Here is a 50,308-nt window from a genome sequence, read left to right as displayed (position 1 = left end):
CTTGGTACGCACGAACATGATCAGCGCGTCGAAGTCTTCAACTTCCAGCAGGCTCAATACAGCCGAGGTCTTCTGGTCAGCGTGAACCAACAGGTGAGCCTGTTCGATCGCGGTAACGGTCTGAGTCTTGGTCTGGATTTTCACGTGCTGCGGATCACGCAGATGACGCTCGGCAATGGCACGGATCGACTGCGGCAGGGTAGCCGAGAACAATACGGTCTGACGGGTAGCAGGCAAAGCCTTGAAGATCACTTCAAGGTCATCCATGAAGCCCAGCTTGAGCATTTCGTCAGCTTCGTCGAGAACCAGGTGGTTCACGGTCGCCAGTACTTTTTCGTCACGACGCAGGTGGTCGCACAGACGGCCCGGCGTGGCGACAACGATCTGTGCGCCATTACGGATTGCTTTCAGTTGTGGGCCCATTGGGGCGCCGCCGTAAACGGCTACAACAGTCACGCCCGGCATTTGCTTGGCGTAGGTTTCGAAAGCGGTTGCTACTTGCAGCGCCAACTCACGGGTTGGCGCCAGGATCAGGGCTTGCGGCTCGCGCTTAGCAGGATCGATGCGATGCAGGATCGGCAAGGCAAACGCGGCGGTTTTACCCGTACCGGTTTGTGCCTGACCAATCATGTCGTGGCCGGCCATGATGATCGGGATCGATTGCTGCTGAATCGCCGAAGGTTCTTCGTAGCCCGTCGCGATGACGGCAGAAAGAATGTTCGGGTTAAGATTAAAAGCGGCGAAGCCGCCGGTTTCCTGGGTCATGGGTCTGCCTCTAAGTGCATCCGCAAAGACCCATGCTCCAAAGCTGCGCATGCCGTGTAAGACTCAAGAGTCGCCCTGGCTGCTTTGTCGGCGGGGATTTGCGAAAACGTTAAATGAATGGAGCGTTCAGGGTTGTCCGCGAAACGGACGCGCAGCCGAAGCATGCTTCGGGAAATGCGACACCTAAACGTGGCCCGGCTAAAGGCCGGCGCGCACTATACCGGATTTCTCAAAAGAAAGAAGCGCTTTTTTAGCGCACAATCGTTTGTAACCCTCTGTAGACCGGGCTTTTAGGCTTTTTTTCAACACAAAATAAATCGTTTCAGCTTCGGGCCGTAAAAACAGAGGCTGAAACGATTAACCTTCGCCTGTCAGGTCGCCGGGCGAATGACCTTGATCAACGACTCCAGCGAGTAGCCCAAACGAGGGGCGAGCGCCTGCGCCCTCGCCATCAGCGCGCCATGATCCAGGGTTTGGTCCAGGTCTGCGGGTACCAACAGGATGACGTTACCTTCCTTGACGGGCAGTTCCCAATAATGGCGATGGTACAGCCCGCGCAACAAGGCCGCGCCCAGTGGCTTACCGTCGTCGGTGGCCCACTGGTTAATCACCAGCCAGCCGTTGGGGGTCAGTTTTTTCTGGCAGTTCTCAAGGAATTTCCAGGCCAGGTGGCCGGCCGCGGGCCCCAGGTCGTTATAAAGGTCAACAAAAATCAGGTCCGCAGGCTCTGCACTGTCCAGTAGTTCAACGGCATCGCCGATACGAATGTACAGCCGCGGATCATCATCCAGCCCCAGGTACTCAATGGCCAGACGCGGCACGTCGGGGCGCAGCTCAATGGCTTCAACATCCTCCAGTGGCAAGAATTTGAGGCAAGCCTGCGTCAGCGTTCCGGCACCCAGCCCAAGAAACAGGGCGCTTTCGGGGGCTTCATGGCACAAGGCACCAATCAGCATGGCGCGGGTGTAGTCATACTCCAGCCAGCTGGGATCCGCCGTGAAGACGCAGCTTTGCTCGATCGCGTCGCCAAATTCGAGGAAGCGGTAATCCTCCACTTCCAATACCCGAATCATGCCGAAGTCGTCATGGACTTCAGCGAGCAGGCGCTCAACGCGCTCCTCTGACATTTCCTCTCCTTGCCGCGCCCCGGCATCCCGGGCGTCACGTTAACAATTACCACTCGGCACCGAGCAGAAAGCGGCGATTGTCGGCCATTGCAACGCAGCAGGTCACGTACTAATTACTGCTAACATGCGCCACCCCTTTTTGACACTCGAGTCTGCCATGAGCCAACCCTGGAGCCCTGACAGCTGGCGCGCCCTGCCGATCCAGCAACAACCCCACTACCCTGACGCCGCGCATTTACTGCGCGTCGAGCAAAGCCTGGCCAGCTACCCTCCCCTGGTGTTTGCCGGAGAAGCCCGGGAATTGCGCCGCCAGTTTGCCGAAGTCACCCAGGGCCGCGCGTTTTTGTTGCAAGGGGGCGATTGCGCTGAAAGCTTCGCTGAGTTCTCAGCTGCCAAGATTCGTGACACCTTCAAGGTGCTACTGCAAATGGCCATTGTCATGACCTTTGCGGCAGGCTGCCCGGTGGTCAAGGTCGGGCGCATGGCCGGGCAATTCGCCAAGCCGCGTTCAGCCAATGACGAAACCATTAACGGCGTAACATTGCCGGCTTATCGCGGTGACATCGTGAACGGTATCGGCTTTGACATGCAAAGCCGCGTGCCCGACCCGGAACGCCTGCTGCAGTCCTATCACCAGTCCACCGCCACCCTGAACCTGCTGCGTGCCTTTGCCCAGGGCGGTTTTGCCGACCTGCATCAGGTACACCAGTGGAACCTGGACTTTATCGCCAACTCGGCGCTGGCCGAAAAGTACAGCCAACTGGCCAACCGCATTGATGAAACCCTGGCGTTTATGCGCGCCTGCGGCATGGACACCTCGCCACAACTGCGTGAGACCAGCTTCTTCACCGCCCACGAAGCCCTGTTGCTGAACTACGAAGAAGCCTTTGTGCGCCGTGACAGCCTGACCAACGATTACTACGATTGCTCGGCGCACATGCTGTGGATCGGTGACCGCACCCGCCAGCTCGAGGGTGCGCACGTCGAATTCCTGCGCGGCGTGAACAACCCCATCGGGGTGAAAGTGGGGCCTACGATGAACACCGAGGAGTTGATCCGCCTGATCGACATCCTCAACCCGGACAACGATCCTGGCCGTCTCAACCTGATCGTGCGCATGGGCGCGAACAAGGTCGGTGACCACCTGCCGAGCTTGATCCGCGCCGTTGAGGGCGAAGGCAAGAAGGTCCTGTGGAGCTGCGACCCGATGCACGCCAACACCATCAAAGCGAGCAGCGGCTACAAAACCCGTGACTTCGCGCAAATCCTGGGTGAAGTGAAACAGTTCTTCCAGGTGCATGAAGCGGAAGGCAGTTATGCTGGCGGGATTCACATCGAAATGACGGGGCAGAACGTCACCGAGTGCATTGGCGGTGCCAACCCGATCACCGAAGACGGCCTGTCAGACCGCTACCACACGCACTGCGACCCGCGCATGAACGCCGACCAGTCGCTGGAGTTGGCGTTCCTGATTGCCGAGACCCTCAAGCAGGTCAAGCGCTGAATAAAAAACCGCCCCCTTCAGTCGGCGGGAACACCTGCGTGCATTTGATCTAACGCGGGGCCCACACCGGTTTTGCGCAGTGGCACGGCGTAAGACCGGAACCTTAAGTGGCCGTGACCGCAACAATGGATAGGCGAAGACAAGGCGGTACCTCTTGTGGCAAATCCGGCAGGAGCTTGCTCGCGATCTTTGCTTTTAAAGATCAAAAGATCGCGAGCAAGCTCGCTCCTACAGAGCATGCTTTTGATTGTACAGACCTGACGGGGCGGCTGCTCCTGCAGGGGTTATGGGTTCGGCGGGTCCTCCCAAAAAGCACGATGACTCTCGGTGTAGATATCCGCCCTGCTCAACCCCAAATCCTTGAGCGTCTCATCATTGATCCGCCGCAAAAACGCCCGCTCCCGAGACAACTGATACCAGCGCGCAAACCGACGGTACGCCCGGACAACCCAAGCCTTATGACCTTTCATCACCTGATACCTCCTGTGGGATGGCTCAAGTGTCTGCGCGGGCATATGATCAATCCAACGAATGTTTCTTATGCAATACATCTCAGAGATTGATGAATGGCCGAGTTTCCCAGCATCGATACCGACCTGCTGCGCACCTTCGTCGCGATTGCCGACCATGGCGGGTTTACCCGAGCCGCTGACGCCGTCAACCGCACGCAGTCAGCGGTCAGCATGCAGATGAAGCGGCTGGAAGAGGATGTGCTGCACTGCTCGCTGTTCCAACGCGACGGGCGCACCGTCAGCTTGACTCCCGAAGGCGCAGTGTTGCTGGGTTACGCGCGGCGCATCCTCAAATTGCACGGTGAAGTGCTGAACACCTTGCGTCAGCCACAGATGGTGGGCACGGTGCGCATCGGCTCGCCGGACGATTACGTCATGCGTTTTCTGCCCGGCGTGCTGTCGCGCTTCGCCCAAGACTACCCGCTGATCAATGTGGAGGTGCATTGCGAATCGTCCGCCCAGTTGCTGCAGCGCAATGATTTGGATTTGACCATCGTGACCCGCGAACCCGGTGCGGAAAAAGGCCAACTCCTGCGCCAGGAACGTTTCGTGTGGATGGTCGCCCAAGGCTTCTCGCCCCACGAAAAAACGCCCGTGCCGCTGGCGATGTTCAACACCGACTGTTTTTGTCGAACCTGGGCCTGCAATGCCCTGGACATGCACCCGCGCGAATACCGGGTGGCCTACACCAGCGCCAGCCTGGCCGCGATCAATGCCGTGGTCAGCACCGGGCTGGCCATCACCGCCCAGTTTCAGAGCTTGCTCACACCGGGTTTGAGGATCGTCGGCGAAGCTGAAAACCTGCCATTGCTGCCCGTCGCCAGCATCGTGTTGCTGCGCAAACCTGACAGCACATCCTCGCCCATCATCGAATGCTTTGCCGACTACATCGTCGAAGGCTTCAAGCTTTGATGGCCAGCAACCCTGCGCACATCAGCAGAAAGGCGCAATACAGCCCGCGCAACAGGCGCTCGGGCATGGCGTGGGCCACCTTGACGCCCCAACTGATGCTCAACAGGCCACCCATGGCCATGGGCACCCCCATGACCCAGTTAACCTCGTCATGCACCGCGTACGTCAGCAAGGTGACGGCGGTGCTCGGGGCCGCCAGGGCCAGGGACAAACCTTGCGCCACCACTTGCGTGGTACCGAACACGCTGGTCAGCACGGGGGCCGCCACCACAGCGCCGCCCACCCCAAACAAGCCTCCGGTGGTGCCCGCAACAGCGCCCAGCGCGCCGTACCAAGGCCAGCCAAAACGTGACCCGGCCACCGGCTGCGGCGGCGAACGGTACAACTTGACCAGGTTGTAAAGCGTAATCACCAGCAAGAAAGCGATAAACCCCCAACGAATCAGTTGCGCATCCACCCCCACCGCGAGCATTGCGCCCAGCCAGGCGAAGCAAAAGCTCATCAATACCAAGGGTGCGGCCTGGCGCAGCTCGATATGATTGCGCTGGTGATAGCGATACAGCGCCAATAAGACATTAGGAACAGCCATCACCAACGCGGTGCCTTGTGCTATCTGCTGGTCCAGACCGAACCATAACCCCAACACCGGAATGGCAATCAGCCCGCCGCCAATTCCGAACAGGCCGCCCAGCGCCCCCAACGCGACGCCCAGCGCGGCGTACATCGCATAATCGATCAGCATGAAGCCCCCTCACAGTAAGCGCCCATGCTAACCAGTCCGTAACCTTCGGCAAAGCTCTAAACCGGGCCTTTTGGAGGCTAAAAAAAACCCGACCATAAAGGCCGGGCTTTCGTCGTGCGGTTAACGCGAAGTGGATTACTTCGCGCGGCCCTTGTAGGAGCCACCTTCACGGGTATCGATCTCGATCATGTCGCCGATTTCGATGAAGTCAGCAACGCTCAGCTCGGTGCCGTTTTTCAACTTGGCAGGCTTCATCACTTTGCCCGAAGTGTCGCCGCGAGCGGAACCTTCGGTGTAGTCAACCTGACGCACGATCGTGGTCGGCAGCTCTACGGACACCAGGCGCTCTTCGAAGAACACGGCTTCGCACACGTCGGTCATGCCTTCTTCAACGAAAGGCAGAACGGCTTCGATGTCTTCAGCGTTCAGCTCGTACATGGTGTAGTCAGTGGTGTCCATGAACGTGTAGGTGTCGCCGCTGATGAAGGACAGGGTCGCTTCTTTGCGATCCAGGATCACGTCATCCAGCTTGTCGTCAGCGCTGTATACGGTTTCAGTCTTGTAACCCGTCAGCAGGTTCTTCAGTTTGGTCTTCATGATTGCGCTGTTACGACCAGACTTGGTGAACTCAGCTTTCTGAACCAGCCAAGGGTCATTGTCGATACGAATCACTGTACCGGGTTTAAGCTCTTTACCAGTTTTCATTACGAGTATCCGAATTTGGATTGAGATTTACAAAAATCTAGGCCGCGTATCATATCCAATTTCTATAAAACAGTACTAGCGCTTGCGCAAGATCGGCCTGGGAGGCTTGCTCCAGACACCAGCGTTCAGCATGCGCGGCGATCTCGGGCCAGTGCTCCATCACGTTATGCCAGGGTGAAGCCATGTCGGTGCCAGCATTCCAGGCGTGCCACAACCCGGTCAACGCTTGAGCCGCCGCGGGCGACAGGTTGTTGACATAGAGCGTCAGGAACGCATTGAGCTTGACCCAATGGGCGTCCTCTTCCTGTTCATAGATGTGCCACAACAGCGGCCGCCCCGCCCATTGCGCCCTGACAAACGAATCTTCACCGCGAACCGCATTGAAATCACAGCTCCACAACAGGCGGTCATAGTCCTGCTGCCGGACGAACGGCAGTACCTGCACCGTCAGCGCGCCCCGCTGTTCGACTGCGCCTACAGGCAGTTCATCAAGGCCCAACCCGCGCAGCAAATCAGCCATGATCCGCCCTTGCGGCACCAGCAGGTGGGTCGGTTGGCTGCCTGAAGCCATTGCCTGAAGCCAGCTTTCGAGCCCGGCATTTTCATAGGCAAACAGTGACACAAGGCGGGCATCACTGGCCGGGTAAACCCCCAAACCGTTTAAAAAGGCTTGCCGGGCCTCTGGGTTGTGTTGAAACGCCTGACGGCGGGCCAGCAAATCTGCCTCCCTCAGCAACCCGCCAGTACCCGCTTCAAATCCGGGAAAGAAAAACGTGCGTTTCAAACCGTCGCTGCGAAGGGACGACAAACCATGACAGCCGCTGACCCAATCTTCGGCGCTCAGGTACTCCAGGTTGATCCACAGGGCCGGCTGTTCCCGCGTTTTCAGCGCCTGCACATACGCCTCGGGCAAGGTGCAGCCGAAAGCCTCAATCACCACTTGCGGCACGTCAACGGCCTGCCAGGCTTGAGGCCATTGGCGTACCTGCACGCCTTGCTGCATTTGTTGCGCAGCACCGGCATCTGCCTCTGGGCACAACGGCACAAAGGCCTGCAGGTCATCGACCCACAACCGCACGGCCACCTCATGCTCTGCCGCCAACTGGCGGGCCAGGCGCCAAGTCACGCCGATATCACCGTAGTTGTCGACCACGCTGCAAAAAATATCCCAGGAGGCTTTCATGCCGTCTCCTACGTTCAAAGAATGGATTGTCCGTGTTAATCCGCGCGGGCAGAAGGCGGGGTAGCGATTAATCTGGCCGCGACTCGTGCGACAATCGCTGCCTGCCTTGTCCACATTGAAACCTGCGCCCCATGAACAAATCCGCCGTGCACCTGATGATGCTGGAAAAGCTCGCCACCGATCTCGATGTGCTGCAGCGCGCCGCGCAAACCGCCTATGAAGCGGCCACTCACGAAGAGAACATCGCCGAGAACAAGTACGACACCCTCGGGCTGGAGGCGTCTTACCTGGCCACTGGCCAAGCCCGACGTGTTGAAGAGATTCGCCTGGCGCTCAAAAACTGTCAGGCCATGACACTCGCCCCGTTCGAGGCCGCACTGGGTATTCAGGTCGGCGCGCTGGTTGCCCTTGAGGCGCAAGATGGCCAAGTGCGATGGCTGTTCCTCGCGCCCGATGCGGCCGGGCTGACGCTCACCGTGGACGGGCAACCCTTGACCGTCATCACCCCGCGTTCGCCGCTGGGGGCGGCCTTGCTGGGCAAACACCCGGATGACGACGTGCAGATCACCGTAAGCGGTACGACGCAGACGTATACCGTCCGCGAGAGTGAGTAATCACCCGCAACCGCCGTATTACTTGGCCGCTGCCATCAGGCGGTTGACTTCACTGCGCACCATGTTGGCGTATTCCGGGGGCGACAGAGCGTCCAGTTCAGAACGCACCCATTGCGCCCACTTGCCCTTGCGCTTGGCCCGCTCACCGAACAGACGCGTCGCGTCGGCCTTGGCCTTGCCCAGATTGCTCTGCCAAAGCTCGTATAAACGGGACTTTTCGTCTTCCAGCGCCGCACGTTCAGCGAGGGGCTTGTTGGCGAGGTTGAAACTCATGTGATTTTCCTGCGGCGTAAAATAGACAACATCTTACACCCTCGAAAGAACTGTCTCAGTCAGGTTTTTAACTACGCTGTCAGCTTGCCGTCCAAAATCAGCTCCCTATCCGATGCAACTTTTTCACACGGAGCTGACTCCATTACTTATCACCCTCTCACCCGCAAGGAGTAGCGCAATGGCTCGAAAAAATGTCGTACAAGCCGCTGAAGATCAAATCAAGGATCAAGCGTTCAGCGAGCTGCAAGAATTGATTGCCGAATCTGAAAAGCTGCTCAAGGACAGTTCGACCCTGATCGGCGAAGAAGGCGAAACCCTGCGCGCGCAGGTGGGCCTCAAGCTAAAGCAGGCACTCGACTCCGTGGGCAATGTGCGCGAACGCAGCAAGCCCGTGGTCGATGCCACGGAGCATTACATTGGCGGCCACCCCTGGCAGACCGTGGCCATTTCAGCCGGCGTTGGCCTGGTTGTAGGCCTGTTGTTGGGCCGTCGCAGCTAACGCTTTCAAAGCCGATGCACACAGCCCCTCGTCGTCTTGGCGAGGGGCTTTGTCGTCAGGGCTTAAAAAAATTTAGACATATTCAGTGACATTCGTGCCGGGCAGTCCTGATACTTCACGCTTTCCCCCTGCCAAACGAGACAGTCAATGTCCGCCTCTCCTGCCGCCACAAAACCCCTCAGCACGGCCTTGATCCTGCTGATGGCCACCGCCACCGGGCTGGCCGTCGCCAGTAACTACTACGCCCAACCCTTGCTGCACACCATCGCCCAAGAGCTGGGCTTGAGCATGAGCAGCGCGGGCACCGTGGTCATCACCGCACAACTGAGCTATGGGGTGGGGCTGCTCTTGCTCGTGCCGCTGGGCGACCTGTTCGAACAACGCCGCCTGATTGTGACCATGACCGTCCTGAGCGCCCTGGGCCTGTTGCTCAGTGCCTTTGCCCCCTCACTGGCCTGGCTGCTCGTGGGCACCGCCGTGACCGGGCTGTTTTCAGTCGCGGCCCAAGTGCTGGTACCAATGGCCGCCAGCCTGGCCGACCCGCAGAGTCGCGGCCGCGTGGTGGGCACACTGATGAGCGGGCTGCTGCTGGGGATTTTGCTGGCCCGCACCGTGGCCGGGGCGCTGTCCTCTGCCGGTGACTGGCGCTTGATCTACCTGCTCGCCGCCGCACTGATGCTGGTCAGCGCCACCGCGCTGTTTTTTGCGCTGCCCAACCATCATCAAAGCGCCGGCCTGAGCTACCCGAAACTGCTGGGCTCGGTGTTCACCCTGTTTGTTGAAGAGCCGGTGTTGCGCTTGCGCGCCATCCTGGGGTTGCTGACGTTTTCGCTGTTTGCGCTGTTCTGGACACCGCTGGCCTTTTTGTTGGCCGTGCCCCCGTACAACTTTTCCGACGCCATCATTGGCCTGTTCGGCCTGGCGGGCGCGGTGGGTGCCATCGCCGCCAACTGGGCAGGGCGCATGGCCGATCGCGGTAAAGGCCAACTGGCCACCACCCTCGGTCTGATCGTGCTGCTGGGGTGCTGGCTGCCCATGGCCTTTGCCGGAAATTCGCTGGTGGGGTTGTTGATTGGCGTGCTGGCCCTGGATTTTGCCGTGCAACTGGTGCACGTCAGCAACCAGAACGCGGTGTTCAAAGTGCGCCCGAGCGCTCGCAACCGCCTGAATGCTGGCTACATCACCTGCTATTTCATCGGCGGCGCGCTCGGCTCACTGGTGGGCGCGCAGACATACCCTGTGTATGGCTGGCATGGCATCGTCGTGGTCGGTGTGGGGGTATCCGCGCTGGCCCTGGCGGTGTGGGCGTACAGCCTGCAACGCGCGAGCAAACTGCAGCCCGTCGCCTGAGGGCATTCACCGCACTTTTCATCGCCGGGTGAACTCGCTAGGATGCCAAGCCCATCTGAAAACGGCCCGCCCGCGCGGGCCGTCCTACTGTGTCGAGACGCCATATGATCCCTAGAGAATCCCGTAACGAACTGGCCCTGGACGCGTTCAGCAAGGCCAACCCAAACCTGCTCGAAGAAATGAAAGATTTGAGCGCCGAAGACCGCCAGCAACAGATCCTCTGGGCCTTTGAAGACGAAGCCGAAGACCGCGGCCTTGAGCCTTGGGAGTTTGCACTGGAGCTGATAGCCCGCAGCCCTGAAGAACTGGCGACCATGCGCCGCGAAGTTCATCAGGAAGTGGCTGAAGCCCTGGACATGAGCTGGGAAGAATACTGCGGGTTCAACGATATCGCCGTGTGACCGGGCGAGATGACACTGATAACGGCCTCCCGGTGGCCACTCACGCCACCGGGGAGCACACCTTGGTCATGGGCGGTTGTGGGCATCTACCAATTTTTGGGCCATCACTCGATGCATTTCAAATTTGGGCAGGTACTTTTCAGCCAGCGCCTGTAATTCAGGTGACTCAGAACGACTGGCCTGCTGCTTGAACAATTCGAGGGTCTGCTCCCGTGCCTTGACCTGGTTCATCGAGTAAGCCGCGTCAAACGCCTCCCCGTCCGGCAAGGCTGGCATCAAGGCCTGGGCTTTGGCCTGCATGTGTTCATCGCTAAGGATGGGCCAATCCTGTTGACTGGCCAGTGCCTTCAAATCCCGGTTGGCATTGGTATGGTCCTTGATCATCTCCACGGCATAGCTTTCGATGTCTGTTGACGACGTTTGGCTGATTGCCATGCGGCTGGTTTCGATCTCTGCGATCCCTGCCACAGTCGCCTCATCGATAAACTCGGCCGGGCTGCTGGCCAGCGCTACGCCACTGAACAACGCACACCCCGCCAACACACAACGCGCGACGAATTGTTTGGGCCCCATCAGGGTCTTCATAGCTTCCTCCAGTCAAAGGCAGGTTTATTCCGTGCACAGAATCTGAAGGCTGAGGGCCGCAAAGGTTTAAAAAAACACGGGATTTTCTGATGAGCGGTGCCCGCCGGTTACGCGTCGTTCATGGCCAGCGGCCATTGTCAGAGGGTACTGGATAATACTAATATAGAATCATTCCCATTTAAGCTCGCTCGCCATGAAGCCGCCATCCATCACCGACGCCGACAGTCTCGACGCCTTGTACAAGGGCTACCATGGGTGGTTGCTGGTGTGGCTCAAGCGACGTCTCGAATGCCCGCACAATGCCGCCGACATGGCCCAGGAAACATTTATTCGCCTGATCACCGCCGGGGCCTATGCCACCCCGCGTGAACCCCGGGCGTTTCTGGCCACGGTGGCCCGCCGCCTGATGGTGGACCGTAACCGTCGGCAAAAACTGGAGCGGGCGTATCGCGAAGAACTGGCGCGGCATGTCGAACATCTGGAGCACGCGCCATCGCCCGAACAGATCCTGGCGGCGGTACAAGCCCTGGAGCATATTGCCCGCGCCCTTGATCGCATGCTCCCGCGCGCGCGGCAGGCGTTTATCCTGCGCCACCTTGAAGGCCTGAGCCATGCGCAAATTGCCGCGCAGTTGCAGGTGTCGACCAAGACCGTGCAGAACTACCTGGTGCAGGCCTTGCTGCATTGCCATGCCGCCGCTGAAGACACGCCGTGAGCCCATCGCCATCCCACAAAATCATGCGTCAGGCGGCGCAGTGGCTGGTGCGCCTGGACGATGAACCCAGCGAAGCCGATCAGCGGGACTTCAATCACTGGCTCGCCCTCGCCCCGGAACACCGCCTCGCCGTGCAACGCCTGCAAGGCAGCCTGGCCACGTTAAAAGAGCTGCCGCAAGGGCCGGCCCGCGTCGCACTGGGCAGTATTACGCGGCCACCTGCGGGCGCACGCGCCCTGAAGGCGTTGGCGTTGGCTGCCATCGTCGGAATACCCGGTGCGCTGGCTTTGCAACAGTTTCCACTCGCCTACCTGATGGCGGACATTCGCACCGGCACGGGCGAGTGGAACACCCGGCAGTTGGCGGATGGCACGTGGCTTAGCCTGGATGGGCGTTCCGCCGTGGATGTGCAGTTTGATCCGCACCAGCGCACACTGCATTTAATCAGCGGCAAAATTCTGCTGGATGTCGCCAAGGATGCCCAACGGCCCTTTCGCGTGATCACCGATCAAGGCAGCATTCGCGCCTTGGGCACCCGGTTTGTGGTGGAGCAACAGGCCGGTGCCACCCGCCTGGCAATGATCGAATCAAGCACTGAGATCAAGAACGCCGATCAGCGCATGACCGTAAACGCCGGCCAGCAAGTGCGCTTCGATACGTCAGGCATTTACCCGCAAACCGCTGTCAACGGCAGCGAAATCGAGAATGCCTGGCAACACCGTCAACTGATCGTCAAAGACCAGCCGTTGCCGCACGTCCTGGATCAACTCACGCGCTACCACAACGGCTATTTGATGTTCGATTCCGCCGAACTCGCCACCCTCAACGTCACAGCCGTGCTGCCGGCGGATGACAGCGCACGCGCCTTGCGCCTGCTAGCCCGCAGCCTGCCGATCAAGGTCACCACCTTTACCCCGTGGCTCACTCGCATCTCGCTCGATCAGCCCTGAATCGCGGCGACGCGTACCTGCTCCAAGGCCCAAATAAAAATTATTGCCTGTTGCTTCCAGTTCTCATTTCCCGAGCGTCCTTGTAGTAGCCAAATCCACTAGAGAGTCGGGAACATGCCTTTTACTCCGCGCACGCGCTGTTCATTCACCTTGCCCAGCGCCAGAGCACTCGCGCTCGCCCTGAGCGCCATCAGTGTGCCACTGACACCGCTCATGGCCGCCCCGCTCAATCATTACGACATCCAGGGCGGGTCGCTGGCCGATGTACTGAGCCGTTATGCACGAGCGTCCGGCGTGGCCATTTCATTTGAGACACGCCAGCTCGCCAACCAGACCAGCAGCGGCCTGCGCGGTGAATACGGGGTGGACGAAGGCTTTGCCGCCCTGCTGCTCGGGCATGGCTTGCAAGCGGTGTCGAGCAATGACGGCTACGTATTGATCGCCGCGCCACAGAATCAGGGGGCCGTCGAATTGGGCGCAACGCGGGTGAATGCCAACCTGGCAGGGGCCAGTTCCGAAGACACACAGGCCTACACCATCGGCTCAACCACCACGGCGACCAAACTGCCACTGAGCCTGCGCGAAACCCCACAATCGGTGAGCGTCATCACCCGCCAACAGATGGACGATCAAGGCATGAAAAACCTTGATGACGTAATGCAAATGGCTACCGGTATCACCGTCGTTAAAAACGGTGGCGAACGCTCGCTGTACATGGCGCGCGGCCAATTGGTCGACACCCTGCAAATTGACGGGATTCCCACCAACATCAGCAACGCCTACTCGATGGATGCGATCTCCAAGCCCACCACCGACCTCTACGACCGCATCGAAATCGTGCGGGGGGCCACCGGCCTGCTAGACGGTGCCGGCAACCCGTCCGCGTCGATCAACCTGGTGCGCAAACGGCCCACCGCCACCCCCCAGGCCATTATCGAAACCTCTGTGGGCTCGTGGGACAACGACAAAGTGATGATCGACCTGTCATCGCCCCTTAACGATCAAGGCACGATCCGCGGGCGCACGGTCGTCACCTACAACAACGCCAATAGCTACATGGACACCGCTAAAAAAGAGAATCAGGTGTTCTACACCCTGCTCGAAGCCGACCTCAGTAAAGACACCCTGGCGACCCTGGGCTTGAGCTACCAAAAAGAGCGCAACTCCGGTTACGACTGGTCCGGCTTGCCCACCATGGTCGACGGCAAGTTCTACCCGCTTTCACGCTCAACCTCGCTGACGGGCAAGTGGAACCACCTGGACAAACGCAACACCACGGTATTCGGCGATATCCAGCACTATTTCGACAACGACTGGAAACTGGTGGTCGCCGCCAACCAAACGTGGGCCAAATCGGACTTTCTAGGCAACTACACGCAGCGTGTGGGCGGCACCGAAAATCGGTTCACCCTTAACCCACGGCACTTCCGCTACGACGACACCCAAACCAGCGTGGACACTTACCTGTCCGGCCCTTTCAACTGGATGGGCAAACAGCATGACCTGGTCGTCGGTACCAACGTGCGGGTTGATGACTTCGACTACCACGGTGGCCGGGATGCGTCCTACAAATACGAGTTCGACATCACCGACCTGGGCAGCTTTAACCCACCCGCGCCGACAGGGCTCAACGTCAACCAATGGAAATACAACATCACCCAGAAACAGGCCGGCCTCTATGCCGCCAGCCGTTTCAGCCTAAGCGATACCACCAAGCTGATCGTGGGCAGCCGGGTGAGTTGGTTTAAAAATGAAAGCCTGGTCAACGTCACCCGCCCCATTCACAACGACTACAGCAAAGACGGGCAATTCACGCCGTATGCGGGGCTGGTTCAAGAACTGAACGAGCACTTCACCGCCTACACGAGCTACACCGAAATTTTCAAACCCCAGAGCAACCTCGGCGTTAACGGTTCGCCGCTCAAGCCCATGACCGGCTCCAACTACGAGTTGGGTTTGAAGGGTGAGTTTCTGGACAAGCGTCTGAACAGCTCGATTGCCCTGTTCCAGACCGACCAAATCGGCCGTGCAGAAGCCTATAGCGCCGACACCGCTCAGTCGCTGTGCCCTGACCTGCCTAACGGCTGCTACAAAGCGTCGGAAAAAGTGCGCAACCGGGGCATCGATCTGGAACTGAACGGTGCGCTGACGCCGGACTGGAACCTGTCAACCGGCTACACCTACACCCAATCCAAATACGCCGCAGGCAGCCAAAAGGGCGAAGACTCCGCCGCCTCTGCGCCGCGTCACTTGTTCAAGGTCGCCACCGACTACCGCTTGCCGGGTGTACTGAATAAAACCCGCGTAGGGGGCACGTTCTATGTGCAGAGCAAAATAACCCACACCGAAGTGAACGCAGACTACAAGATCGAACAGCAGGGCTACGCCTTGACCAGCCTGCATGCCAGTTACGACATCAGTAAAAACCTGGAAGTGCAGTACAACCTGGATAACGTTTTTGACAAGAAGTACATACAGACCACCGGCAATGACAACTACTGGAACTTCTATGGCGCGCCGCGCAATTTCAATCTGGCCTTGAAGGCCACGTTCTAAGTGCCGGGCCAGCAGGTGAGATGTCTTTAAGGGCAGACGCGCTCGCCAGCGATCATACGGGGGTCACGGCGAGCCGTACTGACAATGACTGGCGGGCCATCCGTGGCCCCAGTCACAACCGTCAGGCTTTTTCCCATACCACCGGAAACCAGTCTTCGCGCATCCGGTCGCCGTCCTTCAGGTCAATGCCCGGAAACGGCGGCGATGTCCGCCCTGGGCGCTGGATGTAGCGCACGTCATCGCCCATAAAACGCGTGGAGAACGCCCGTCGCCGGCCTGTTCCCGCATTGCCCGCCGCACCGTGCACCGTCCGAAAATCAAACACCACCGCATCCCCCGGCTGTAACTCCGGGGACAAGATCTCGAATTCGCCGTTGTCCACATCGGGCATGTCCATAAACACGCTTTCGCCCGTGTTGTAGTCGGTTACGCCGTAGAAGTCTTTGTTGTTGGACCAGCTTTTCGGCCGCACGGGCTTGGGCCACAGGTGGGAACCCAGCACCACGCTCAAGGTGTTGCTGCGGGTCACTGGGTCCAGCGGGATCCAGTAACTGGCGGTCTGTAAGCCGTCGACACAGTAGTACGGCAAGTCTTGGTGCCACGGCGTCGGTTTCGAGGTGCCGGGCTCTTTGACCAGGATATGGTCGTGAAATACTTGAACCTGACGTGACTGCATCAGAGTGCCGGCAATGCCCGCCGCCGGCGAGTTCAGGACGAAGTCCTGGAAGGCGGGAATGCGCTGCCAGTTGCAATAGTCTTCAAAGAAACGCCCCCCCTCGCCACTGCCGACGTTTTCGATGGCAAAGGCACTGGGCTGTGCAAGGTTCTGTTCAAACCCCTCACGCAAACGTTCGATCCAGTCGGTGAAAACGCCGCGCAGCACAATGGCACCCTTACGTTGAAACTCTTCGACTTGCGGATTCATTGCCTCACCCTCTCTTGTTGTAATACCGGCAAGTATTGAGGGCGGACAGTTTTTCGGTAAACGATAAAATACTTATTCGTCAGTATAGGAACTCTATATGGCCCACTCATTGTCAGGCCTGTGATTTAACGGGTTAATAGCCTGGCCTGCCCTTCTTCCACTGTGGGCTGTTAAAAGGCCGCCCCACCGCACTTCATCAATGGCAGTTCAGATCCAAACAATAAAAACAATGAGGATTTACTTGAGATGAACGATAACCAGCCTTCCATGCGGCGAGGTTTAACGACTCGTCATATTCGTTTTATGGCACTCGGTTCCGCCATCGGTACCGGGTTGTTCTATGGCTCCGCCGCCGCGATCCAGTTGGCCGGGCCTGCTGTGCTGCTGGCGTATCTGATCGGCGGTGCGGCCATTTATATGATGATGCGCGCCCTGGGTGAAATGGCGGTGCGTAACCCGATATCGGGCTCGTTCGGCCATTACACCACGCAATACCTGGGGCGTTTCCCCGGTTTTCTGACCGGCTGGAGTTATGCCTTTTCCATGCTGGTGGTGTGCCTGGCCGATGTCACGGCCTTCGGTGTGTATATGGGGTTCTGGTTTCCGGAAACACCGCGCTGGATCTGGGTGCTGGGCATCGTGTTTTTTATCGGGGCCTTGAACCTGTGCAGCGTCAAGGTGTTTGGTGAAATGGAATTCTGGCTGTCACTGCTGAAGGTCACGGCCATTGTGTCGATGATTCTGGCAGGCCTGGCGATATTGATCTTCGGCATTAACCTCGGCGGCTCGGCTGAGCACGTGGCCAGTATCAGTAACCTGTGGAGCCACGGCGGGTTCTTCCCCAATGGCACCAGCGGGCTGATCGCGTCATTCACGGTGGTGATGTTCGCCTTCGGCGGCGTTGAGATGATTGGCATCACCGCCGGCGAAGCCAAAGACCCACAGCGGGTCATTCCTAAAGCCATTAACTCTGTGCCTCTGCGCATTCTGCTGTTTTACATCCTGACGCTGTTCGTGTTGATGGCGATTTACCCGTGGTCGAAGATCGGCAGCGAGGGCAGCCCTTTTGTGCAGATTTTCAGCTCATTGGGCATCGGTTCAGCCGCGACCCTACTGAATATCGTGGTGATCTCGGCTGCCATTTCGGCCATTAACAGCGATATTTTCGCCGCCGGCCGCATGATGTATGGCATGGCCAAAAACGGCCAGGCCCCGGCCAGTTTCTCCCGCCTGTCGCGTTTCGGGGTGCCGTGGATGACGGTCGCGGTCATGTCGGTCGCCCTGTTGGCGGGGGTGCTGCTCAACTACTTGGCACCCAAGAACCTGTTCATGATTCTGGTGGCCGTGGTGACGTTTTCGATTGTCTGGGTATGGCTGATGATTCTGCTGTCCCAGGTGGTGATGCGTCGGCGCATGTCGCCACAGGAAGTCAGCGAACTGTCGTTCCCTGTGCCTTTCTGGCCGGTCGGCCCGGCCTGCGCCATTGCCTTTATGGTGTTTATTTTCGGGGTGCTGGCCTGGTTCCCGGACACCCGCACCTCGCTCTATGTCGGGCTGGGCTGGCTGGCGCTGCTGTCGGTCGGTTACTGGCTGTTTATCGCCCGCCAGGGCAAGCGCTTGCCGCTGCCCGCCGAGGTCACTCAGGGCTGAAGCCCGCCGTTAAACGGCGGGAAACTGTTCGCTGGCCCAGTCGACAAACGCCTGGGCCACGGGTGAAAGGCGCATCGCACTGGATTGCGCCAACACCACCGGCTGCGGGCTGACGACCTCCAGCAGGGGGCGGCAGATCAAGGGTTGACCGTCATAGCTTTGGTCGCCCACGGGGCGGGTACACGACAACGCCACGCCATAGCCGTGGGCCACCAGGCCACGCTGCATCTCGAACGTCTGGGTCAGTTGCAGCGAGCGGGGTTGCAGGTCATGGGCCCAGAACAGCGACAGAAAATACTCCCGCGTACGGGCGATATCTTCCAGAATCAAACACTCCGCCGCCAGATCCACCAGCGAAACCTGGTCTTGCAGGGCCAGCGGATGATCTACCGGCAGCAGGGCATAAGGCATCAGGCGCACCAGCACCCGCGCCTCGATATGCGGGTCCAGCCCGACACCATAGGTCAGCGCCAACTCGGCCTGGCCATCCCCCAACCGACGATTGACCCCGGCCAGGTCGGCTTCGAGCAAGGTGATGGACACGTGCGGATGGCGCGTGCGAAACCCGGCCAGCAGCCGTGGCGCGAAGTACGGGCCCAGGTCTTGGAAACACATCAGGCTCAGGGTGCCACGCAACCCTTCGTCCTGGTGCCCCGTGCCGACCATCGCTGACGCCTGGGCCAGTACCGTGCGCGCCTGCTCCAGAAAGGTACGCCCTGCCGGGCTGAGTTCCAGGCCACGGCTGGCCTGGCGGTGAAAGAGTTTTTCGCCCAGCGTCGACTCCAGTTGGGCAATGGCCAAAGACACCGATGGTTGGGAAATGTGCATGGCTCGCGCGGCGGCGCTGACACTGCCCTGCTCGGCAGCCGCCACGAAGTATTCAAGCTGACGGAAAGTGAAGCCGATCATCGGCGTGGGTATCCTGATTATTATCCGCTCGATCATACCCCAGCCTCGCCGCCTGCCATCAACCCTCTACCAAGGGAGGGGAAACGGGCGCGACGGCGCGACGGCCGTTAACACCATCCGGATCGCGAACACTTCATCCATATTCTGCAGGTCATTTACACGCGCACCGCCAACGCCTGTCTTTGTCAGTGGAAGTGGGCAACGATGACGTTTTTAACCCGCGTGAGCTTTTTCGATGACGAGTGCTGACCTTCACAGCTATACCCTGCGCAACGGGCATGGCCTGCCCCATGACCCGTTGCCGGCAATTCTGGGGCCGCGCCCCATCGGCTGGATTTCCACCCTCAATGCTCAAGGTCACTTGAACCTCGCCCCCTACAGCTTTTTCAACGTGTTCAATTACCGCCCGCCCGTGGTTGCGTTTTCCAGCGTCGGCAAGAAAGACACCGTGCGCAATGCCGAGTTGACCGGTGAGTTCGTTTACAACCTGGCCACGCGCCCGTTGGCCGCGCAGGTCAACCTCACCAGCTCCGAGGTGCCAGGGGTTGATGAGTTTGCACTGGCGGGCCTGACTCCCGCGCCGTCGCATGAGGTCGCCGTGCCGCGAGTGCTGGAAAGCCCGGTGGCGCTGGAGTGCAAGGTCACGCAAATTCAGCAGTTGGTTGGCCTGGATGGCAAGGCGCTGGACACCTGGATGGTGTTTGGCGAGGTGGTCGCGGCCCACATCGACCGGGCCTGCCTCACTGACGGGATCTACGACACGAGCCGCGCACAACCGATCCTGCGCGGCGGCGGGCCTTCGGATTACTTTGAAGTGTTACAACAAGGGCTGTTCCACATGGTTCGGCCCACCTGATGCCAGGCTAAACCCGCTGATTCAACGCCGCGGACTGTGCTGGTCGATCAGTTCGCGCAGCACGTCCTTGAACGCTTCAATCTTCTGGGCCTCGAACGGTGCGAGGATCTCGCGCTCGTGTTTCTCGGCCAGTTCCACCAGGCCGGACACCAGGCGACGCCCCGTGCGGGTCACACGGACGAGGGTGTAACGGCGATCATCCAGGCTGCTGGAACGCTCGACATACTTCTGCGATTCAAGGCGGGTCAGCAACCGGGTGACCGTTGGCTGTTTGCTCACGGTGATCTGCGCCAGCGCCGAAATGGTCATCGCACCGTCACGGGCCAGGGTGGACAACACCCGCCACTCCAGCACGGAAAGCCCGTGCTGTTCGACCACAGCATGAAACTGGGTGGACACCAAATACCACGCCTGCCCCAATAACGCGGGCAAGTAATTGTCTGCAAACGCCTTCGTCTTCGCCATGCCTGTCGCTGCCTCGTCCTCGCTCTGAACCGGCGACGATTCTAGCCCCTTTGCCGCGTGCGGGGGGGAATTACCCCAACCCCGCAACATCCTTCAATACCTCCCGGACAGCAGCGAACCGAAACCGGGCACGGCGGTGCTCAGGCCCAGACGCTTGAGCATCTGGTAGGTGGTGGCCACCGAGGAGGAAATCACTGGCAAGCCAATGCGGTCTTCGATGGGTTGGATCGACGCCAGGGACGGCATCTGCACACAGGCCGATGCCACCACCGCATCCACGCCTGCGGTGTTGAGCCGGCGAGTGATTTCGATTGGCGCGCGCGGGTCCTGACGGCCCACTTCCAGATTGTCAGCAATTTCCAGCGAAATGCTGTCCACCACTTCAATGCCTTCGCTTTCGATGTAATCAATGACCAGCTGGGTCAGTGGTTTCATGTAGGGCGTCAGAATCGAGACTTTCTTCGCCCCTATCACGTGCAAGCCGTCCACCAGGGCACCGGCGCTGGTGACCACCGGTGCCGGGCAGCCGTTTTCAACGGTGCGCTGGTGCAGGCGCTGCTCGGAAATACGGTGGTAGCCGTTGCCCATGCTCATGATCGCGACCAGGCACGCGTAGCCCAGCACGTCGACGTGGGCGTCTGACAACTCAAGGGCGCAGCGGTCGCTGTCACCGTCCATGGCCGCCAGTTCTTCCTTGGTGACCTTTTTCATGCGCATGCGGCTGGAGTGAAAGGTAAACCGTTCAGGGTCAATCAGCTCACGGGCCCGCAGAATGGCCGGGATTTCGGTTTCCATCGTGGTGTTGGAACTGGGCACGATTTGGCCGATACGGTAGTAACGTGGCGCGCTCATGGCTGGGTTTCCTGGTGGGTGTCGACGGGCGTGTCAAAGGTTTCCACGCCAGCGGCATCGTCGAAACGGGCAGACGCCTGCGGGCGACGGTTAACTTGCAAGTTGAAGATGTCAAAGCGGTTGTAGTGGCCCGCGATGTCATGCATTTGCCGCGGCTGAATGCAGCGCGACAGGTCGATATCGGCGTAGACGATGCCTTCCTCATCAATCAGCGGCTCGCCAATCACTCGCCCGTCCGGGCCGAGGATGCCGGAGAACGCGCTGTTGCGGCGGGTCAGCAGTTCCCGCGCTTTAGGGAAATCCGGCTCCAGCGCCTGGATAATCTCTTCGCTGACGGTCGAGCACGACACCACCGTGAACAGTTTGCCTTCAAAGCTGTGGGCAGCCGCACGCACTTTGATGGCTTCGGCCATGTCGTACTCGGGCGGTGCAACCGGCAACGAAATGTAGCTGGCCACGTGCACCAGTTCGCCTTCTGCGATCAAGGCAAAACGAGCGAGCGTGTTGGTGTTTTCACCACAGGCCAACGCACCGAGCGGGCCGATCGAGGTGTTGTGCACGCGCAGCGCTGACGCATCGCCGGGGGCCCAGGTGAGCTTTTCGGCCCACGTCGGCACCAGTTTGCGGTGACGGCCCAGAATGCGGCCTTCGTCGGAAATGGTCACCAGCGTGTTGTAGATCGTGCCGATGCCTTTGCTGCTGCGCTCGTTGACGCCCACCACCACGTTGATGCGGTGGCGTGCGGCGGCCTGGGCGATTTTGGTGATCTCGGGGCCTGGAATTTCGATGGCCGAGCGCACCAGTTTTTCAAACCACGGGCTGCCTTCAATCGGGTTGCCGATCCAGCTCCAGTAGGGATAGCCCGCCACAAACACTTCGGGGAACGCCACCAGTTGGGCGCCGTTGTCCGCGGCCTCGGCAATCAGGCGAATCACTTTGTCTACGGTGGCGTCGGTGTCCAGGAAAACAGGGGCCGTCTGTACGGCAGCCGCCTTGAATACAGGTAATTCAAGCATGACGGTTCATCCGAATAGGGGTGAGAAGTCAGGCCGGCCCGTCAGGACCGGCCCGTTGCTTACTGATTTTTGCCGGTACGAGGTTCGTTGCCGACCGCCACAATTGGGTTGCGCAGCGTGCCGATGCTTTCGACCCACGCCTCCACCACGTCGCCTGGCCACATCCACTCTTGCGGCGTACGGCCCGCGCCCACACCTGCCGGGGTGCCGGTGGCAATGATGTCGCCCGGCTCCAGGGTGATACCGGCACTGATGTCGGAAATCAGCACAGGGATGTTGAACAGCAGGTGGCGGGTGTTGGAGCTTTGTTTCTCGACACCGTTAACCTTGAGGGTCAGGTTCAGGTTGTGGGGGTCAGCGATTTCATCGGCGGTGACGATCATCGGGCCCATGGGCGCGTAGGTGTCCTGGCCCTTGGAGTAGATCCACTGGCCGGCACGGCGGTTGTCACGGGCGCTGATGTCGTTGAGCACGGTGTAACCGAACACATAGTTCAGGGCTTCGGCTTCGCCGACGCACTTGGCACGGCTGCCGATGATGACCGCCAGTTCCACTTCCCAGTCCATCTGGCGGGTAATGGCTTCGTTGTGCTCGATGGCATCGCCCGGGCCGATCACGGCGGTCGGCGGCTTGGAGAAAATCACCGGTTGCTTGGGCAGCTCTTTGGAGGTGTCCAGTGTGCGGCTCGACTCTTCCACGTGCTCAACATAGTTCAGGCCAATACCGAAAATGTTTTTGCGCGGTTTGGGGATCGGGGCCAGCAGTTTTACGTTGGCCAACGGCAGTGCGCTGTCCAGCGGCCACTTGCCCTCCCAGGCCTTGAGCAAGGCGGTGGTGGAGGTGACGGCGTGCGGGCCCAGGTCGATAAAGTCCAGGATGTCCGCCGGCAAGGCTTGGCCGGCATGGCTGCCCAGGCGCTGCAGGTCAATCACAAGGTCGCCCACAATGGCACCCAGACGGGCAGCGGCGTTGACATGAGCGCGGTAGGTTACGAGACGCATAATCGACAATTCTCCAGATAAATACAGTTCAAGGGTTATTCAACGTCAGGCTGTGGGCGAAACCGGCTGATGGCCACCGAAGTCCGCCAAGGCTTCTTCGCGGTACAGGCCCAGTTTTTCCATCACCGGCAAATCGCTGAAGCAGAACAGGCAAGCGTCTTCACTCGGGTCGAGGTTGACGTGTTCATGCCAGGCCCAGGACGGCACACAGAAAATGTCCCGCTCCTGCCAGTCAAACCGCTGGCCGTTGATGATCGAGTAGCCTTTGCCTTTGGCCACCTGGTACAGAAAGCTGCCGGTGTGGCGGTGCGCTTTGCCCACAAACCCCGGGCGCAGCAGTTGCATGCTCGCGCCGATGGTTGCCAATACATGGCCGCCATTGACCGGGTTGGTGTAGTGCATCAAGGCCCCGTCAAACGGGTTGTCGGGGCAAGACGCCGCGTAGCGCACCAACGCCGCGTAGGTGGGTTCCCACTGGTACTTGAACAACGGCGAATAGGGCTGGGTCCAGCCGACGTTCTCGGGGCGCAAACCGGCGGCCCCCCACACGCTCACCAGGTCATCCACCGGGTAACCGACGGCCTGCTGCAAGTCCGGGTGAACGGCGTAGAAACCCGCTTCCATGGCATTGACCAGCGGAATGTCGAGGCCGTCCTGCCAGATGCACGGCGAGCCCTCGGCCTCGACACCGTGCTCATGCCAGGTGCCGTTGGGGGTCAACACAAAGTCGTTACGGCCCAGGGTCATCTTGTGGCCGTCAACAATGGTGTAGGCACCGCTGCCTTCCATGATGAAGCGCAGCGCCGAAGACGAATGGGCGTGCGCCGAAGCGCGTTCACCCGGGTTCATCACTTGCAGGCCGGAGTACAGCCAGCCGACCGCCGCCGACACGTCGGTGCGCCCGGGGTTGTTCAGGTAAATCACTCGGCGCCCGGCTTTTTCCGGGGTGACCAGCGCAACGGAGCGCAGCACGTGCTCACGCAGGTCGCGGTAGCGCCAGAGCACCGGCACGGAGCTGGACTTCGGCTCCCAGGGCTCGATTTTATTGGCGACGGTCCAGAGCGCACCGGTTTGCAAGTGGTCCAGCTCGCGGTAGTACGCCACCAGTTCAGGCGTGTCTTCGACGTCTGCACGGCCTTCGACGCCTTCGCGGTATTGGTCATACGAGGTTGCCATGGTCTTTCTCCTTATCAAGGATTCAGTGGGCGCTCGGCCCTCAGGACTTGCTCCGGGTGAAACTGCGCTCCAGCGCATCCTTGCCCCACAAGTAAGGCTTGGGCCACTCGACGTCGTGCCAGCCCAGCTTGGCGCTTTCGCGCAGCAACCAGGCCGAGTCGGCCAGGTGCGGGCGCGACACGGCGCACAGGTCGGCACGGCCCGAGGCGATGATGCCGTTGACCTGATCGGCCTCGCTGATCGCGCCCACGGCGATGGTGGGCACCCCGGCTTCGTTGCGGATGCGGTCGGCAAACGGGGTCTGGTACATACGGCCATACACCGGCTGCTGGTCGGGTACGACTTCGCCCGAGGACACGTCAATCATGTCGGCACCGCCGGCGTTCAACCGACGGGCGATCTCTACCGCTTCATCGACGCTGGTGCCGCCCTGCGCCCAATCGGACGCCGAGATGCGCACCGAAATCGGCAAGTTGTCTGGCCACACGCGACGCACGGCCGCCAGCACTTGCAGCGGGAAACGCAGACGGTTATCGAGCGAGCCGCCGTATTCGTCAGTGCGCTGGTTGGTCAGCGGTGAGATAAAGCTGGAGAGCAGGAAACCGTGGCCGGCCTGCAATTCCAGCCAGTCAAAACCGGCCTCGGCGGCCCGCACGGCGGCTTCGGCAAACTGCTCACAAATGCGCGCCAGGTCGTCATGGGTCGCTTCACGCGGCACCTGAGAAACCCCCGGCAGGTACGCCAACGGGCTGGCGCTGACCAGCGGCCAGTTACCCTCGGTTTGCGGGTGATCCGGTTGTTCCCAGCCCAACTGCGTGGAGCCGCGACGGCCGCAGTGGTTGAGTTGCACGCCAATGTGGGCGCTGCTGTGGCGGTGGGCAAAGTCGGTAATGGTTTTCCACGCGGCCACCTGCTCGGCGTTCCACAAACCGGGGTCACCGGCACTGATGCGTGCATCGGCACTCACGGCCGTCGCTTCGGCCAATACCAGCCCGGCACCGCCCAGCGCCTGACTGCCCAAGTGCACCAGGTGGAAATTGCCCGGTACGCCATGCTGGCTGGAATACAGCAAGGTCGGCGACACCACGACGCGGTTCTTCAGGGTCACGCCGCGCACGCTGTAAGGCGTCAAAAACGGCGGCCGTGGGCGCTCGCCTGCCACGGTCTGCACGTCGGCACGGCCGGCCAGCCAGGCTTCGTAACCTTCCAGCCATTGCGCGTCACGCAGGCGCAGGTTTTCATGGGAGATGCGCTGCGAACGGGTCAACAGTGAATAGGCAAACTGCTCCGGTTCCAGGCTGGCGTAACGCTCGACGTTCTCGAACCATTCCGTGGAGTTACGCGCCGCGTTCTGAATTTTCAGCACCTCGATGCCGCGCACTTGCTCGTAATGCGCCAGCCGCTCGGTCAGTTCACCGCCGGCCTTGAGGGTGTTGCACAGCTCGATGGCATCTTCCAGGGCCAGCTTGGTGCCGGAACCAATCGAGAAGTGCGCGGTGTGGGCCGCATCCCCCATCAGCACCACCGGCACGGCAGCACCCTCGGCACCGTGAGGTTGGGTCCACTGCACCCATTTGTTGCAAATAACCCGCGGGAAGCGAATCCAGATGGCCGCGCCGCGCAAGTGCGAGGCGTTCGACAGCAGCGGCTCACCGTCCAGCCACGGCGCGAACAGTTTCTCGCAGTAGGCGATGCCCTCTTCCTGGGACATGTGCTCGATGCCCGAAGCCTGCCAGGTGGCGTCCGTGGTTTCGATGATGAACGTGGAGAAGCCATCTTCGAACTGGTACGCGTGGGCCTGGAACCAGCCATGCTCGGTTTCAACGAACAAAAAGGTGAAGGCATCAAACACCTTGCGCGTGCCCAGCCAGACAAAGCGGCAGTTGCGCTGATCGATATCGGGCTTGAACGTCTCGGCGTAGCGCGTACGCACCGGGCTGTTGATGCCGTCGCAGGCGATCACCAGGTCGGCGTTGTACTGGCGCGCCACCTCCTGGTCATCTTGCACGGTGGTTTCGAACACCAGTTGCACGCCCACTTCTTCACAGCGCGCCTGCAGGATATTGAGCAGCTTTTTACGCCCGATCCCGATAAACCCGTGGCCGGCGCTGCGCACCTGATGGCCCTTGAAGTGGATGTCGATATCGTCCCAATGGCTGAACTCATTGGCGATGGTTTGCGCCGACACCGGGTCGGCTTCGCGCAGGTTTTGCAGGGTGGCGTCGGAGAACACCACGCCCCAGCCGAACGTGTCGTAAGGGCGGTTGCGCTCAATGACCACAATTTCGTTGGCCGGGTTCTGCAGTTTCATCAGCAGGCCAAAGTACAAGCCGGCGGGACCACCGCCAATGCAGGCAATTTTCACAGTGCGCTCCTTTCGTTGTTGTCTTTATCAAGGGAGGGGGAAGTCGTCAGCGCCTCACGCAGCACGCTCGGTATTTCAATGGCCTGGTGGCTGACCAGCGAGGTCGTGACCAGCACTTGGGTAACGCTCATCCGCACCTCACCCTTAAGGTCGGTGCAGGTCAGCGCCAGGGTCAGCGACTTGCCGCCCAGACGGGCCACTTCCAGGCTCAGCACCACGGCGTCGCCCATGCGGCTGACCGCCCGAAAGTCGGCTTCAAGGCGTACGGTCGGCAGCCCAAACTGCAGCGTGCCGATGTAACCGGCGAACCCCACCTCTGGCAGAAGCTCGTCGATCCAGGCTTCCAGCAGGTTGTTGAACATCACAAAGTACTGCGGGTAGAACACGATGCCCGCCGGGTCGCACTCAGCGAAACGGATACGGTGTTCACGGCTAAACGTGCGCGGATTCATGGGCAGTTATCCTTCCAGGGGTAAGGCGTGGCGTTGCAAGCATTCGTGCAGCTTGTGGCCGTGTTCATCGGCCAGCGCCGCGTCACGCAGTTCGCGCAATGTGGCCGGGGCCATCAGCCGCAGGTGCTTGTCCACCACCGCCATCAACGTTTCGTAATTCTTCAGGCCGCGTGCGTGGGTGTCGCTGTACCCCTTGACCAGGCGCTGGCACTGGGCCGCTTCGAGGGCCAGTGCCGGGTCGATCGCCGCGAGGGTGTGCAAGCGTTTGAGCCAGGCTTCGATGCGGGCATTTTCCAGGCTGTAACGCAGCGTCACCCGGCGCCAGCGGCGCCAGCGCGACAAGCCGTAAAGCAGCAAAAAGCCGCCCAGGCCGCTGGTTCTGATAGTGCGCCCCTGTTGCGTGCCACGGGCCACCAGGCGGTGTGCCCAGTTCGGCTTGGCCAGCCAGCGGCCCAGCCCCACGGGCAGGGTTTCGCAAATCTCTTCGATGCGCGGGTGCATGTACTCTTCGATGTCCAGCACCTGGTCGTCCCGTGAACGCACTTCGTCGCGCACACGTTCGAAACGGCTGCTGCGGGTCTTGAGGTCCGCCACGCGAATGGTGTCCTCATAAGACATCCACAACGCCAGGTAGCGCGCGGTCTCGCGCAGCAGTTCGAGGTCGTTGCCGCCGGGGGTTTTAACCAGCGCGTCGAGGCGGTCCAGGTACAGGCGTGCGTAGTCCGGGTCCTGGTAGTCGATCAGCCGCCGCACACCCTCAACCACAATGTCTACCGCACTGGCCGCAAAACCCTGCGCCCGCTTGACCAGCCCGGCTACGACCGGGTCGCGCGGCTGCGCCAGCACGGCCTTGCTCGCCGCCGGGGTGCCAGGGGCGCGGCTGCCGTCCTGGGTTTCACGGGTGGTGACATAGCCAAGTTCAAACGCCTTGAGGCTGGGTTTGACCCCTACGCCGCCACGCTCGATGGTTTCCTGAAACTGAGTGCGGTTGAACGGCAGCACACCGGTGCCGCTGAGTGCGCCAAACAACACGGCACTGATCACGCTGCCGGTTTGCTCGGCGGCTTTTTCCATGTCGAAACTGATAAACGTTTTGGCGGCGTGACGGGCTTGCTGCAGCAGCGCTTCGCTGTCAACACGGCCATCGCCCATGGCCGATTTTTCGGCAATCGAATACACCCGGTGCGTCGACGTCACCAGCGTGGTGCGGTCCGCGGTCACGAAACCGCGCTGCACCGCCCGCCCGCCTTCCATCAGTTCGGAGGCCAGCACGATGTCCACGTCACCGGGCAACGGCACCTGCGACAACACCGGTACGCGGGCGTTGGGCACATCAGCTCCGGGAAACAGCTCCACGTAATAAATGGTGGCCCCGGTGCGCTGGGCCACGCCAGGCACAGAGGTGGTCTGCGCGAAGTAGCCGTTGTGTTCCCCCAGGTTGACGATCCAGTCGGCCAGTACCCCGCCGCCTTCGCCGCCCATCGCGAGAATGGCAATTTTGATAGGTTCACTGGACATGAAAACACTCCGAAGCAGCGCGCAAGCCTCGGCCATCAAAGCCGGGCGCACGGTGAAAAAGGCGGGATAACGCCCCGGAACATCCGGGGCTTGTGGTGGCTGACATCGGCGGCATCCTCAAAACGCATACCGCGCACGACGACGGGCATCGCCCGCCTGCAGCCAGCCGATAACGGCCGAGTGCACGCGCTTGCTGAACGTGTCCCAACGGGTCGGGTTGCTGACGATATTGGCGCGGTAAAAGGACGGGCACAGCACCGCGGCGTGGGCGACTTCGCCGCAGGTGCCGCAGCCCACGCAGCTGTCCATGACCATCGCCACCGGGTCCTGGCGCAAAGGGTCGGGGTTGTCGCGAATCGACAGCGACGGGCAGCCCGACAAGCGAATGCACGAGTGGTCGCCGGTGCAGGTGTCCGGGTCGATGCCGAAACGCTCGCGCACCACGCGCTTGCCATCACTGAGGGCCTTGCGCACCACTTTCTTCTCGCGGCGCTGCAGGTTGAGCATGCATTCACTTTGCGCGATCAGCACCTTGGGCCCGGTTTCCTGGGTGGTCAGGGCTTCGCGCAGGGTCGAGACCATGGCCTTGAGGTCATAGGTGCGCTTGATGGTGCGCACCCATTCAACCCCCACGCCTTTGACGGCCTGTTCGATCTCATGGCCGGTGCTGCGCGTGGCATTCACCGCACGAGACGACAGCAGGTCCTGGCCGCCCGTGGCCGAGGCATAGTTGTTGTCGATGATGATGGTCAGGTTATCGCTGCGGTTGAACACTCCGTTGGCGATGCCGCTGGTCAAACCGTTATGCCAGAACCCGCCGTCGCCCATCAGCGAAATGGCGCGTTTGCTGGCCGGGGCACTGCCGGGTGCCACGGTAAAGGCCGCCGCACTGGCGCTGCCCAGGCCGTAGCCCATGGTGGTGCTGCCGAGGTTGAACGGCGGCAGAATCGAAAACAGGTGGCAGCCAATATCGGCGCTGATGTGATGCTTGCCCAACTCGCGCTCCACCAGTTTGATCGCGGTGAAGATCGGCCGCTCAGGGCAGCCGGTGCACAACCCTGGTGGCCGGGGGTGCACGATCTGTTCCAGCGGTTTGAGGGCCGGCGCGTCCACCGGCAACATCACCACCGGAATGCCCAGGGACAGCGGGTCAACCACCGGTACGACCTTGGCCTCGACCACGCCGTAGCGCTCCAGGAACTTGCGCACGCCACCGAGCACGGTCGCGGTGTTGTAGTCGCCCGCCAACGGCAGCACATCCTTGCCATGCAACGCGGTGTCCAGCCCCAATTGGCGCAGGATGGTCGACACGTTCTGCTCGACGAAGTTGGGTTGCCCTTCCTCCAGCACCAGGATGGCGCGTTTGTCTTTGCAAAAGCGTGCGTACTCTTCGTCGATCAACGGGTACGCCACGTTCATCACATACAGCGGGATTTTTGACGTGCCATACACATCGCACAAGCCGAGCTTCTGCAACGCCCGGATCAGCGTGTTGTAGTTGCCGCCCTGCAAGGCGATGCCGACGTCGGCCTCGCCTTCCGAGAAGAACTCGTTGAGTTGACGGTCTTGAATAAAACGGATGGCGGCTGGCCAACGCTGCTGGATCTTTTCGCGCTCGTGCAGAAAGCTCGCAGGCGGCAAAACGATACGGTCAATGTCACGGGCCGGGTTCTCCATCGCATCCTTGACCGTGAACGCCGGCGGCACGTTATCCGCCGTTACGAACTGGCCATGCAGGTGGCAGGAGCGAATCCGCATCTGCAACATGACCGGCGTGTTGCTGGCTTCGGACAGGTCAAAACCGTCCTTCACCGCTTGCACGATGCACGGCAGGTTGGGGCGCGGATCCAGCAACCACATTTGCGATTTCATGGCGAACGCATGGCTGCGCTCTTGCATGATCGAAGAACCTTCGCCGTAGTCTTCACCGACGATAATCAGTGCGCCACCGGTTACCCCGCCCGACGCGAGGTTAGCCAGTGCATCAGAGGCCACGTTGGTACCTACCGTGGCCTTGAACGTAATTGCGCCGCGCAGCGGGTAGTTCACCGAGGCTGCCAACATCGCCGCCGCCGTCGCTTCACTCGCACTGTTTTCGAAACGAATGCCGTACTCGCCCAAAATATCCTGAGCGTCCGACAGCACATCCATCAAATGGGAAATGGGTGAACCCTGGTAACCCCCCACATACGCCACGCCCGATTCCAGCAACGCCTTGGTTACCGCCAGGATCCCCTCGCCGTTAAAAACCTCTCCGGCCCCAGCACGTAACTTCTTCACTTCCTGGACAAAGGATCGCTCGGCCATGTCGGTTATCTCTCAGCTCGGTTAAACAAAATTTCTTATGGCGCTTACCTTCATAGGGAAATGACGAGACGTCAACGCATGAATAATCATGCAAACAATCTTGTCGCATGATTCGGATACCACTCGCAGCAGAAGGATAAAGAACCACCGAAACAGAGCCTTCAAGGCGCTGAAAAGTCTCGATATTAGCGGCGTGAAGCCGCTTTCAGAGCGCGATCACGCGTACTGATTATTACCAATTCGTACTTAATCCGCCGTTTTGTGGGGGCATTTGGCGGGCACCGCCTCGCGCCGCCCATCGACCGTACCGGTCATGCGTTGCAATTTCCTTCAAACCGTGAGAAATATATTTATAGCGCATGAAAATATGAATATTCATATAAAAAAAGCGCACCCTCACAGCGCACGCGCACCTTGGGCGAGCACACCTGATGAGGCGGCATCCAATAACAATAATCAGGCTGCCAAGCAGCCGAACTCCGTGAGGGGTAGCAACCGTGCAGAACAGTCAGACCTCAGCCTATTCGCCCATGCGCGGGCAGGCTGCACACTTTTCTACCGAGCGCGTCCTGTGCGAGCCGGAGCGCCTGTTATTTGCGTCCAGCGACCTGGACCAGGTGAGGTCGATGGTGGGCCAGGTGATCGCCAACCATCACCTCAAGCAGACCCATAGCGCTGAGCGTCTGGACGCACGCATGCATTACCTGAACCTGGGCGATATCTCGTTGAGCCGCCTGCGCTATGGCGCGAGCGTGCAGATCGAACGCGGCGCGCTGGAGAATTGCTTCCTGGTGCAGATGCCCCTGCACGGCACGGCCACGATCGAGAGTGGCCGCCAACGCATCGACTCATCGCTGGAACTGGCCTCGGTGCTGAGCCCGGGCGACAGCGCCAACATGCACTGGAACGGCGACAGTGACCAAATCATGTTACGCATCTCGCGCTCACTGGTTGAACGCACGCTGGTGGGGCATCTGGGCCACCCGCTGGAGCAACCCTTGCGCTTCGAACTGGGCTTTCGCTGGCAAGAATCCGCCCCGTGGCGATGCTTGCTTTCCTACTTGCTGGATTGTGCGAACCATTACCCGCTTCTGGGGCAGCACAAACTGGTCATGTCACACATTGAGCAACTGGCCGCTTCGACCCTACTGATGACCCATAAACACAACTACAGCGACACCGCCCCGGCGCGACGCAACACCATCCTGCCGCGCCATGTGCGCCGCGCGCAGGACTACCTGCAATCGCACGCCCATGAACCGATTACCGCCGAACAACTGGCGCTGGCCGCCGGGGTCAGCCTGCGCAGCCTGTACACCGGCTTCAAGGATTTCCTGGGCGTCAGCCCCATGCACTACCTGCGCGACCTGCGCATGGAACATGTGCACGCCGAGCTGGTTAGCGGCGAAGCCACCAACATCGCCGGCGTGGCCTTGCGCTGGGGGTTCACGCACATGGGCCGGTTCAGTAATGACTACAAACTGCGCTATGGCGAAATGCCAAGCCAGACCTTGCGCCGCCACTAACCACAACCTCACCGGAGGATCCACTTTGGCCACACAGCACTTCACCGCCCCACACATAGGGCTGACGGTTCCCGACCTGGATGCCGCCATCGCCTGGTATGTCACCACACTGGGTTTTCGCCTGTTGGCCGGGCCGCTGGAAGTCAGCGAACAGGGTCACCCGCTGGGCCAAGCCGCCCAAGCGATTTATGGTGCCGGCTACGGGCACTTTCGCTTCGCCCACATGGCCACCCCGGACAATGTCGGCCTGGAACTGTTCCAGTTCGAAGCCACGCCATCGCGCCCCAAGGACAACACCTTTGAATTCTGGTTAGGGGGCTACAACCACATGGGCCTCACCGCCCCTGACGTAGCCGGAGCAGTGGCCACTATCGTGGCGGCGGGAGGCAAGGACCGCAGCGGGGTACTGACAATCAACCCGGAAAAAGGCTATCAGATCGCCTACTGCCAGGACCCGTGGGGCTCCATCATTGAACTCTGCTCCCACCCGTACGTAAAAATGTGGGACCTGGCCAATGCCTGACCGGAACCCTGCTGAAAGATCAATAGATCGCGAGCAATCGAGCGTCGACGGCGGCTCCTACGCCCGGACCAAACGCAGCAAGGTCTGTAGGAACGAGCTTGCTCGTGATCTTTTGACCTTTAAAAGATCGCGAGCAAGCTCGCTCCTACGCGCTGGTTTTTGATCTAAAAGGGCCCCTTTAAACCACGCTGGCCGAACACAGCAAGGCCTGTAGGAACGAGCTTGCTCGTGATCTTTTGACCTTTAAAAGATCGCGAGCAAGCTCGCTCCTACAGGCCGGTGTACGACCTGCAAGAGCGATCTCACGACCTTGTGATCTGGCGCTATCGCGGCGGGGCTATTTCGTCGGCGACCAGTGTGCCAGAGCCCGCGCCCAATCCCGGTCCCGGGTGGGTGGAGGCACCGATATGGAACAGATTTTTCACCGGCGTCCGGTTGGCCTTGGCCCGCCCCGAACTGGCAAACGGGCGCAGCCAGAAGAACTGGTCCGGCGAACAAACGCCCGAGTACGGGTCGCCGCCCACCAGGTTGCAGTTGAGCGCTTGCAAGTCCGCTGGTGAGTACGCCCGGCGACCCACGATGCGCGTGGCTAAACCCGGCATGACTCGCTCCAGACGCGCTTGCACTCGGTCCGCAAACGCTTCACGTACTTCGGCCGTCCATTGGCCATCTGCCGGTACGGCAATGGTGCCGGCGGCATCGCCCTTCAGCGTCGAAGGCAGCTCTTGCAATTGAATCCACAGAATCCACCCGCCCGCCGGAGCGCGGGAGGCATCCACCGCCACCGGCTGGCCAATGGCAAGGGTCGGCCGTGAAGGCAGCAGCCCGTTGTTAGCCTCGGTGACGGACAGGCACACCTGCTCCATGCTCTCGGTCAGATGCACCAGCGGCACCTTGAGCAGTTCTTCATCCAGCCAGGCAGGCGGCGCATTGAGGGCAAAGTGGATTTGCATGCCGCCACGCCCATAGCGATAACCCTCAGCCCGCTCACGCACAGGGGCCGGCACGTCCGTGAGCAGCCCCCCATACAACTGCGTCGGCGTGACGTTGCACACCACCGCTTCCTGCGCCAGCAAACGCCGCCCGCCCGCCAATTGCACGCCGGTGGCGCGGGCGCTGCGGCCCTGCCCTTCGACCAGCACGCGCTCAACATGGGCATCGGTGAGCAGTTGCCCGCCGTGTTGCTCGATGATTGTTGCCAGGGCTTCCACCAAGCGTGTACCGCCGCCCTTGATCACCGGCATGCCGCCGCTGACCACGGAAGCAAACGTCAACTTGCCGATCAGCGCCGAGCTGGCATCGTCCGGGCCCAGGCCTGAATGCAAGGCCCAGGGTGCGATCAACGCCCGTGTGGTGTCTGAACGCAGCGTGCGTTCAGACCAGCGCCGAAAGCTTTCCAGCGCCTGGGCGGTGAAGGTCATCAGGCCGTCGATCCCGCGCTTGCGCCACTCGCTGAAGAGCAACTTGATCAGGCCCAGGGCGTAAGGGTTTTTACCCAGCAAACCAAAGGTCAGCGGCCCATCGCGACCGAACATGTCGCTGGCCATGCGCGCAATCGCCTGGCCATCACCCGGTTCCAGCGCGTCGAGACGGCGTACGGTATCCGCCAGGTCAGCCTTGAGCGCCAGGCCCTGGCCGTCCGGCCAGACCAGCCCCGTCGAGTACTCACTGGCCAACACTTGCAACCCCGCCTGCTCCAGCGCGGGCTTGAGTTGCGCATAGGCCGGGCTCCCTACAAACAGCGGGTGCCAGGACGACAGCACCTCGTGCTGATAACCGTCAAACAGTTGCTCGGTACGGATGCAGCCGCCGAGGCGGTCATTGCGCTCCAGCACCAGCACGCGCTTGCCGCGTACCGCGAGAAGCGCAGCGCCCACCAATGAGTTGATACCGCTGCCGACGAAAATAACCTGTGGCTCAGACAAAACGTTTACCTCCTACGCAACCAAGGCCAATACCCGCAGCGGGCTGCCCGACCCGCCTTCGATCTTCAACGGTGCCGAAATGATCAACGCCCCTTGAGGCGGCAATTGATCCAGGTTCTTCAAGCATTGCAGACCATAACGATTAGCCCCGTGCATCAAGGTGTGGCACGGGTACGCCACCGGCCAGGCATACGACTGGCCCGCATCGGTGTTGATGGTTTCGACGCCAAAACCATGCACGTCGCGCTGCGAGATCAACCACTCAACCGCTTCCTGGGTTGGGCCGGGCGTGTGGGCACCGTCTTCGCGCATATTGAGAAAGGCTGCCGCATCATTGACCCGCAAGGACCAATCGGTGCGCAGGAATACCCAGGCACCCGCCGGGATCCGGCCATGTTGTTGTTCCCACGCTTCGAGGAAACCGACGGTCAGCAGCCAGTCATCATTGGCGGCCACCTCGGCGCTGGCGTCGAGCACCACGGCCGGGGCGATAAAGTTTTGCACGCCGATGGTGTCGACGCTGTTGTCGGGGCAGTCACGCCCGCTGATCCAGTGCACCGGCGCGTCAAAGTGCGTGCCCGTGTGTTCGCCACAAGTGAAGTTGTTCCAGTACCAGCCCGGCCCGGCCTCGTCGTAGTGCGAGATGCGCTCGATCTGAAACGATTGCACCTGACCGAACTGCGGTGGCAATTGCAGGCTCGGGAAGGAGGGAGACAAGGTCTGGGTCAGGTCGACCACTCGCACCCCGCCACCCGCTAGTTGCGCCGTCAGCGCTGACAATATTGTTGTAGTTGGGGTTGTCATCAAGAGCTCTCCGGCCATGGGTTTTATCGTTATACATCGCGGTAAGGGCATGTGTACCCGCCCGGGTGCATCCGGCCGGTAAACCGAATACACCCTGCGCGTTCAATCCTCGGGCACGCGGACATGAGCGGCCCACGCGTAGGCATTGACTATGTGCCCAGCGGCAGCCAAACCACTATCCGGCCGCCGCACTGGCTATCCGCAGACTGCGTTTATTGCCCGGTTACAACCCGTCGCCCTGACGTGCCTCTTGGCGAGCAACCTGTTTGCCATTCATCAGCACGCTGAGGATCGGGTACAGCACAAATGAGGACAGCAGCGAGCTTACAAACTCAATCGGGATCCACGGCTTGAAGCCGTAGCGGGCCAACAGGAAGCCCACCACCACGGTGATCAGGCCGGGCCAGTTGAACTCGGGGATGTACCCCTTCGCGCGCCGTGGGGCCACCCAGAAAAAGTCCGCAATGATGATGCCCGCGAAGCACGTCGTCAGCACCCCAAGTATCGTGATAAAGCCGTTGACCCAGTCCAGGATCGAGCCGACCAGCATCAGGCACGCAATGACGTTGGACAGCACCACAAAGGTCAGTCGACCCGGACGCCAGCCGATGGTCACGTCAAACAGGTTGGTCAGTGACAAGGACGAACTGTAAGTATTGAGCACCTGGGCTTTGCCCTGGGCCAAAAACAGCAGGATCGCACCCAGTGAACCGCCAAACACAATAAAGGCTGCCGCCACACTGTCAGGGCTTTGCAACACGGCCTGCACCGCTTCGGCATGGGGCACGCCGCGCGACACGTAATAGCTGACCAGTTGTTCGGTGCCGGCGTACATCAACACCGCCCCCACCACCAGCATGATGATGTCCATGAACACATTGCCGAACACCGCGGCAATCAGAACATCCTTGGACGACTTGGCATAACGGCCCAGGTCACCATCAATCAGGGCCAAGGCCCCGGCTGAACCGATCAGTACGTTGACGCAAAAACCGAATTTGCCCATCGGCGTATCGGCCCCCATCTTGACCAATACCTCTTCGGGGAACTGCGCACCAAACGTCAACACGTCGCCCCAGTGCTGGCCGGATGCATTAATCACATCAAACATCATGTAGCCCAGCAGCAGCAAAAAGGCCACGAGGGTGTACGACGCCACTTTGGAGACCAGTTCAAAGCCAAAGGCGGTGAGCAGGATCCAGACCGACGTCATCACGCCGTACACCACAATTTGTAGCCACAGCGTATCGTCCAGGTTCAACCAGAACAGCAGGCCTTTATAGAGCAAGGCGTTTTCAAGGGCGATAAAGCCGGTGATCATAAAGCCGAAGGTCAACGCCACCACGGCCGAGCCGCGACGGCCAAACCCGTGTTGGCGGGCCAGCATGGAACTGGCCAGGCCGGTTTTGAAGGCAACATGCCCCACGCCCCACCCCAGTAAGGCACCCACTATGGTGACCAGTATGCCCGCCAGCACCCCCATCCAGATGCCGGCCACAAACGTGACTAACGCGCCGATAAAGATCTGAATCAGCGTTGTCACAATACCGGTCGTGCTCCAGGACAACTGCAGCCAACCATGTCGCGAACCTTCGGGCACCGGACTCAGCGAGTGGTCATCGGTATTAGAGCTATTAGCAGTCATTATGTATCCTCACAAAAGTTCCAGATCGTTGAATCGGGAGCAGTACTTACTCGTAATAAAACCGGACACCCACATGCAGAACACTTTGTTCCTTGCCACCTGAAACACCATACGCACCCGAGATATACGCATTTTCATCAGTGCCGCCGGTGACCTGATAAATAGCCGAGACATAGGTGTCCCAGTTTTTGGTAATCCGATAGTCGTAAGTCAGGCCAATTTGGTTGGCCGAATTGTTGGTAAGTTTGCTGTTGGCTTTGAGGTACATGTAGTTGGCGTACACAGACGAGTTAGTCGTCACCGGAAACAGGGCACCTATTGCATACGAATCGATAACGCCGTGCGTGAAGGTATTTTCCGTGCGTGTGTACAACACATCGCCCGTAAAGGCGGCGAAGTCATAAGCACCGCCTGCCCCATAGTTGCGAATACCGTCACGGCCATTATTAATGGCTTGCTGGCGTGATTCGGTGTAAGCCGCCATGACCCGGAACGGTTTTTCAACATATTTGACGCTGTAACTCTGGGTTCTGCCGTAGCTGAACGTGCCGTCCGGGTCACCTTCACCGTGCATGGCACCGAGGGTGAAACCCTTGAATTCAGGCGTGACGTATTTAACGGCCCTGGCCGTCGGGAACCCGGCAGCCACGCGGTTATAGTCGATCGAGCCGGTCGGCAAGCCAAGGTTGAACGGGCCGGCCTGCAATTGCAGCAAGGCCACATTGCCCAAGTTGGGGCCCCAACGGTCAGCGGCCAGGGTTTCAAACATGAAATCCCATTGTTTGCCCACCGTCAGTTGGCCGTAGTCGGTGTCAATGCCCGCGTACATCTGCCGGGAGAATGTGCCCCGGCCTACAATCTTTAAATCCTCAAGGGAATAACCGGACTCGAGTTTGGCAAACGCGGCGTATCCATCGCCCAGTTCTTTTCGGCCCTTGACCCCAATAAAGTTCGGGGAAAGGCGTCCTTCCTGATAATGGTACTGCTGTTGGTTGTTGATATTACTGGTGGTGTTCCAGCCAATGTCTGCCATCACATAGGGCTTTATGTAGTTATCGGCCAAAACCGGACCACACACCATGAGTAAACCTGCTAAATATCCGACACGCCGCATGTTTCGCCCCTGTTTTTTTATTGTTCGAGCACTTTTTTATTGTGAGCACCTCGTCTACATTCGGGTGCAGGGAAATTAAGCGCGAACCGGGCGTCACTCGCTATCCCCATAGTTAACTATCACTATCCACTTTATATGCCGGGCCGCCGACGCGCTGAGCCGCGTTTTTCTGGCGCTCGCCTGCTTAATCCGAATAGCAGCAGCCCTTATCCCCATTGTGCTTATTTATGAAGCGCCACACTGTTTAATCAGGAAGTGGCGCACTCCTTGCTAAATACTTCACGACAGGCTGACTGGAATGCAAAGGTAGCGCGATGATCTTGCTCAATGCACAGGCGAACACCCCCATTCAACACTTCACTCACATGGACCTCTGCGATGCCGAGACGGCAAAGTCGTGGATGACCAAAGTGTGTGGCCCCCATCGCCTGGATGTCCTGTCGCACAACAGCATCCAGTTCAAGCACACGGCCCGCTTGCTGCAGGCTGCTACAGTGGGTTACATCGAGTACGGTACGGATGTCACTATCGGTGTCGGGGCCGAGTGCACGCTCGAAAGCTACAGCATTGAGCTCCCCGTGCAGGGTCGCCAGCGCCTGGAATCGCAGCACGGCACCATCTGGTCCGACTGCATGACAGGCATTATTCTTTCGCCCAATGCATCACAGGAACTGTATATATCGGGTAATTGCAAAAAGATTCAGTTGGCCATTCCCCGTTCATTAATGCGAGCGCACCTGGAGTTGCTGTTAAACAGGTCCGTCAAAGATGATATTCAATTCCTGCCCACCATCAGCAGTGTTCAAGGCGCTGCCGCGGGCTGGTGGCGAATGGTCCGGCACTTTACCGAAGAAGCCTGCCGGGCCGACAGTTTTCTGGAAAACCAGGGCATGGCACTTGAAATAGAATCAGCCCTGGTCAAAGGCTTGATATTAACGCAGCCCAATAACTATTCGGCTGACCTGGAGAAAACACTGTCGCTGAATGTGCCCAGTTATGTACAGCGTGCAATTAACTATATTCACCAACATGCCCGGGAAGAAATCAAACTTAATGAGATTGTGGCGTGCAGTGGCGTCTCTCGGCTCAAACTGTTTGACGGTTTCAAAAAACACATCGGCTTGCCGCCCATGTTTTACATTCGTCGCTATCGTTTGGGGGAAATAAGAAAAGCCATTATCCAGGACCGTTCAAACGCGCAGATATCAGGCATTGCCCTGGACTGGGGTTATACCCACCTGGGGCGCTTTTCTTCCGACTACCGCAAGTTCTTCGGTGAATGCCCCAGCCATACCGCCAAACGCCGTAACGCGCAAAGCGTGATGAGCGCCGTGATCCCCCGCCCCTGAAACGCCACAGGGCCAGCCGTTGAAAACGGCCGGCCCTGTGATTGTCGCTCCCTGATGCTTACAGAATGGACAGCGGGTAATCGATAATCAGGCGGAACTCATCGGCATTACCATCGATCTGGGTCGAGGTTGCGCGGTGCCACGCCTGACGCAGGCGAACCGACAAGTCTTTGGCAGGGCCCGACTGAATCACATACTTGGCTTCCACGTTCAGTTCGTGATGCGAGTCGTCCGCGCCATAGAGCCCCTGGTACGGGCTGTTCGCCGAGGTATGGCTGCCATCAATGCCGCTGCCATGGGCATAACGCGTCATAAAAGTCAGGCCCGGCACACCATAAGGGGCCATGTTCAAATCATACCGCGCTTGCCAGGACTTCTCCCCCGGGCCGTTAAAATCCGAGTATTGAATGGAGTTGGACAGGTACATCGAGTTACTGCCGCGGTTGTTATCACCGACCCCCACATAGTCAAAAGGCGTATCGCCATTCACTTTCTGGAACGACAGCGTAATGCGATGAGCGAGCAGGAACGTGTACGCCGCCGACAACGAGTAGGTATTGTTATCAATCGCCCCGGCGTTGGCGCGACCTTCATCGGTGGTCCTGTAGTAGTTAAGGTCGAAGTTCACCGAGTTAAGCGGGTTAATCGGCAACTCATAATTCACATTGGCGTAGTACTGGTTCCAGATGTCCTGCAATTTAGAGGCGTACAGCGACGTGGTGAGTTGGTCAGTCACCGCATAACGCCCCCCCGCAAAATCAATACTCTTGGCACTGACATTGGCATACGCCGCCCACAACGAGCCGTTACGGTTGGTTTCGTCCTGGCTGGTGCTGGAGTAGAAGTGCCCCGCCTCCACATCCAGCCCCTGGATTTCACTCGACAATACGTTGATGCCGCTGGCGGTTTGCGGGGTGAGGCGCGTGCCGCCAATTGCGAACACCGGGCTGGTCGAGGGTTGCATGTCACCCACTTTCAGTTCCGTGTGCGAGACCCGCACCTTGAGCGCTGCGCCGGCCTTGCCGTAGCTGTCATGGTTGCCATCAATCCTGCCTTGGCTGTTGGTGGTGGTCGTCAAGTTACCCGAGCCGGCGTACTTGTCCTGACCCTCGAGTTTAAGGCCCATATACCCGAACGCATCAACACCCACGCCCACGGTGCCCTGAGTAAAGCCCGACGTAAACACGCCCTGCACCGCACCCGACCAATCTCGGTTATCAACTGCACCGTCTTTTTTATTGCGATTGAAATAATAACTGCGCAGCAAGACATCCAACTGGCTGTCGTCGACAAAGCCTTTGGCGTCGGCCTGATTCCCCACATAGGGTGCCGCCGAAGCCAGTTGCATTTGACCCGCGCTGACGGCGAGCGCAAGGGCGCTCCACACGATAACTTTCATGTTAAGGGTTCCACTTTTTATTTTAATTAAAGCAATGCCGTTCCACGCGCTGAACCGTGCATTCAGCGCTTGACGTGGAAGGCATCATTTGAGGTCTGTGTAGCGGCTCTCAAAAACCAACGGCTGTCAGTTAAGACTGGCTGTCGCTTCTATCTCGATCAGGAAGTCGGGCAGTGCCAGCGTCTGCACGCCGATAAACGTGTTGGCCGCGGGTTCTGCGCCCTCGTAAAACTCACTGATCAGCGCACAAATGCCGGCCAGGTTTTCCGGCGAGTGATTCACCACATAGGTGCGCAAACGCACCACATCGGCCGGCGTTGCACCGGCTTCACGCAGCACTTGCTTGAGGTTCGACAAGGCCTGCCGGGCTTGTGCCAATACATCTTGGCCGCCTACCAGTTCAGCGTTGGCATTCCAGGCCACCTGGCCGGACAGGTGCAAGGTACGGCCACCGTGTTGCTCCACGGCGTGAGAAAAACCGAACGGCACACTGGCGTAGAGGGTCTTGGGGTTAATTGCACGTCTGCTCATAAACGTTCTCGCTGATGAATGAACAACTACAGGGTTAAGAACTGGATTCGACCAGTTCGAAGATGTTCTTCCACGGGTCCTGGAAGTAGCGAAAACGGCTACCCAACGTAGGGCCGCTGTCCATTTCAATACGCTCCAGTACCGTACAGCCATGGGCTTGCAGCACCGCTGCGGCCACTTCCAGGTCTTCAACCTGAATACCCAAGTGATGGCTGCCCACGTTTTCGCTGCTCAAGGGGGCCTTGTTGAAGCCTGTGGGCTGCTCATACTCAAACAGCTCGATTTTGAACCCGTCACCCAGCTCCAGCATGGCCAGACTGAACCGGGCCATCGCTACGCCCAAATGGGTGTCAGTCCAATCGCGTCCGGCACTGTCACGGGGCATGTGTACCGCGTCCAGCGGCCCCATTTGGTACAGCAACCGGGCACCGAATACCTTCACATAGAAGTCAATGACGGGCTCAAGCTGCGCGACGGTCCAGGAAGCATGATCCACTCGACGAAAACCGATAGGCGATACACTCATATGCTTACGCTCCCATTAACGTGCGGTGAGGCTGGCGGGGCCAGGCGTTAACAAACCCAGCGCCACATGGTGCGCCGAAGGGGCCTTGGTCAGCAGGCTCACACCCAGAACCACCAACGCGTTGGCCGCCATGGCGATCAGGCCCGGTTCCCAGTTCGGCAGTGTGCTGCCCAGCCAGGCGCTGGAGGCCGGCAACAGCAGGATCAGGAAGCCGACAATAATGCCGCTCACCACGCCGACCGCTGTGGTGCGTTTCCACAGGAAGCCCAGGAACACGCCCGGTGCAAGCATGCCGATCGCGGAGTAGGCGCTGAGCAGGATCGACACCAGCGAGCCTTTCTGGGTGAGGGTGATGGCCACGGCAAAGGCCGCAAAGACCACGACACTGACACGGGAAATCAGCAGCGACTGTTTTTCACTGAGTTGCGGTTTGAACGGCGCAACAATGTTGCGGCTGAAAATCGAGCCTGCGGTAAGCAGCAAGACAGAACCCGGTGCCAGTGCCAGTAAAAAGCCCGTGCCTGCCAGCAAGCCAATGACCCATTGCGGGTATTTGTCGGTGACGAACTGCAGCAACACCGCGTTCATGTTGCCATCCGGCGGTTGAGTGCCCGCCACGAGGGCGGCAAAGCCCAGCAGGATAATAAAGCCGAACGCCATCGAGTAAATCGGCTGCCAGATCGCATTGCGCCGAATCGACGTCGCGCTGTTGGCCGAATACGACACCTGGAACAGGTGCGGGAACACCCAGTTACCGAGGGCGATGTTCAGTGCCGACGTCATCAGCCACACACTGGTGGTCGGTGATGAAGGGTCCAGCCCTGGGAATTTACCAATGCCCGGATGAGATTCTTCTGCCTTGACGAAAATGTCGAGAATGGAACTGGCCCCCACAACGTCGGCCACGGTCCAGGCCAGCACCACCACCAGCACGATCATCAGGATGTCTTTGACCGCCGCCGCGAACGCCGCAGAGCGCAGCCCGGCAAACAGAACGAAGGCCACCATCAACCCACCGGCCACAATGGTCGAGGCCGTGTTGGACAGCGCGCCGTCAAACGTCAGCGACACAATCAACCCCAGGCTCACCAGTTGAATCTGCACGTACACGATCAGTGCGCCGATACCGATGATGCCCGTGGTCACGCCCAGGCCGCGGGAGTTATAGCGGTTGGCGAAGAAATCGGCTTGGGTGATAAGGCCGCGCAAGCGCCCGGCTTTCCAGATTTTGGGCATGAGCCAGTAGCCAATGGCATAAGACAAAGACACCGAGCAGAAGGCCAAATAAGCCGGCGCGCCCAGGGCCCATGCATAACCCGCAATACCGAACACGGCAAACGTCGTGTAGATTTCGCCTGCGTTGACAAACCAGAACAGCAAACCGCCCAAACTGCGGCCACCCACCGCCCAATCAGCAAGGTTACGCTTGCGCGCCTGTCGAGCGCGCCCAAACATAAACGAACCGACGACTGCTACGATCAAAATAAGGCTGACAACCAGTAGTTTCATCGATGTTACTCAACTGTTGAGTGGGTCTGTGCCAGCAAAAATGCCTCTTCTTCAGCCTCGACGCCCGCGCGGCGGTCCAGATGAAAAATGACAGCGAACAGTGCACTGGCGAACATCACCCCCATCATTTGCCAGACCATGGGGAACGGCAGGCCAAGGGGTGTGTAGTCAATGCCGTTGGCCCACGGCACAGCAGCCACTTGCCATAAGAACGGCAAGCACAGCAGCCACAGGTGCGGGCGCTTGGCTTTGCGATCGGTTACAGGGGGTGAGGCGCGTTGGGTCATGATAGATACCTTCTTATTTTTGTGCAGTAAGAGCGCACAGCCGAAACGTAAGGCCAAGCTTTGAAACTGTCAAAAGATATTTGATGAAAAACATTAAAAGCCTGCACATAAAGGATATCAGCCCCAAAAAGGCACCTGAAAAACCAACCTCGCACATTACTAGTGCACCCTGACTGCACAAGTAAAGTTGATTTTCGTGCAGTCGTAGCGTACAAAAACATCTATCGCCTGGAGATACAGAGCGTGCTGGGAAAACGATTGAACGCGTTGCGCGTGTCGCGCGGATTGTCCTTAAGAGCCCTGGCGAGTGAAGCCGGGTTGTCAGCGACCTTGTTGAGTCAAATCGAAAGGGATGTGACTGAACCCAGCCTGACCACCCTGCGAAGGCTCAGCAGTGTGTTCGGGGAGTCCATGTCGGCTCTGTTTGCTGACCCCACGGCCCCCAGTGTGTGGATCAGCCGGCCGGGTGAGCGGACCACGCTGATGGGCCCCAAAGGTGGCGTGAGTTACGAGCGCCTGACCCGTGGCAACGGGCAAATGGAAGTGTTACGAGCGGTCTTTGAGCCGGGGCAGGTGTCGTCCGAAGTGCCGCTGACGCACCCCTCGCTTGAAAGCGTCTACGTGGTGCGCGGCACGCTCAGCGCGGTGATCGGCGATGTGCCTTACACCGTCAACGCCGGTGAAAGCATGACGTTCGACGCCAGTGCGGCGCACCGATACATGAACGAAGGACAGGAGGCTGTGGAGATCATCATGTCGATCACCCCTCCGGTTCCTTGATTTTTTAAGACCCTGGAGGTTGTGCAGATGAACAGAAACGACATCGACTGGTTCGGCTACATTCCGGCGATTACCACGCCGTTCACCCGCGAAGGTGCGCTGGACCTCAACGGCCTGGCCGGCATGCTCGAATGGTATGTCGAGCAGCGCATGCATGGTGTGGTTCTGGCGGGCACTTCCGGTGAATGGTTCAGCCTGAGTGAACAGGAACGGGCGCTGTTGTTCAGCGAATCGGCCCGTATTATCGACGGCCGCATGACCGTGATTGGCAGCTGTAACGCGTTTACCGCCGCGGAGGCTATCCGCCACGCCCGAGCCGCCGAGCGCGCCGGGCTGGATGGCATTCTGCTAACGCCGCCGCCCTATATCGTGCCCACCGCCAATGAACTGGTGCAGTTCTACCAGGACGTTTCAGACAACACGTCCCTACCGATGTGTGTTTACAACTGGCCCCGCGGCTGCGTGGTGGACATGGACGTGGACTTGCTGGACCGCTTGGCCGACATCAACAACGTGGTCGCCATCAAAAACTCGACACCCAACTTTGCGGCGTTTCTCGACGGCCTTTATCGGCTGTCTGACAAGGTGCGCTACTTCAACGTGCCGACCTCCAAGCTCGGAGCCGACCTGGTTGAGATGGGCCACGGCGACGGCCTGATGGGCGCGGGCGGCGTACTGGGCAGCGATCACCCAGACTTCTGGAACCTGATGCGCAGCGGTGATAAAGCCCGGGCCATCGAATTGGGCGAGCGTGACCGGGTCATCATGAACGCGTGGTTCAACAAAGACTTCGCCGGCAACTTCGGCAGCGCCCAAGCCATTCTCAAAACCGCACTGCGGCTGCGCGGCGTGCCCGCCGGGTTCGTGCGTCGGCCGCTGCTGGAACTGAATGAGGCAGAAGTGGCCTCGGTCGCCGCGACGCTGACCCGCCTGGGCATCGACATCGTCAACCCGTCTGCACAGTGAATGCACCTATGACTGTCATCCCCTCACAGGTCGAGGCGCAAGGCACGGTAGATTGCCTGGTGATCGGTGGTGGTCTGCTGGGCAGCGCCGTGACGTACTACCTGGCCAGGTCCGGTGCCCGTGTGCGGCTGGCCGAGCGCGGGCAACTGAACAGTGCGGCGTCGAGCCAGAATGCCGGCAGCCTGCACTTTCAGCTCGAATACCGGATGATCGAGAACGGCCCCGAAGCCGCGCGCAAAGCCGCTGAGGCCATGCCTTTGCACCTGGACGCACAGCACGCTTGGGCGGGCCTTGAGGCTGAACTGGGAATGCCGGTCGGGGTGTCGCAGACCGGCGGCTTTATGGTGGCCGAAACCGTGCAACAACTGGACACCCTGGAGCAGAAAGTCAGGCTTGAACGCGCCAGTGGCCTGGAGATTGAGCTGCTGGACGGTGCCCAGGTGCGCAGCCGCGCGCCTTACCTCAGCGACCGCATCCTGGGCGCGGCTTTTTGCGCTCGGGAAGGCAAGGCCGACCCACGCCGTTGCGTGCTGGCTTACGCCGCCGCCGCCGCCCGCCTGGGCGCACGAATCGACAGCGGCCTGGGCGTCAGCGCCCTGCGGTACGAACACGGTGGCTGGCGGGTGCAGTTCAGCGACGGCAGTGAATGCCTGGCGCGCACGCTGGCAATCACCGCTGGGGCCTGGTCGGGACGCATCGCGGCCATGGCCGGTATCAGCCTGCCAGTGAGCCCGGTGGCGCTGACCATGACCAGCACCGTGCGCACCCAACCGATGATCCCTCATTTGATTCAACACGCCGGGCGACGCCTTTCGCTCAAACAGACCGGCGACGGCACGATTCTAATCGGCGGCGGCTGGCCTGCCCGCTTGCACCATGTTGACGGCGTGATCGACCTCGACCGCCGGCCCGAACTGCTGCTGGGTTCATTGACCGGCAATATGAGCGCGGCACTGGCCGTGGTCCCGGACCTGAAAAAGCTGTCCATCCTGCGGGTATGGACCGGCACCACCGCCCTGGTTTCCGACCAGCTCCCACTGCTGGGCGAAGTGCCGAAAAGTCACGGTTTATACATCGCCACTGGCGGCTCGGCCTTTACCTTGGGGCCGACCTATGCGCGGCTGCTGGCCGAACGCATGCTCGGGCAATCGCCCACCCTGGACATCACCCCCTTCGATCCACGCCGCTTCGGGAGCCTGACCCTTGCCTGATGCCAGACGCATTGAACTTACGGCGGATGCACGCCCTTCGCCCATCCAGATTCGTGTCAACGGCCGGGAGACCTTGTGCTACCCGGGTGAAACCGTTGCAACCGCCTTGCTCGCGGCCGGTATTCAAGGCTTTCGCCGCAGTGTGCGTGGCACACCGCGCACGCCCGTGTGCAACATGGGCGTTTGCTATGAGTGCATGGTCACGATCAATGGCCTTGAAGCCCAGCGCAGTTGCATGACCGTGGTGAGCCAGGGCATGTGTGTCGAGGTCAGTGATGAAGCTTGAAACACAGCACTATGATCTTGTGGTGGTCGGTGCCGGGCCGGCGGGGCTGAGCGCAGCGTTGCTGGCCAGCGAAGCGGGCTTGAGCGTGGCCGTGATTGATGAACAGGCGGCCCCCGGCGGGCAGATCTTCCGTCAGCCGCCCGCGACCTTCAAAACCCCGCCCAGCAGTGCATTTGCCAGTTACCCCTTTGGCGCACAGTTGATTGAACAGGCGCGGCGCAACACGCGCATTCACTGGCATTACTCAAGCAGCGCTTGGGGCGTGTTCCACCCGGCCCCTGACGGGGTGCAAGTGGCGGTGCTTACGGGCGATAAATCGGTGCTGTTCAACGGCAAAAAACTGCTGATTGCCACCGGGGCCTACGACTTGCCCGTCGCCTTCCCGGGCTGGACGTTACCGGGTGTTATGACCGCGGGCGGGGTGCAAACCCTGCTTAAGAGCCAGTTTTTGTGTTCTTCACAGCGCTACGTACTCGCCGGCTCGCACCCTTTGCTGCTGTTGCTGGCCGGGCAACTGATCGAGGCGGGCGCGCACCTGCAGGAAGTGGCCATTGCGCGCCCCCGCCCCAGCCTTCGCGAGATGCTGGCGGGCTGGCGGGCCTTGCCCGGGCACTGGCGACTGTTTACGCAACTGGGCACCCTCCTCTTCACCCTATGGCGCAAGGGAGTGCCGCTGCGCTTCTCGACCCTGATCACCCGCGCCGAGGGCGATGAAGGCGTAGAACGCGTGACCTTAAGTACCGTCGACCAACACTGGGCCCCCCTGCCCGGCACTGAACGCAGCCATGAGGTTGACGGCCTCGCCATCGGCTACGGCCTTTTGGCCAGCACCGAACTGGCCCGTCAGGCCGGGTGCAGCGTCAACTGGAACCCCGAGCGGGGTGGATGGGTGGTCGACCATGACGACTCCCAGCGCACCTCACGGGAACATATCTACGTCGCCGGCGAACCGTGCGGCGTTGCGGGGGCCGAAATGGCCCATTGCCAAGGCCGGCTGGCGGGTGCCGCCATTGTCGCGGCGCTTAAACCCGATGCGGCGATGCCCACCGAACCGGCTCGCCGGGCGCTGGCACGGGCCAAACCCTTTTCGGACGTAGTGGCGCGCTTCTTTGCCCCTCGCCTGGACGCCCTCACCCGGCTGGCCGACAGCGACACACTGATCTGCCGCTGCGAAGACGTCACGGCGGGGCAAGTGTGCGGCTTTCTCAAGGCCCACCCCCACGTCACCTCCGTCAACAGCGTCAAACTCGCCTGCCGCAGCGGCATGGGCCCGTGCCAAGGGCGTTATTGCCAACACACCGTGGCGCACCTGGTATCAGCCGAACGCAACATCGCCGTGGACCAGACCGGTGCCTATACCGCACAAGCCCCGGTCAAACCCATTCCCCTGACCAGCCTGGCACTGATGCCGCAGGAATGATGGAGAAATAGAGGCGTGACAACTCGCCGTCGGGAAGACAACCCAAGCGATTCTCACGCCAATATCGCGTTCATGGATAAACAGGTGGAGTGCTTTTACCTGGGCATCAGCCCTTTAAAGCCCAGGACTTACCCAGAAATGGCACACGCCCAACGACAGTGATATCAAGGTCGGAATAACTACCGACCGGAGCCACTTATGACATTGGAATAATAGGATTCGTCCTTTAAAAGCACGATATCTAACAGCACTCACTGAACGCTCACTCTCGAAGTTAGAGCGAGGGATAAACCCGCCTGTTTGAACAACACAAAAGCTGCACCCTCGCCGGCCGATTACGGACAAGTAACCCTCTGACCCTCAGCGCTGCAAATGCCCCCTCCCTTCCCTATCGCCGGATAACCTGACATCACGCGTCAAAGAGCTTGTTACATCATGCACTGACAAGTTTTCGTAGGCTCTTTCTCTAATTATTGTAGTCCTCCTTTTTAAGACTCTTTCCCCCGCCAACTCCCCCTGGCAACTGGGCACAATGGCTCCCGCCCCTATGCCTTGCGCGCTCACTATTCAACTTGTCGCTTTTTTGGATGGCTATAACGGCGAGCTTTCAACGTGCAGAGCCACTGCCTTATTGGGCACTTCTCAAACACTGATCAACACGCTGAAGGACACGTGAAATGAACCATCCTGAAAACTACATACCTCGGCGCAACGTACTTCAAATCGTGGATACCCAAGGCAATGCCTATAAAGCCTTCGTGACTGAAAATATCTGGCTCGCCCCCGCGTTTTCCTTTCCGGCGAGAGGCAACGCAGTAACACCCTACTTCAACGGCAAAGCGTATTTTGCCGAGTTGATTACTGAGTTTGCCGCCGCTAAAGAGTCGATCTACATCGCTGGCTGGCAAGTCAACTGGGATGCGCAACTGGCACCCAGGGTGCGCCTCTACGACTGCCTGCTCGAAGCGGCCCAACGGGGTGTCAAGATTTACGTTATGCCTTGGGATGACAGCGCGCCTGTACAGACCTATGACGAACAGACCCGGCGTGTGTTGCTCGATATCAATCGTATTGTCGGCCAGCCACGCGTGTTCGTAACCCCGACCAAGTCCAACGCAGACAAAACCACGTCGTTCTATAGCCATCACCAGAAACAAGTCGTTATTGACCAGCAAATCGCCTTCGTGGGTGGGCTGGACTTGGCTTACGGCCGCTACGATGACGACAGCTTTGAACTGCGCGCCGATGCCGATTGGCGCCAAGGCATGAACCGCTACAACGGCTGCGTGCCTCAGTTGGGTCACTTGGGCTGGGAAAACCTGATCAACCCTGATGAGAAAAACTTCCAGATCAGTGCCTATCACTATCAGATCCCTTATGAAGTCGAAGGCCCGCTGGGTATCGGTGGCACCACACCTACCGCAGCGGGCGTGGACGCCTCTCGCCAACCCCGCATGCCCTGGCAAGACATGCACCTGCGCATCGAAGGACCTGCGGTATCGGAGTTGACGCGCAACTTTGTGCTGCGGTGGAACGGCCCACGGACAGTGCCCATGCACTCGCGAAAACTACTGCCACTGCCTGCCAAACCTGAAACCTACGCCACCAAAGGCACGTGCTCC

The 50,308-nt window shown here is 59.9% G+C and carries 46 protein-coding genes and 2 pseudogenes; 20 read left to right on the top strand and 28 right to left on the bottom strand.

The window, feature by feature from the left end; translation table 11 throughout:
* Window positions 1-799, bottom strand: a pseudogene (locus tag Q1W15_RS01585) (DEAD/DEAH box helicase); the annotation flags it as partial.
* A gap of 337 nt (window positions 800-1,136) precedes the next feature.
* Window positions 1,137-1,892 (bottom strand): spermidine synthase, encoded by a 756-nt coding sequence (locus Q1W15_RS01580; protein WP_300719835.1) that lies wholly within the window; start codon window positions 1,890-1,892, stop codon window positions 1,137-1,139.
* Window positions 1,893-2,049: 157 nt separating this feature from the next.
* On the opposite strand from Q1W15_RS01580, the gene Q1W15_RS01575 reads away from it, so the two are divergent.
* Window positions 2,050-3,396, top strand: a complete 1,347-nt coding sequence (locus Q1W15_RS01575) for a class II 3-deoxy-7-phosphoheptulonate synthase (protein WP_300719834.1) — start codon at window positions 2,050-2,052, stop codon at window positions 3,394-3,396.
* Between the two features lie 284 nt (window positions 3,397-3,680).
* Here Q1W15_RS01575 and Q1W15_RS01570 read toward each other — a convergent pair whose 3' ends face one another.
* Entirely contained in the window at window positions 3,681-3,866 is a 186-nt protein-coding gene (locus Q1W15_RS01570; protein WP_367280618.1) for a DUF1127 domain-containing protein, read from the bottom strand.
* Window positions 3,867-3,962: 96 nt separating this feature from the next.
* On the opposite strand from Q1W15_RS01570, the gene Q1W15_RS01565 reads away from it, so the two are divergent.
* Window positions 3,963-4,820 (top strand): LysR substrate-binding domain-containing protein, encoded by an 858-nt coding sequence (locus Q1W15_RS01565; RefSeq protein ID WP_300719833.1) that lies wholly within the window; start codon window positions 3,963-3,965, stop codon window positions 4,818-4,820.
* On the opposite strand, the gene Q1W15_RS01560 is transcribed toward Q1W15_RS01565, so the two are convergent.
* The 3 genes from Q1W15_RS01560 to earP form a co-directional block, all read right to left on the bottom strand.
* The gene (locus Q1W15_RS01560) at window positions 4,810-5,562 is read right to left on the bottom strand and encodes a sulfite exporter TauE/SafE family protein (RefSeq protein ID WP_300719832.1); all 753 of its coding nucleotides are present in this window, start codon (window positions 5,560-5,562) and stop codon (window positions 4,810-4,812) included. The genes Q1W15_RS01565 and Q1W15_RS01560 overlap by 11 nt on opposite strands.
* Before the next feature lie 135 nt (window positions 5,563-5,697).
* Window positions 5,698-6,267, bottom strand: a complete 570-nt coding sequence (locus Q1W15_RS01555; RefSeq protein WP_048368748.1) for an elongation factor P — start codon at window positions 6,265-6,267, stop codon at window positions 5,698-5,700.
* A gap of 49 nt (window positions 6,268-6,316) precedes the next feature.
* Window positions 6,317-7,450: an elongation factor P maturation arginine rhamnosyltransferase EarP gene (gene earP / locus Q1W15_RS01550; RefSeq protein ID WP_300719831.1), complete on the bottom strand. Its 1,134-nt coding sequence runs from the start codon at window positions 7,448-7,450 to the stop codon at window positions 6,317-6,319.
* A gap of 131 nt (window positions 7,451-7,581) precedes the next feature.
* Between earP and Q1W15_RS01545 the strand changes: the two genes are divergently transcribed.
* A complete protein-coding gene (locus Q1W15_RS01545) occupies window positions 7,582-8,064 on the top strand; it encodes a GreA/GreB family elongation factor (RefSeq protein WP_300719830.1) in 483 nt (160 codons plus the stop codon).
* Between the two features lie 18 nt (window positions 8,065-8,082).
* Here the strand turns inward: Q1W15_RS01545 and Q1W15_RS01540 are convergent, their stop codons facing one another.
* The gene (locus Q1W15_RS01540) at window positions 8,083-8,337 is read right to left on the bottom strand and encodes a hypothetical protein (RefSeq protein ID WP_300719829.1); all 255 of its coding nucleotides are present in this window, start codon (window positions 8,335-8,337) and stop codon (window positions 8,083-8,085) included.
* A gap of 178 nt (window positions 8,338-8,515) precedes the next feature.
* Here Q1W15_RS01540 and Q1W15_RS01535 point away from each other — a divergent pair, with 178 nt between their 5' ends.
* The 3 genes from Q1W15_RS01535 (at window position 8,516) to Q1W15_RS01525 (ending at window position 10,587) form a co-directional block, all read left to right on the top strand.
* Window positions 8,516-8,836, top strand: coding sequence for a YqjD family protein (locus Q1W15_RS01535; protein ID WP_300719828.1), 321 nt, complete (start codon window positions 8,516-8,518; stop codon window positions 8,834-8,836).
* Between the two features lie 147 nt (window positions 8,837-8,983).
* On the top strand, window positions 8,984-10,186 hold the full coding sequence (locus tag Q1W15_RS01530; protein ID WP_300719827.1) for an MFS transporter: 1,203 nt from the start codon (window positions 8,984-8,986) through the stop codon (window positions 10,184-10,186).
* A 104-nt stretch (window positions 10,187-10,290) separates the two neighbouring features.
* Window positions 10,291-10,587 (top strand): DUF6388 family protein, encoded by a 297-nt coding sequence (locus Q1W15_RS01525; protein WP_300719826.1) that lies wholly within the window; start codon window positions 10,291-10,293, stop codon window positions 10,585-10,587.
* Window positions 10,588-10,653: 66 nt separating this feature from the next.
* Here Q1W15_RS01525 and Q1W15_RS01520 read toward each other — a convergent pair whose 3' ends face one another.
* Complete coding sequence (locus Q1W15_RS01520) at window positions 10,654-11,172, bottom strand: DUF4142 domain-containing protein (protein WP_300719825.1); 519 nt, start codon at window positions 11,170-11,172, stop codon at window positions 10,654-10,656.
* A 193-nt stretch (window positions 11,173-11,365) separates the two neighbouring features.
* On the opposite strand from Q1W15_RS01520, the gene Q1W15_RS01515 reads away from it, so the two are divergent.
* The 3 genes from Q1W15_RS01515 to Q1W15_RS01505 all read left to right on the top strand — a co-directional run bounded on the left by Q1W15_RS01515 (window position 11,366) and on the right by Q1W15_RS01505 (window position 15,393).
* Window positions 11,366-11,887 (top strand): sigma-70 family RNA polymerase sigma factor, encoded by a 522-nt coding sequence (locus Q1W15_RS01515; protein ID WP_300719824.1) that lies wholly within the window; start codon window positions 11,366-11,368, stop codon window positions 11,885-11,887.
* A complete protein-coding gene (locus tag Q1W15_RS01510) occupies window positions 11,884-12,837 on the top strand; it encodes a FecR family protein (RefSeq protein ID WP_300719823.1) in 954 nt (317 codons plus the stop codon). Before Q1W15_RS01515 ends, Q1W15_RS01510 begins: the two co-directional genes overlap by 4 nt.
* 114 nt (window positions 12,838-12,951) lie before the next feature.
* Complete coding sequence (locus Q1W15_RS01505; protein ID WP_300719822.1) at window positions 12,952-15,393, top strand: TonB-dependent siderophore receptor; 2,442 nt, start codon at window positions 12,952-12,954, stop codon at window positions 15,391-15,393.
* Window positions 15,394-15,514: 121 nt separating this feature from the next.
* Here Q1W15_RS01505 and Q1W15_RS01500 read toward each other — a convergent pair whose 3' ends face one another.
* Complete coding sequence (locus Q1W15_RS01500) at window positions 15,515-16,318, bottom strand: phytanoyl-CoA dioxygenase family protein (protein ID WP_300719821.1); 804 nt, start codon at window positions 16,316-16,318, stop codon at window positions 15,515-15,517.
* A 246-nt stretch (window positions 16,319-16,564) separates the two neighbouring features.
* Between Q1W15_RS01500 and Q1W15_RS01495 the strand changes: the two genes are divergently transcribed.
* Entirely contained in the window at window positions 16,565-17,968 is a 1,404-nt protein-coding gene (locus Q1W15_RS01495; RefSeq protein ID WP_300719820.1) for an amino acid permease, read from the top strand.
* A 9-nt stretch (window positions 17,969-17,977) separates the two neighbouring features.
* Here Q1W15_RS01495 and Q1W15_RS01490 read toward each other — a convergent pair whose 3' ends face one another.
* A complete protein-coding gene (locus tag Q1W15_RS01490) occupies window positions 17,978-18,877 on the bottom strand; it encodes a LysR family transcriptional regulator (RefSeq protein WP_300719819.1) in 900 nt (299 codons plus the stop codon).
* Between the two features lie 235 nt (window positions 18,878-19,112).
* Here Q1W15_RS01490 and Q1W15_RS01485 point away from each other — a divergent pair, with 235 nt between their 5' ends.
* Complete coding sequence (locus Q1W15_RS01485) at window positions 19,113-19,733, top strand: flavin reductase family protein (RefSeq protein ID WP_300719818.1); 621 nt, start codon at window positions 19,113-19,115, stop codon at window positions 19,731-19,733.
* 21 nt (window positions 19,734-19,754) lie between these two features.
* Here the strand turns inward: Q1W15_RS01485 and Q1W15_RS01480 are convergent, their stop codons facing one another.
* The 9 genes from Q1W15_RS01480 to Q1W15_RS01440 all read right to left on the bottom strand — a co-directional run bounded on the left by Q1W15_RS01480 (window position 19,755) and on the right by Q1W15_RS01440 (window position 30,885).
* Complete coding sequence (locus Q1W15_RS01480; protein ID WP_300719817.1) at window positions 19,755-20,198, bottom strand: MarR family winged helix-turn-helix transcriptional regulator; 444 nt, start codon at window positions 20,196-20,198, stop codon at window positions 19,755-19,757.
* A gap of 93 nt (window positions 20,199-20,291) precedes the next feature.
* Window positions 20,292-21,050: an Asp/Glu racemase gene (locus Q1W15_RS01475; RefSeq protein ID WP_300719816.1), complete on the bottom strand. Its 759-nt coding sequence runs from the start codon at window positions 21,048-21,050 to the stop codon at window positions 20,292-20,294.
* On the bottom strand, window positions 21,047-22,066 hold the full coding sequence (locus Q1W15_RS01470) for a carbon-nitrogen hydrolase family protein (protein ID WP_300719815.1): 1,020 nt from the start codon (window positions 22,064-22,066) through the stop codon (window positions 21,047-21,049). Before Q1W15_RS01470 ends, Q1W15_RS01475 begins: the two co-directional genes overlap by 4 nt.
* Before the next feature lie 59 nt (window positions 22,067-22,125).
* Entirely contained in the window at window positions 22,126-23,067 is a 942-nt protein-coding gene (locus Q1W15_RS01465) for a fumarylacetoacetate hydrolase family protein (RefSeq protein ID WP_300719814.1), read from the bottom strand.
* Window positions 23,068-23,112: 45 nt separating this feature from the next.
* Window positions 23,113-24,243, bottom strand: a complete 1,131-nt coding sequence (locus Q1W15_RS01460) for a cupin domain-containing protein (RefSeq protein WP_300719813.1) — start codon at window positions 24,241-24,243, stop codon at window positions 23,113-23,115.
* A gap of 40 nt (window positions 24,244-24,283) precedes the next feature.
* Entirely contained in the window at window positions 24,284-26,608 is a 2,325-nt protein-coding gene (locus tag Q1W15_RS01455; protein WP_300719812.1) for a bifunctional salicylyl-CoA 5-hydroxylase/oxidoreductase, read from the bottom strand.
* Entirely contained in the window at window positions 26,605-27,060 is a 456-nt protein-coding gene (locus tag Q1W15_RS01450) for a thioesterase family protein (protein WP_300719811.1), read from the bottom strand. Before Q1W15_RS01450 ends, Q1W15_RS01455 begins: the two co-directional genes overlap by 4 nt.
* Before the next feature lie 6 nt (window positions 27,061-27,066).
* Window positions 27,067-28,578: an indolepyruvate oxidoreductase subunit beta family protein gene (locus tag Q1W15_RS01445; protein ID WP_300719810.1), complete on the bottom strand. Its 1,512-nt coding sequence runs from the start codon at window positions 28,576-28,578 to the stop codon at window positions 27,067-27,069.
* 117 nt (window positions 28,579-28,695) lie between these two features.
* Entirely contained in the window at window positions 28,696-30,885 is a 2,190-nt protein-coding gene (locus Q1W15_RS01440; protein WP_300719809.1) for an indolepyruvate ferredoxin oxidoreductase subunit alpha, read from the bottom strand.
* Window positions 30,886-31,382: 497 nt separating this feature from the next.
* Here Q1W15_RS01440 and Q1W15_RS01435 point away from each other — a divergent pair, with 497 nt between their 5' ends.
* The gene (locus tag Q1W15_RS01435) at window positions 31,383-32,411 is read left to right on the top strand and encodes an AraC family transcriptional regulator (RefSeq protein ID WP_300719808.1); all 1,029 of its coding nucleotides are present in this window, start codon (window positions 31,383-31,385) and stop codon (window positions 32,409-32,411) included.
* Between the two features lie 25 nt (window positions 32,412-32,436).
* Window positions 32,437-32,934 carry a VOC family protein gene (locus Q1W15_RS01430; RefSeq protein WP_300719807.1) on the top strand — a complete coding sequence of 166 codons (498 nt, stop codon included), beginning with the start codon at window positions 32,437-32,439 and terminating at the stop codon, window positions 32,932-32,934.
* Window positions 32,935-33,257: 323 nt separating this feature from the next.
* Here the strand turns inward: Q1W15_RS01430 and Q1W15_RS01425 are convergent, their stop codons facing one another.
* The 4 genes from Q1W15_RS01425 to Q1W15_RS01410 form a co-directional block, all read right to left on the bottom strand.
* Entirely contained in the window at window positions 33,258-34,859 is a 1,602-nt protein-coding gene (locus Q1W15_RS01425; protein WP_300719806.1) for an NAD(P)/FAD-dependent oxidoreductase, read from the bottom strand.
* Between the two features lie 12 nt (window positions 34,860-34,871).
* Window positions 34,872-35,663 (bottom strand): cyclase family protein, encoded by a 792-nt coding sequence (locus tag Q1W15_RS01420; RefSeq protein WP_300719805.1) that lies wholly within the window; start codon window positions 35,661-35,663, stop codon window positions 34,872-34,874.
* A 223-nt stretch (window positions 35,664-35,886) separates the two neighbouring features.
* Window positions 35,887-37,308, bottom strand: coding sequence for a purine-cytosine permease-like transporter (locus tag Q1W15_RS01415; protein WP_300719804.1), 1,422 nt, complete (start codon window positions 37,306-37,308; stop codon window positions 35,887-35,889).
* A gap of 46 nt (window positions 37,309-37,354) precedes the next feature.
* Window positions 37,355-38,422: a porin gene (locus Q1W15_RS01410; RefSeq protein ID WP_300719803.1), complete on the bottom strand. Its 1,068-nt coding sequence runs from the start codon at window positions 38,420-38,422 to the stop codon at window positions 37,355-37,357.
* A gap of 314 nt (window positions 38,423-38,736) precedes the next feature.
* On the opposite strand from Q1W15_RS01410, the gene Q1W15_RS01405 reads away from it, so the two are divergent.
* A complete protein-coding gene (locus Q1W15_RS01405) occupies window positions 38,737-39,771 on the top strand; it encodes an AraC family transcriptional regulator (RefSeq protein WP_300719802.1) in 1,035 nt (344 codons plus the stop codon).
* Between the two features lie 58 nt (window positions 39,772-39,829).
* Here the strand turns inward: Q1W15_RS01405 and Q1W15_RS01400 are convergent, their stop codons facing one another.
* The 5 genes from Q1W15_RS01400 to Q1W15_RS01380 form a co-directional block, all read right to left on the bottom strand.
* The gene (locus Q1W15_RS01400) at window positions 39,830-41,170 is read right to left on the bottom strand and encodes an OprD family porin (protein WP_300719801.1); all 1,341 of its coding nucleotides are present in this window, start codon (window positions 41,168-41,170) and stop codon (window positions 39,830-39,832) included.
* 126 nt (window positions 41,171-41,296) lie between these two features.
* Complete coding sequence (locus tag Q1W15_RS01395) at window positions 41,297-41,701, bottom strand: RidA family protein (RefSeq protein ID WP_300719800.1); 405 nt, start codon at window positions 41,699-41,701, stop codon at window positions 41,297-41,299.
* A gap of 34 nt (window positions 41,702-41,735) precedes the next feature.
* Window positions 41,736-42,227, bottom strand: a complete 492-nt coding sequence (locus Q1W15_RS01390) for a VOC family protein (protein WP_300719799.1) — start codon at window positions 42,225-42,227, stop codon at window positions 41,736-41,738.
* Between the two features lie 15 nt (window positions 42,228-42,242).
* Window positions 42,243-43,736: a sodium:solute symporter gene (locus Q1W15_RS01385; protein ID WP_300719798.1), complete on the bottom strand. Its 1,494-nt coding sequence runs from the start codon at window positions 43,734-43,736 to the stop codon at window positions 42,243-42,245.
* Window positions 43,737-43,741: 5 nt separating this feature from the next.
* Window positions 43,742-44,023 (bottom strand): DUF3311 domain-containing protein, encoded by a 282-nt coding sequence (locus Q1W15_RS01380; RefSeq protein WP_300719797.1) that lies wholly within the window; start codon window positions 44,021-44,023, stop codon window positions 43,742-43,744.
* Window positions 44,024-44,266: 243 nt separating this feature from the next.
* Here Q1W15_RS01380 and Q1W15_RS01375 point away from each other — a divergent pair, with 243 nt between their 5' ends.
* From Q1W15_RS01375 to Q1W15_RS01350, 6 genes and pseudogenes are all read left to right on the top strand, one after another.
* Window positions 44,267-44,803 carry a helix-turn-helix domain-containing protein gene (locus tag Q1W15_RS01375; RefSeq protein ID WP_300719796.1) on the top strand — a complete coding sequence of 179 codons (537 nt, stop codon included), beginning with the start codon at window positions 44,267-44,269 and terminating at the stop codon, window positions 44,801-44,803.
* A 27-nt stretch (window positions 44,804-44,830) separates the two neighbouring features.
* Window positions 44,831-45,769 carry a dihydrodipicolinate synthase family protein gene (locus Q1W15_RS01370; protein ID WP_300719795.1) on the top strand — a complete coding sequence of 313 codons (939 nt, stop codon included), beginning with the start codon at window positions 44,831-44,833 and terminating at the stop codon, window positions 45,767-45,769.
* An 8-nt stretch (window positions 45,770-45,777) separates the two neighbouring features.
* Window positions 45,778-46,980 (top strand): FAD-binding oxidoreductase, encoded by a 1,203-nt coding sequence (locus tag Q1W15_RS01365; RefSeq protein WP_300719794.1) that lies wholly within the window; start codon window positions 45,778-45,780, stop codon window positions 46,978-46,980.
* Window positions 46,973-47,266, top strand: coding sequence for a (2Fe-2S)-binding protein (locus Q1W15_RS01360; protein WP_300719793.1), 294 nt, complete (start codon window positions 46,973-46,975; stop codon window positions 47,264-47,266). The genes Q1W15_RS01365 and Q1W15_RS01360 overlap by 8 nt, the downstream gene beginning before the upstream one ends.
* The gene (locus Q1W15_RS01355) at window positions 47,256-48,686 is read left to right on the top strand and encodes an NAD(P)/FAD-dependent oxidoreductase (protein ID WP_300719792.1); all 1,431 of its coding nucleotides are present in this window, start codon (window positions 47,256-47,258) and stop codon (window positions 48,684-48,686) included. Before Q1W15_RS01360 ends, Q1W15_RS01355 begins: the two co-directional genes overlap by 11 nt.
* Window positions 48,687-49,363: 677 nt before the next feature.
* Window positions 49,364-50,308 (top strand): annotated as a pseudogene (locus tag Q1W15_RS01350) (hypothetical protein); the annotation flags it as partial.

This window comes from Pseudomonas sp., from assembly GCF_030150285.1.
Lineage (GTDB): Bacteria > Pseudomonadota > Gammaproteobacteria > Pseudomonadales > Pseudomonadaceae > Aquipseudomonas.
Note: the sequence above shows the minus strand (reverse complement) of the source record. Positions and strands in the feature narration are given on the sequence as shown.

What these genes read in the sequence shown, in the direction of transcription:
- Q1W15_RS01400 (WP_300719801.1), bottom strand. Translation starts at nt 41,170, where the DNA reads ATGAAAGTTATCGTGTGGAGCGCCCTTGCGCTCGCCGTCAGCGCGGGT.
- Q1W15_RS01520 (WP_300719825.1), bottom strand. Translation starts at nt 11,172, where the DNA reads ATGAAGACCCTGATGGGGCCCAAACAATTCGTCGCGCGTTGTGTGTTG.
- Q1W15_RS01445 (WP_300719810.1), bottom strand. Translation starts at nt 28,578, where the DNA reads ATGTCCAGTGAACCTATCAAAATTGCCATTCTCGCGATGGGCGGCGAA.
- Q1W15_RS01540 (WP_300719829.1), bottom strand. Translation starts at nt 8,337, where the DNA reads ATGAGTTTCAACCTCGCCAACAAGCCCCTCGCTGAACGTGCGGCGCTG.
- Q1W15_RS01530 (WP_300719827.1), top strand. Translation starts at nt 8,984, where the DNA reads ATGTCCGCCTCTCCTGCCGCCACAAAACCCCTCAGCACGGCCTTGATC.
- Q1W15_RS01365 (WP_300719794.1), top strand. Translation starts at nt 45,778, where the DNA reads ATGACTGTCATCCCCTCACAGGTCGAGGCGCAAGGCACGGTAGATTGC.
- Q1W15_RS01570 (WP_367280618.1), bottom strand. Translation starts at nt 3,866, where the DNA reads ATGAAAGGTCATAAGGCTTGGGTTGTCCGGGCGTACCGTCGGTTTGCG.
- Q1W15_RS01385 (WP_300719798.1), bottom strand. Translation starts at nt 43,736, where the DNA reads ATGAAACTACTGGTTGTCAGCCTTATTTTGATCGTAGCAGTCGTCGGT.
- Q1W15_RS01500 (WP_300719821.1), bottom strand. Translation starts at nt 16,318, where the DNA reads ATGAATCCGCAAGTCGAAGAGTTTCAACGTAAGGGTGCCATTGTGCTG.
- Q1W15_RS01475 (WP_300719816.1), bottom strand. Translation starts at nt 21,050, where the DNA reads ATGAGCGCGCCACGTTACTACCGTATCGGCCAAATCGTGCCCAGTTCC.
- Q1W15_RS01395 (WP_300719800.1), bottom strand. Translation starts at nt 41,701, where the DNA reads ATGAGCAGACGTGCAATTAACCCCAAGACCCTCTACGCCAGTGTGCCG.
- Q1W15_RS01450 (WP_300719811.1), bottom strand. Translation starts at nt 27,060, where the DNA reads ATGAATCCGCGCACGTTTAGCCGTGAACACCGTATCCGTTTCGCTGAG.
- Q1W15_RS01525 (WP_300719826.1), top strand. Translation starts at nt 10,291, where the DNA reads ATGATCCCTAGAGAATCCCGTAACGAACTGGCCCTGGACGCGTTCAGC.
- Q1W15_RS01545 (WP_300719830.1), top strand. Translation starts at nt 7,582, where the DNA reads ATGAACAAATCCGCCGTGCACCTGATGATGCTGGAAAAGCTCGCCACC.
- Q1W15_RS01410 (WP_300719803.1), bottom strand. Translation starts at nt 38,422, where the DNA reads ATGCGGCGTGTCGGATATTTAGCAGGTTTACTCATGGTGTGTGGTCCG.
- Q1W15_RS01415 (WP_300719804.1), bottom strand. Translation starts at nt 37,308, where the DNA reads ATGACTGCTAATAGCTCTAATACCGATGACCACTCGCTGAGTCCGGTG.
- Q1W15_RS01405 (WP_300719802.1), top strand. Translation starts at nt 38,737, where the DNA reads ATGATCTTGCTCAATGCACAGGCGAACACCCCCATTCAACACTTCACT.
- Q1W15_RS01505 (WP_300719822.1), top strand. Translation starts at nt 12,952, where the DNA reads ATGCCTTTTACTCCGCGCACGCGCTGTTCATTCACCTTGCCCAGCGCC.
- earP (WP_300719831.1), bottom strand. Translation starts at nt 7,450, where the DNA reads ATGAAAGCCTCCTGGGATATTTTTTGCAGCGTGGTCGACAACTACGGT.
- Q1W15_RS01565 (WP_300719833.1), top strand. Translation starts at nt 3,963, where the DNA reads ATGGCCGAGTTTCCCAGCATCGATACCGACCTGCTGCGCACCTTCGTC.
- Q1W15_RS01560 (WP_300719832.1), bottom strand. Translation starts at nt 5,562, where the DNA reads ATGCTGATCGATTATGCGATGTACGCCGCGCTGGGCGTCGCGTTGGGG.
- Q1W15_RS01490 (WP_300719819.1), bottom strand. Translation starts at nt 18,877, where the DNA reads ATGATCGGCTTCACTTTCCGTCAGCTTGAATACTTCGTGGCGGCTGCC.
- Q1W15_RS01420 (WP_300719805.1), bottom strand. Translation starts at nt 35,663, where the DNA reads ATGACAACCCCAACTACAACAATATTGTCAGCGCTGACGGCGCAACTA.
- Q1W15_RS01380 (WP_300719797.1), bottom strand. Translation starts at nt 44,023, where the DNA reads ATGACCCAACGCGCCTCACCCCCTGTAACCGATCGCAAAGCCAAGCGC.
- Q1W15_RS01355 (WP_300719792.1), top strand. Translation starts at nt 47,256, where the DNA reads ATGAAGCTTGAAACACAGCACTATGATCTTGTGGTGGTCGGTGCCGGG.
- Q1W15_RS01460 (WP_300719813.1), bottom strand. Translation starts at nt 24,243, where the DNA reads ATGGCAACCTCGTATGACCAATACCGCGAAGGCGTCGAAGGCCGTGCA.
- Q1W15_RS01515 (WP_300719824.1), top strand. Translation starts at nt 11,366, where the DNA reads ATGAAGCCGCCATCCATCACCGACGCCGACAGTCTCGACGCCTTGTAC.
- Q1W15_RS01485 (WP_300719818.1), top strand. Translation starts at nt 19,113, where the DNA reads ATGACGAGTGCTGACCTTCACAGCTATACCCTGCGCAACGGGCATGGC.
- Q1W15_RS01370 (WP_300719795.1), top strand. Translation starts at nt 44,831, where the DNA reads ATGAACAGAAACGACATCGACTGGTTCGGCTACATTCCGGCGATTACC.
- Q1W15_RS01470 (WP_300719815.1), bottom strand. Translation starts at nt 22,066, where the DNA reads ATGCTTGAATTACCTGTATTCAAGGCGGCTGCCGTACAGACGGCCCCT.
- Q1W15_RS01495 (WP_300719820.1), top strand. Translation starts at nt 16,565, where the DNA reads ATGAACGATAACCAGCCTTCCATGCGGCGAGGTTTAACGACTCGTCAT.
- Q1W15_RS01535 (WP_300719828.1), top strand. Translation starts at nt 8,516, where the DNA reads ATGGCTCGAAAAAATGTCGTACAAGCCGCTGAAGATCAAATCAAGGAT.
- Q1W15_RS01580 (WP_300719835.1), bottom strand. Translation starts at nt 1,892, where the DNA reads ATGTCAGAGGAGCGCGTTGAGCGCCTGCTCGCTGAAGTCCATGACGAC.
- Q1W15_RS01555 (WP_048368748.1), bottom strand. Translation starts at nt 6,267, where the DNA reads ATGAAAACTGGTAAAGAGCTTAAACCCGGTACAGTGATTCGTATCGAC.
- Q1W15_RS01480 (WP_300719817.1), bottom strand. Translation starts at nt 20,198, where the DNA reads ATGGCGAAGACGAAGGCGTTTGCAGACAATTACTTGCCCGCGTTATTG.
- Q1W15_RS01575 (WP_300719834.1), top strand. Translation starts at nt 2,050, where the DNA reads ATGAGCCAACCCTGGAGCCCTGACAGCTGGCGCGCCCTGCCGATCCAG.
- Q1W15_RS01465 (WP_300719814.1), bottom strand. Translation starts at nt 23,067, where the DNA reads ATGCGTCTCGTAACCTACCGCGCTCATGTCAACGCCGCTGCCCGTCTG.
- Q1W15_RS01440 (WP_300719809.1), bottom strand. Translation starts at nt 30,885, where the DNA reads ATGGCCGAGCGATCCTTTGTCCAGGAAGTGAAGAAGTTACGTGCTGGG.
- Q1W15_RS01390 (WP_300719799.1), bottom strand. Translation starts at nt 42,227, where the DNA reads ATGAGTGTATCGCCTATCGGTTTTCGTCGAGTGGATCATGCTTCCTGG.